This is a genomic window from Jannaschia pohangensis, assembly GCF_900113875.1.
In the GTDB taxonomy this organism is placed as follows: domain Bacteria; phylum Pseudomonadota; class Alphaproteobacteria; order Rhodobacterales; family Rhodobacteraceae; genus Jannaschia; species Jannaschia pohangensis.
This window is the reverse complement of the sequence record NZ_FORA01000007.1, coordinates 54510-108706: the sequence shown is the minus strand read 5'-3', so window position 1 is coordinate 108706 and position 54197 is coordinate 54510. Positions and strand designations below refer to the sequence as shown.

Here is a 54197-nt window from a genome sequence, read left to right as displayed (position 1 = left end):
TGGCGATGCGGTTGAACGCTTCGCCATGGGCGGCGGAGGCCAAGGCCAGAAGGCCGCAAGACAACAAAAGATGGCGAGTCATGATTTCCCCCGTGATGTGCCGCGACCAAGGCGCATTGTCCGTGACGTGCCGATGACAGATCCAAGACAGTTGCGTGACAGGCTATGGCCGATCGCCGTCGCCATGCTATCAGATCCCATGAAACGCCGAACTCTTCTGACGTCGCTGGCCGCGACCGGGGCCGCGGCCCTGGGCGGCGGGGTCTATGTATCCTTGCCGCACGATCATCCGGGGCTGGCGATGGATCGCCTTCTGGAGCGCCTGCAAGGTGCGCGGATCGACGCGATCGAAACCGACAGCGCCTGGACGGTGGCGCGAACCCTGAACCATCTGGCGCAGAGCGTCGATTTCTCGATGGACGGCTATCCCGAACTGCGTTCGGGCCTGTTCCGGCACACGGTCGGCCCCCTGGCGTTCAACGTGTTCCAGACGCGCGGCGAGATGAGCCACGACACCGCCGAGGTCATTCCCGGAGAAGTCGTCGACGATGGCGACGCCGAACAGGCCCGCACCCGTCTGATCGGCAGCCTGACGCGCTTTGCTTCCTTCGACATGCCCCTGCGCCCGCATTTCGCCTTCGGCACGCTGTCCAAGGCCGAATACGCCAAGGCCCACGTCATGCATGTTCAGGACCACCTGACCGAGTTCCGCATCGGTTGAGCGGCCTTTCCCCGGTCGGCAGGGGCGGCTAGCCTGCGCCGCATGATCCGAACGCTCCTGTCCCGGGCCCTGTCCCTGATCCTGTCGCTGGTGGTGGCGAGCGTGGTGATCTTCGTGATGCTACAAGCCGTTCCGGGCGACCCGGCGGCCTTCATGCTGGGCCTGAATGCACAGCCTGACACGGTGGCCGCCCTGCGCGCGGAACTGGGGCTGGAGGGGTCGCTGCCCGCCCGCTACCTCGATTGGGTCAGCGGCATGGTGGTGGGCGATTTCGGCACCTCCTATACCTACCGCGTGCCGGTTTCGGGGCTGGTGGCCGACCGCATCGGCGTGTCGGGCCCCCTGGCGGCCTATGCCCTGTTGCTGACGGTGGTCCTCGCCATTCCCGCCGGTCTCATCGCGGCGTCGATGCGGGGCCGGGCGGCGGATTGGGGGGTGATGGGGGCCACGCAACTGGGCATCGCGATCCCGAACTTCTGGTTCGCCATGCTGCTGGTCTTCGTTTTCGCCATCACGTTGAAATGGGTATCGGCGGGGGGCTTCCCGGGCTGGTCCGATCCGGTCGCGGCGATCAAGGCGCTGACCTTGCCTGCCGTCGCTCTGGCCCTGCCGCAGGCGTCGATCCTGGCGCGGGTGTTGCGCGGGGCGCTGATCGACACGCTGGATCAGGACTACATCCGCACTGCCCGGGCCAAGGGTCTGTCCCGCCGCGCGGTCACCGTCCGCCATGCCCTGCGCAATGCGGCCATTCCGGTGCTGACGATCCTGGGGTTGCAGTTCAGCTTCCTGCTGGCCGGCGCGATCATCATCGAGAACGTCTTCTTCCTGCCGGGTCTCGGCCGCCTCATCTTTCAGGGCATCACGCAGCGCGACCTGATCGTGGTGCAATCGGTCACGATGCTTCTGGTCTTTGCCGTCATCGCCGTCACCTTTTTGGTGGAGCTGGCCTACACGCTGGCCGACCCAAGGTTGCGCCGCAGATGACCGGGTCGCGCCTTTCGGTGGCCGGGGTCGTCGGCGGGGGGCTGACGGCGCTTTGCCTGCTGGCCGCAGCACTTAGTCTGATCTGGGTGCCCCATGACATCACCGTCCTGACGATCGCGGACCGCCTGCTTCCGATGTCGGCCACGCATCTTCTGGGCACCGATCATTTCGGGCGGGACATGCTGTCGATGCTGATGGAGGGCGCGCGCACCTCCATCGCCGTCGCCCTGGTCGCCGTGGGCATCGGTCTGGGCCTCGGCATCCCGCTCGGTCTGGCGGCGGCGGCGCATCGCGGCGGCTGGCTCGACGAGATCATCATGCGCGGCAACGACCTCATCTTCGCCTTCCCGTCGCTGGTCATCGCCATCCTGATCACCGCCGTCTTCGGCCCCTCGGCGGTCAACGCGATCCTGGCCATCGGCATCTTCAACATCCCGGTCTTCGCCCGGGTCGCACGCGGCGGGGCCCTGCCGCTCTGGACGCTGGACTATGTGATGGCGGCGCGGGTGGCGGGCAAGGGCCGCTTTCTCATCAGCCTGCAACATATCCTGCCCAACATCACCAACCTGCTGATCGTGCAGGCCACCATTCAGTTCAGCCTCGGCATTCTGGCCGAAGCCGCGCTGTCCTACATCGGCCTTGGCGCACAGCCTCCGACGCCCAGTTGGGGTCGCATGCTCGCCGATGCCCAGACCCTGATCTACACCGAACCGCAGCTGGCGATCCTGCCGGGTCTTGCCATCGTCGGCATGGTCCTGGGCCTCAACCTTCTGGGCGATGCCCTGCGCGATGCACTCGACCCGCGCCTTCAAAGGCGGCGCGCATGATCGGGATCGACCGGCTGTCGGTCAGCTTCGGTGAGACGGCGATACTGCGGGATGTGTCGCTGACGCTGGAGCCGGGTCGGATCACCGGCCTGGTGGGCGAATCCGGGTCCGGCAAGTCGATCACCGCGCTGGCGATGATCGGCCTTCTGCCCACCGGGGCGACGGCGCAGGGTTCGATCAACCTCGACGGTCGCAACCTGCTGACCCTGCCCGAGGCCCAGTGGCTCGACATACGCGGCAACGACATCGCCATGATCTTTCAGGAGCCGATGACCGCCCTGAACCCGGTCCAGACTATCGGTGCGCAGGTGTCCGAAACGCTGCGCCTGAACGGCACCCCCCGGGCCGAGGCCCTGCGCATCGCGCGCGACCGGATGGACCGCGTCGGCCTGTCGGCCATCCCGCTCGACCGCTACCCGCACGAACTCAGCGGTGGGCAGCGTCAGAGGGTCTGCATCGCACTGGCCATCGCGCGGCGGCCCCGCCTGCTGATCGCGGACGAGCCGACGACCGCGCTCGACGTGACGACACAGGCCCAGATCCTCGACCTGCTGTGCGACCTCGTGCGCGCGGACGGAATGAGCCTTCTGCTCATCACCCACGATCTGGGCGTCGTGGCGGGCATGGCCGACCATGTCGCCGTCATGAAGCGGGGTGAGATCGTCGAACAGGGCTCGACCGAGGATCTGTTTCGCACCCACAGCCACCCCTACACCCGCGATCTGTTGCGCGCCTCGCGACCCGTTCCACGTGCGCCGCGCCCCTTGTCGGGCGATGTGGTGTTGCAGGCGCGCGACGTGACCCGGCGGTATGGCGCGGTGACGGCAGTCGACGGGATCAGCCTGACGCTGCACCGGGGCGAAAGCCTGGGGCTGGTCGGCGAGTCGGGTTGCGGCAAGTCCACCCTGACCCGCGCGCTTCTGGGGCTCGAGGCCGTGCAGGGCGGGACGATCACCCTTCTGGACCGTCCGGGCGGGGCGGCGATGACCCGCGCCGACCGCGCGAAGATCAGCGTCGTGTTTCAGGACCCCTATGGCAGCTTCAATCCCCGCTGGCCCGTCCACCGCATCCTGACAGAACCGTTCCACCTGACCGGGCGACCTGCCGACGCCGAGGCCCGGGCCGCCGAGGCGCTGCACCAGGTGGGCCTGACCGCCGCAGACCTGCACAAATACCCGCACGAGTTTTCGGGCGGACAGCGGCAGCGCATCGCCATCGCCCGCGCGCTCATCACCCGGCCCGAGGTTCTGGTGCTGGACGAGGCGGTCAGTGCGCTGGACGTGCGGGTCCGCGCGCAGGTTCTGACCCTGCTCGATGATCTTCAGGCCCGCCTGGGCCTCGCCTATCTGTTCATCAGCCACGACCTGACCGTGGTGCGCGCCATCTGCGACAACGTGCTGGTCATGCAGGCCGGCCGCTTTGTCGAGGAGGGCCCGATTGCGCGCGTGTTCGAAGACCCGCAAGACGATTACACCAAAACCCTGATCGCCGCCGCCCCGATGATCCCGGCGGACTGGCTGGAGGACCGATGACGCTGCTGCATGTCTCCATCGCCGCCCGCGCGCCCGCCGCCATGGCCAAGGCGCTTGCCCGGCTGCTCGGTGGCGAGGCCTTGCCCTTTCCGCCCTGCCCGGGAGCGTGGATCGCCTTCGCCGCGCAGGATGACGGAACGGCGATCGAGGTCTATCCCGCAGGCACCCGCCTGACCGCCGGTCCGGAGGCCGTCGCCTTTCAGCCGGGCCCGCCCCGCCGGTCGACATCCGCCACGCATCTGGCCATCGCCTCGCCCCTGACGACAGCGCAAATCGAAGAGGTGGCAGAGACCGCCGGCTGGACCAGCCGCACCTGCGACCGGGGTCCGTTCAGTTGCATCGAGGTCTGGACCGGCGAAGGCCTCCTGATCGAGGTGCTGGACGCGGCCATGCTGGCCGACTACCGCAAGGGAATGACCGCCGCCCAATGGCGGATGATGTTCGGAATGGAGACATGACGATGGCGCTTTGGTTCGATCCTTCGGAAATGCTGATCGGCGGCACATGGGTCCGCGCGGCCGAGACCTTGACGCTCGAGAACCCGTCGGATGGGTCGCATCTGGCGGACATCGCCCGCGGCCAATCGCGCGAGATCGACGCCGCCGTCGCCGCCGCCCATCAGGCGCTGGCCGGTGACTGGGGACGGATGCCTGCGGTGGAGCGGGGGCGCATTCTGGCGCGCATGGGCCGCCTGGTGCTGGAGCGGGTAGAGGACCTAGCCGCGCTAGAGGCCCTGGACGTGGGCAAACCGTTGCGACAGGCGCGGGCCGATGCCGTGGCTCTGGCGCGCTATCTGGAATTCTACGGCGGGGCCGCCGACAAGGTGCATGGCGAGACGATCCCCTATCTCGATGGCTATACCGTCTATACCCTGCGCCAACCGCATGGGGTGACGGGCCACATCGTGCCCTGGAACTATCCGATGCAGATCATCGGACGGTCGGTTGGCGCGGCGCTGGCCATGGGCAACGCCTGTGTTCTCAAACCCGCCGAGGAGGCCTGCCTGACGGCCCTGGCCTTTGCCCGGATCGCCTGTGACGCGGGCCTGCCGGACGGGGCGCTCAACGTCGTGCCCGGTCTGGGGGGCGAGGCCGGGGCCGCGCTGACGGCCCACCCCGGCATCCACCACATCAGCTTTACCGGCTCGATCGCGACCGGCGTTCTGGTCCAGCGGGCGGCGGCGGCGAATGTCGTGCCGGTCACGCTGGAACTGGGCGGCAAGTCCCCGCAACTGGTGTTCGACGACGCCGATCTGGACGCCGCCCTGCCGTTCCTCGTGAACGCGGGCATCCAGAACGCCGGGCAGACCTGTTCCGCCGCATCCCGCATCCTGGTCCAACGCGGGGTGCACGACGAGGTCGTCGCCCGCATGGCCGACCGCTACCGCCAACTGCGCGTCGGCCCCGCCCTCGACGATCTGGAGGTCGGGCCGCTCATTTCCGCGCGACAGAAGGACATCGTGGAGGGGTTTCTGGCGCAGGCTGACGGGCTGACCGTCGCGGCGCAGGGCAAGGTGACGGGAACCGGGGGGCACTACGTCGCGCCGACCCTCCTGACCGGCGCGACGCCGGATCACCCGCTGGCGCAGCAGGAAATCTTCGGGCCGGTACAGGTCGTCATCCCCTTCGACACCGAAGCCGAGGCCGTGGCCATCGCCAACGGCACCGATTACGGGCTGGTCGCCGGCGTCTGGACCCGCGACGGCGCGCGGCAGATGCGACTGGCCCGTGACCTTCGGGCGGGGCAGGTCTTCGTCAACAACTACGGCGCGGGCGGGGGTGTCGAATTGCCCTTCGGCGGCATCGGCAAGTCCGGTCACGGTCGTGAAAAGGGGTTCGAGGCGCTGTATGGCTTCAGCCAGCTCAAGACCGTCGCGGCACTGCACGGCTGATCGATGACACGGCTTTTCACGGCTCTGATGTTGACCGCGCTGGCCTGCGTTGCCGCAGCTGTGTTCGGCGCCCTGCACGATCAGGTCAGCTATGGCGTGGCGCCGGATTACTATCACATGTTCAAGTTCGACCAGTTCGCAATTCCGCGGGACTGGCCCCCGCGTCTGGGCGCGGCCTGGGTCGGGGTGCAGGCCAGCTGGTGGATGGGTCTTGTCATCGGGGTGCCGGTCTTCGGGATCGGCGCGCTGGTCGTTCCGACGGCGGCGGGCCTGCGACGTGCGGGGTTCTGGGCGATCGCGCTGGTCCTCGGGCTGACGGCGCTCGCCTCGGCCACGGGCCTTCTGGTGGAGATCATCAGCCCCACGCCCGACGGCATCTGGTGGACACCGGACGGCGCAGACGTCACGGCCTTCCGACGCGCCGGGGCGATGCATAACGCGGCCTATCTGGGCGGGGCGCTCGGGCTTTTGGCGGGTCTGGTCCTGGTCATCGTGGCTGGCATCCGGGCCCGGCGCGCCGCCTGATCCGTCAGTGGCCGTGCGGGTTGTGCCCGGTCGCCAGCGCCAGATGGTGCGTTCGGTGATGGTCGCCCATGGCAAGCAGACCGCGAAAGCCGAGCGCGCGCACCTGCACCGGATCGGGGCCGGTGACGGTGACGCGCGCGCCATCGGCCAAGCGTGTGACCGCCCACGTCCAGCCGGGGCCGACCGTTATCCCGTGGGCCGTCGCCATGCGCTGGATCGATCCCACGACCGGACCCGTGCCCGTGACGTCGAACACCGCGCCTTCGGGCGTCTGCGTCGACCGGACTTCGGCCAGCGAAAAGACGCGGTCCATGTCGGCCAGATGGTCGGCGAGCGCCGGGATATCCACATGCGACCAATCGGTCGCCGGGTCCGCCGTCAGAAGGGCCACGATCTCGGACAGGGCCGCAAAGGTGCCCGGCCCCTGTTCCAGCAGCGGCGGGGGCGCACCCCGGTGCTGTGCCGCAACGGGCGGGGCGACAAGGGCGAGCGCGGCGCAAAGCGCGATGGATCGAGTCATGATAGCCTCCGGCGTTTGATCAGATGGCAAGAGCTAGCGTTTCGGGACCAAGGTGGACATGATCCGGATCATGTCACAGGCGCTTTTCGACCATATCCTGACCCGCACGGGGCCATCGCGGCATTTGCCCGAGGGCGCGGTCTTGGCGCGCCGGGGTGATCCGGTCACGGCCCTGCATTTGTTGATGTCGGGGGCCGTGAACATGACCCGGGACCAGCCGAACGGCGGGCGGCTCACCCTGCACCGGGCCGAAGCGGGCGCGATCCTGGCCGAGGCGTCGATCTTTCACGACGTCTATCACTGCGATCTGGGGGTGGTGCGCGCGGCCGAGCTGCGCAGTATGCCCGCGCCCCTTGCCCGCAAGCTCCTGTCGGGCCCCGAAGGCGCACCCCTGCTGGTGCGGCACCTTGCGGCCAGCTTGCAAGGCGCGCGGACGCGTGCGGAAATCCTGGCGTTGCCGCGACTGGCCGACCGTCTTGCGGCCTGGCAGGCGATGAACGGCCCGCTGCCGCCGCGCGGGCAATGGCGGGGCCTTGCCGCCGACTTGGGCGTGACGCCCGAAGCGCTTTACCGGGCCCTGGCGCGCCGACGCAGCCCCGAAGGTCTGGTCACCGCACCGGACACAGGTCAAGATCGACGCTGAGAGGCGGGAGGATTGCCATGCGACTGAAGGACAAGACGGCCATCGTGACGGGAGGGGCCTCGGGCTTTGGCCGGGGCATCGTCGACAAGTTCGTGGCCGAAGGCGCGCGGGTGCTGGTCGCCGATCTGAACGGCGACGGCGCGGCCGAGGTGGCACGCGCCATCGGTGGCCTGTCGGCGGGGATGGATGTCTCTAGGGACGCAGACTGGGCCGCGTTGACCGCGCAGGCGATGGACGCCTGGGGCCGCATCGACATCCTGGTGAACAACGCGGGCGTCACGCACCTGCCCATGCCCATGGAAGAGGTGACGGAGCCCGATTTCGACCGCGTCCTGTCCGTCAACGCCAAGTCGGTCTACCTGTCGGCGCGCCATGTCGTGCCGGTAATGAAGAAGGCGGGGGCCGGGGCGATCCTGAACGTCGCCTCGACCGCGGGGGTCAGCCCGCGACCCCGGCTCAACTGGTACAATGCGTCCAAGGGCTGGATGATCACGGCGACCAAGGCCATGGCGGTGGAGCTTGCGCCCGCAGGCGTGCGCGTGAACGCGATCAACCCCGTGGCGGGCGAAACCCCGCTTCTGGCCAGTTTCATGGGCGAGGACACGCCCGAGATCCGCGCCAAGTTCTTGTCGACCATTCCCTTGGGCCGTTTCTCCACGCCCGAGGACATGGGCAACGCCGCCTGTTTCCTCTGCTCGGACGAGGCGTCGATGATCACCGGCGTCGCGATGGAGGTGGACGGTGGCCGCTGCATCTGACCGGCGGGCGGCCGCTTGAAGTTCCGCGTAGAAATCGGCGTTCTGGCCGGGACCTTCGCCAGTCAGCAACTGGCCTTCGCCCATCTGCTCGATGCGAATCCGGGGGCTGATCTGGAACAGGTGGAGGTTCTGGCGCGTCCGTTCGGCCCGCGCCTGCGCGGCTATTTCCCTGATGACACGGTGGCGCAGCTGGAACAGCTGACCGAGCCAACGCTGATCCTGCTGTTGCCGGGGTCGGGTGTGGCGCCGCGCGACACGCGGATGCTGCGGTTTGTCGGGCGATATTCCGGCACCCTGACCCGCGCCCTTTTGCCGGATACGGAGTAGCCATGCGGCCCGGACCCCTGAACCTGATCACCGATGTCGCGGGCCTGCGGGTCGGCAATGCGCAGTCCGACACGATCCGCACCGGCACGACCGTCCTTCTGGGCGACAGGCCCTTCGTCGCGGGCGTCAACGTCATGGGCGGCGCACCCGGCACGCGGGAGACCGACCTTCTGGCCCCCGACAAGATGGTGCAGGAGGTCGACGCGCTGGTCCTGTCGGGCGGCTCTGCCTTCGGGCTGGATGCGGGCGGGGGCGTGGCCGATGGCCTGCGCACCATGGGCCGGGGGTTTGCCGTGGGCGATCAACGGGTGCCCATCGTGCCGGGCGCGATCCTGTTCGACCTGCTGAACGGCGGCGACAAGACGTGGGACCGCAACCCCTATGGCGATCTGGGTCGCGCAGCGCTGGCCGCCGCAGAGACCACCTTCGATCTGGGCAGTGTCGGCGCGGGGTTCGGGGCGACGACGATGGACCTGGCGGGGGGGCTTGGGTCGGCGTCCTGCGTTCTGGACTGCGGGATCACCGTGGGCGCGCTGGTAGCCGTGAATGCCCTGGGCCGGACTTGCGATGACGAGGGCCGCTTCCTCGCCCAACCCTTCGAATTGGCTTCTGAGTTCGGCGGCGGTGCGCCGGGCGCGCTCGACCCCGCGTTGGAGCCCTACGGCAACCGGCAGCCCGGTCAGTCGACCACCATCGCCATCGTCGCCACCGATGCGGTGCTGACCCAGGCGCAGGCCACGCGCCTCGCCACTGCCGCGCAGGACGGCATGGCGCGGGCCATTCAACCCAGCCACACGCCAATGGACGGCGATCTGGTGTTCGCGGCGGCCACCGGGGCCGTCCCGCTGCCGGATCCGATCTGGGATGCCCTGCGCCTGGGTCATGCCGCCGCCACCTGCCTGTCGCGCGCCATCGCGCGGGGGGTTCATGCTGCACGGTTGCAAGGCGGGCCCTTGCCGACCTGGACGGATCGTTTCGGGCGTCGCAAAACCGATTGATACGCATGAACCGGGGATCCGGTTTCATCGAAACCCCTGATTCTTACGGAAATGGCGGCTATTCTCACGCAGAGGTGAAGGCGGTGCGGGGGTGCAATTTTAACCTGCATAAACGCACCAATTATCTGCCATTCTCACGAGGCTGTGCATTTGAAGTGAGTGAATTGGGGTCCATATGTCTCTCATCGGATCGGCCAAGACGGACGGTTCAATCAATCAAGACCCGCAACACACATTTGGAGAAGATCATGAAAACCCTGACCCTCACTGCCGCCATCGCCCTGTTCGCCGCCCCCGTTTTGGCCAACACCAGCGTTGAAGCGATCCAGCACTTCAACCAGAGCAAGGAAGGCGGCGACGTCATCGAACTGCAAGGGACGCTGTCGACCGCGAATGGCACGCACAGCCCCGAAGCACAGGCGATCTTTGACCGCATCGAAGCCGAGAGCGCCGAAGACGAGTAATCATCTGATACCGCGCCGCGCCCCCACCCCGGGGCGCGGCCCGATCCCAAGTTCAACGGCAACCACCAAACCACAAAGGAAAACAGCATGACATACTTTGCGAAATCTGCCTTGCTGGTCGCCGCCCTCTCCGCCCCCCTGGCGTTCGGCGTAAGTCCTGCCATCGGTGCCGAGTCCGCGGCCCAGCCGACGCTCGTGACCACGAAGGGCGACCGCGGAGGTCACGATGATCGCGCCCAGATGATCCTGGCCTCGATCCTCGCCGAATCCGACGACTGATACCCCGTCCCCCCGGTCCGAACCCTCCCGTCGGACCCGATGGCGCATCCCTCTGGGGTGCGCCTTTTGCGTGCGCTACCTTCGGGTCTCGAAAAAGCGGCGGAGCAGGTCGGCGCAGGCCTCGGCCTCCAGCCCGTCGTGCACTTCGGGCACGTGATGGCACTGCGCATGGGAGAAGACGCGCGCGCCATGCAGAACACCCCCAGACTTCGGATCGGAGGCCCCGAAGTGCAGGCGCGCCAGTCGTGCGTGGGAAATCGCCTGCGCACACATCGCACAGGGTTCCAGCGTCACCCAGATCACGCAGCCCGGCAAACGGTCCTGCCCCAAGGCCGCACAGGCGGCACGGATCGCGAGAACCTCTGCATGGGCCGTGGGGTCGTTGTCGGTCCGCGTCCGGTTGCCCGCGCGCGCCAGGATGGCATCGCCCCGGGTGATGACGGCGCCGACCGGCACTTCGCCCAGATCGGCGGCGGCGCGGGCCTCCTGCAGGGCCTCGGACATGAACGAGCGGAACATGGCCCCCGGTGTGCCGCCGCCGTCGGCCCCGTGCAAGTCGCTTTCCAAGGCGCGGGAACGGCGGTAGAGGCCGGACATGACAGACGACAGCAGACAGGGTGACCGGATCGCCAAGGTGATCGCGCGCGCGGGCCTCGCCTCCCGGCGGGATGCGGAGGTCATGGTGACCGAATTGCGGGTCAAGGTGAACGGGCGCACCGTGTCGAACGTGGCGACCAATATCCTTCCGGGCGACAAGGTCACCGTCGATGGCAAGCCTTTGCCGCAGGCCGATGGCGCGCGGCTCTGGCTCTATCACAAACCCCTTGGACTGGTGACCTCGGCCCGCGACGAAAAGGGCCGCGAGACGGTGTTCGACGCCTTGCCGCCGGAATTGGGCCGCGTGATGTCGGTCGGACGCCTCGATCTCAACTCCGAGGGGTTGCTCCTGTTGACCAACGACGGGGAGCTGAAGCGTCAGCTCGAACTGCCCTCGACCGGCTGGCTGCGGCGCTACCGCGTGCGCATCAACGGCACCCCGACTGAGGCGACGCTGGACATCCTGCGAAACGGCATGACCGTCGATGGCGAGGATTTCGCGCCGATGCAGGTCACGCTCGACCGCCAGAAGGGGGCCAACGCCTGGCTGACGGTCGGCCTTCGCGAAGGGCGCAACCGCGAGATCCGACGCGCGATGGATGCCGTGGACCTCTATGTGAACCGGCTCATCCGGATCAGCTATGGGCCGTTCCAGTTGGGCACCTTGCCGCCGGGCGACGTCGAAGAGATCAAACCGCGCGTCCTGCGCGAACAACTCGGCAGCACGTTCGACGGCGAACTGGCCGAGACCCGGAAAGGAACCGGTCCCATGGCCGAAGACGACGACAAGACCCGGCCCGTTGGCCGCAAGCCCCGCCCCGGCGGCCCCCGCAAACCCACGGACGCCCGGGGCGACCGCCCGGCCCGTGGCGGCGATGGCAAGCCCCGGCTCGCCAAGGACGGCGAGCGCAAGCCTTTCGAGAAGCGTGCCGAGCGGCCCGCGCGCGATGGCGACCGTCCGGCCCGTGGCGGCGACGGCAAGCCCCGGTTCGCCAAGGATGGCGAGCGCAAGCCTTTCGAGAAGCGCGGCGAGCGGCCTGCGCGCGACGGCGACGGCAAACCGCGCTTTGCGAAGGACGGCGACCGCAAGCCCCGCGAAAGCCGGGATGACGCCCGTCCCGCCCGCGCCGCGCGGCCCTTTGATCGCAAGGGGCCGGAGGACAAGCCGAAAGAGACGAAGGCCGAGCGCACCACGCGCCTGCGGGCCGACAGCTCAATCAGCCTGCGAAAGGGCGGTCAGCGCGGCAAGGGCATCGTGAAGCCCAAGAAGCCCGCATCGACCAAGCGCATGAAAAAGCCCGAAGACGGGAAGGGCGAAGATTAATCCTCGCCTGCTTCCGCCTCTTCGGTGGAATGGGCCTTGAAGAGGCCGGCCTGGGCAAACATGAACACGACGATCGCGATCGGCATGTCGAAGGTCTTGAACGTCACCCAAATTTCGGTGGACAGGAACCGCCAGACGACTTCGTTGGCGACGGCCAGGGCGACAAAGAACCAGACCATCCGCTTGGTCAGGATCATCCAGCCTTCCTGGGTCAGGGGCATCGCTTCGGACAGGATATCCGACAGATAGCTGCGCCCGCGCAGAACCCCGAAATACAGGATCGCCGCGAATAGAAGATAGAGCAGCGTCGGCTTGATCTTGAGAAACCGCTCGTCGTTCAGCCAGACCGACAGGCCGCCCATGATCGTGACCAGAACGGCGGTGAAGATCTGCATCTTGCTGAGCGTGCCGGTTAGCCACCAGAGAATCCCCGTCGTCGCCAGGATCAGCGGGATGAACAGCGCGGTGACGAGAATGAAGCCGCCGTATTCCGTGCCGCCATACACGAATGTGTCGTCCTTGACGTAGAAGTAGGCCGCAAAGAACAGCAGAACCGGGCCAAGCTCCAGCGTGGTCTTGAGCCATCCGGGAACGGACTTGGCGTCGGGTGATGTCATGGGTCTCTCCTGCGGCGACTAGCGTCACATAGGGGCTTCATCCGGCGAACTCCACCACCACGGCACCCAGGGCGATCAGCGACATCAGGACAAGGCGGCGGGGGCCGACCGATTCCTTCAACAGAAGCCAGCCGATCAGGGCGGCGAACACGGTCGAGGTTTCCCGCAGGATCGCCGCCTCGCCCACGGAGTCGAGGCGGGTGGCCATCATGATCGACCCGAAGGATCCGAAGGCCACAAGGCCGCCGATGACGGCCAGCCGGATCAGGGCGGGCTCGGGCCTGCGCAACTTGCCCCGCAGGGCAGCGGCCAGCGGAAAGTCCCAGGATGTCAGCATGAAGAACCATGCGAGGAAGGTGAACGGGTTCTCGACCCGGCGGATGCCGTAGGCGTTCCAGGTGGTATAGAGCGCCACCATCATCCCCGTGGCCACCGCCAGCCAGAGCGCCGGGACAAGCGTGGCGCGGTCCACCGTCAGCTTGGCCATGTTATAGGCCGACAGGCCAAACAGCCCCGCCAGCAACAGCCCCACGCCGAACCATTGGGGTGCCGTGAACGTCTCGCCGAAGATGAGGCCCGCGCCCAGAACGGTGAACAGCGGCCCGGTGCCCCGCACCACCGGATACACCACGGTATAGGCCCCCCGCTGATAGGTCGCGCCCTGAAGCGCCTTGTAGGACGACTGGATCGCGATCATCCCGAGCAGGACCCACCAGAGCTCCAACGGCGGCCAGGGGACGACGAACAGGGCGACCGGCGTGGCCATGGTGAAGATCGCCACATCCATCGCTGTCCGCGAGGTCCAGGGGTCATAGGTTGCCCCCTTCTGCAGGGCGCCGAACACCGCATGCAGAAGCGCCGCCGTCAGGGCCAGGATCATGGCAAGCTGGTGCCCCGCCTCCGTCCCCTCGACCGAATGCAGCCAGTCCATCATTCGAAGACATCCGCCACATGGGGCAGCCCTTTGAGGGTCGACAGCAGGACAGGCGCACAGGCCGCGCCGACAAAGATCAACGCCTCGGACGGGCGCGGGATCGTGGTGGCGAACCGGTCAATCAGGGCGCGGGTCAACCGCTCCTCCAGCCCCAGGCCGGTGTATTCGGGCCGCACCGCCATCATGTCGATCCGCGCCACCCGAAGGCGCGTCGGCAGATGCGGCGGGATGAGCCGCGCGCGCAGGGCGTCCGCCTCGGGGTCGAGTTCGAGGATGGCCGCCTGCGCCACCAGAAGGTCGCGGTCCCGGACCCAGAGCGCGGAATGCCCGGCGAACCCCGGCGCGCAATCCCAGGCGTCAAGGCAACCTGCCGCCGACAGGAAGGCCTGCCGTTCCGCTGCGTCCACCGGGGCCAGGTCCGGCCCGATCCGCAGGTCGGAGGTCACGGCGCGTCCGGCGTCCATTGCACGTCGAGTTCCGCGGCACTGGCAACACGGGCGATGAAATCCGGCGAGGCGGTGCCGGTCAAGAAGGGCATCCCCTGCACCGCCGACAGGCCGGTGCCGCCGATCCCGATCGACAAGACCCCACGCGGATGTGGCAGCACGTCGACGAACCCTTGCAGCGCCTCGGCGTTCGCCTGCTGGTCGGTCCCTGCGAAGGGCTCCAGAAGGGCCCGCACCCCGTCGCGCAATATCGCGACCTGCGGTTCGGCCGCCTGCGTCGTGTCCAGGATTGCGGACCCAAGCGGAATCAGCACCAGCGCCTCGAACATGCCGTCGAAGTCGATCTCGAGGTCCATGGCCTGAAGCCGGATGGCGGACGCCGCCACCGGATCGACCGGCCAGATTTCGGGAACTCCGGCCAGGCGCGCGGTCAGCGACAGGCCGTTGGTTTCATCCATGCGGAATCGCAGGGACCGGATCGACAGGACACCCGCCTCGGCCGCCAGATCGAAGGTCAGGCTCAACCCCGGACGGGATTGTTCGCGCATCAGCCAATCAAGGCCCGGTCGCCCCGGGATCTGCGGGTCGAGAGCCAGGCCCACGACACCGCCGCTCAGCCGTCGCGGCAGGGCATCCGGCAGGGCGTCGATATCACCGCCCAGGGAAATGCGGTCGGCGTGCCAGGGCGTGGAGGTGTCGCCGAACCGCACATCCGACATCAGACAGGTGCCCGCGATGCTCTCCACGCGTTCGACCGAGACGGAGAGCCGCCCGACCAGAGCCTTGCAGTCGTCCGATGTCGCGGCATCGGCGGGGGCCGCCAACATTGCGGCAAGGACGGCGGCGCGGATCATGCGTCGAGACCGACCAGCGCCACGGCGAATTCCTCCGGGTCGAAGGCATCGAGGTCGTCGATCTGCTCGCCCACGCCGATGGCATGGATCGGCAGGCCGAAGCGGTCGGCCAGCGCCACCAGAACGCCGCCCTTGGCCGTGCCGTCCAGCTTGGTCATCACCAGGCCCGACACATCGGCCAGCTTCTGGAACACCTCGACCTGGCTCAGCGCGTTCTGGCCGGTGGTGGCATCGAGGACCAGCAGGGTGTTGTGGGGAGCCGACGGGTCCTTCTTGCGGATGACCCGCACGATCTTGGCCAGTTCCTCCATCAGGTCGGCGCGGTTCTGAAGGCGGCCCGCCGTGTCGATCAGCAGAAGGTCCGCGCCCTCGGCCTCTGCCCGCGTCATCGCCTCGAACGCCAGGGATGCAGGGTCGGAGCCTTCGGGCGCGGTCATCACCGGCACCCCGGCCCGGTCGCCCCAGACCTGCAATTGTTCCACGGCGGCGGCGCGGAAGGTGTCGCCCGCCGCGATCACGACGGACTTTCCGGCGGCGCGGAACTGGCTGGCCAGCTTGCCGATGGTCGTGGTCTTGCCCGAGCCGTTGACGCCGACCACCAGAACGACTTGCGGGCGCTGCGGCATCAGCGGCATGGGACGGGCCACAGGTTCCATGATGCGGGCGATTTCAGTGGCCAGCAGTTTCTTGATCTCGTCCGACGACAAACGCTTGCCCATCCGGCCCTCGGCCAGGTTGGCGGTGACGCGCAAGGCGGTTTCCACGCCCATGTCCGAGGCGATCAGCAATTCCTCCAGCTGCTCCAGCATCGCGTCATCCAGAACCCGGCGCGGCGCTGCGGCCGGGGCCACGCGGCCCATGAGCCGCGAGAGCAGGCCCGCCTTGGGCGCTTCGCTCGGCTCCTCCGGTGGGGCGGGTGGCGTGGGCGAAGATGTCGGCACGATTTGCGGCGTCGGTTCGGGGATGGGTTCCGGAGACGGCATCGCGGCTGCGGGTTTTGGCGGCGGGGTCGGGTCCGGTTCGGGCGCGGGCTCCGGTTCGGACGCGGCAGCGGGGCCATCCTCCACGATGGCGTCCAGACCCTGCTCCAGCTTGGAGGACGACCGCGTCAGGCGATCCTTGAGCTTCTTGAAGAACGACATGACGGCCCCTTTCCACCCCCACCTAATATGCCCGGGCGCGGGGCGAAAGTCCGGTTGACAGACCTTGTCGCGCACCGGACGGTTCGCGTCATGATCCGCATGCTCCTCGTCCTTGTCCTGTTGCTTTTGACGCTGCCTGTTCGCGCCGAACCCGAAGTGGCGGCAGAGGCACCTAAATGCTCCGAAGGACGGTTCGGTCCGCGCCATTGCATCGCCCCCGACAGCTTCGTGCGCGACACCTGCGTCCAGATCGAGGCGGAGGCGCGTCTGCACGGTTTGCCACCCGGCTTTCTGGCCCGGCTTCTCTGGCAGGAGAGCCGTTTCGACCCCAATGCGGTCAGCCCCATGCGCGCCATGGGCATCGCCCAGTTCATTGCGTCCACCGCCCGCCTGCGCGGCCTCGAAGACCCGTTCAACCCCGCCGAAGCCATCGAGAAGAGCGCCGAATACCTGGGTGAGATGACGCGCCGCTATGGCAACGTCGGGCTGGCCGCCATTGGCTACAACGGCGGCGAACGGCGGGTGGAGGGGTTCGTCGCGGGGACCGGCGGGCTGGCGCGCGAGACCATCGACTACGTACGCATCATCACCGGGGAGCACGCGGAAACCTGGCGGGACACGCCGCCCAAGGGCAAGACCTTCTCCCTGGACGACGACCGCCCGTTCCTTGCGGCCTGCGAAACCATGGCCGCCAACCGCCGCCTGTCGCCGCTGGCCGCCCCCGAGCCGCGCTTTGCCCCCTGGGGCGTGCAGGTCGGCTACGGCACGACACGGAGCGCGGCCCGCGCGTCCTATGACCGGCTGACCGGGTCTTGCCGAAGCGCCGCCCCCGTCGCGCGGCTGGAATTCGTGCCTCTGGATCGGCGCGGACCGGGTCGCAAGACAATCATTGCCGCCCGCATCGGGGCGCAGAGCCGGGACGAAGCGCTGCGCCTGTGCCGGGCGATTTCGCGGGCGGGATGTATCTGCCGCGCCTATCGGAACTGAGCGCCGGGGCCGTCAGATCTCGTCGGCGAAATGCTTCATGACCAGCCGGATGGGATTGGGGGCCGCCTGACCCAGACCGCAGATCGACGCATCGACCATGGCCTGGCTGACCTCCTCCAGAAGGCCCTGGTCCCAATGCTCGGCCTGCATGAGCTTGACCGCCTTTTCGCAGCCGACCCGGCAGGGCGTGCATTGCCCGCAGGACTCCGCCTCGAAGAAACGCAGCATGTTGAGGGCGGCGTCGCGGGCCTTGTCGTGATCCGACAGGACGACTACCGCAGCGGACCCGATGAAGGTGCCAAGCGGTTGCAACGTGTCGAAGTCGAGCGGGACGTCATTGATCGACGCGGGCAGAAGGCCCGAAGACGGACCACCCGGCTGATAGGCCTTGAACACATGGCCGTCGAGCATGCCGCCCGCCGCCGCGATGATGTCGGTGATCGTCGATCCGGCAGGCAGCAGGTGAACGCCCGGCGCCTTGACCCGACCCGACACCGAATAGCTGCGCAGCCCCTTGCGACCGTTCTTTTCGACCGACGACAGGATCTCCGGCCCCTCGCGCATAATGCGGGCAATCCAATGGCAGGTCTCGATGTTGTGGACGAGGGTGGGACGTCCGAATAGGCCGACCTGTGCCACATAGGGCGGGCGATGCCGGGGCAGACCGCGCTTGCCCTCGATGCTCTCGATCATCGCGGATTCCTCGCCGCAGATGTATGCGCCAGCCCCCCGCCGCAGATCGACGAACCCGGGGGCGATCAGGCCCGCCGTTTCCAGCGCCGCGATTTCCCGGCGCAGAATCTCCAGAACCGCCGGATATTCGTCGCGCATGTACAGATAGACGCGCTCTGCCTCGACCGCCCAGGCGGCGATCAGCATACCTTCGAGGAACAGGTGCGGCACCCGCTCCAGGTAATAGCGGTCCTTGAAGGTGCCCGGCTCGCCCTCGTCTCCGTTGACGGCCATCAGGCGCGGGCCGGGGTTGCCCCGCACGAAGCCCCACTTCTTGCCGGACGGAAAGCCCGCCCCGCCCAGACCACGCAGGCCCGAGTCGGCGATCGTCTGCTGCACCGCCTCCCAATCGCCCGTGTCGCGCAGGTCGGTGAGCGTGGCATAGCCGCCTTCGGCGCGGTAGGCGGCAAGGTCCTGATAGTCGGGCAGATGGGCATGGAAATCGCCGCCGTCGATGACCTGCTGCACGGCTTCGGCGGTGGCATGATCCACGTGACGATGCCCGATTTCCAACACCGGGGCGGTGTCGCAGCGGCCCATGCAGGGCGCGCGCAACACGCGCACCCGGGCGGGATTCTGGCCCGCTTCCAGGGCGGCGATCAGGGCCTCGGACCCGGCCAGCTCGCACGACAGGCTGTCGCAGACCCGGATGGTGAGGTCGGGGGGCACGGGGTCGTTTTCGCGCAGGGGGTCGAAATGGGCGTAGAAGGTCGCCACCTCCCAGACCTCGGCCATGGACAGGCGCATCTCTTCGGCCAGGGCCCGCAGATGGGCGGCACTCTGATGGCCGTGGGCATCCTGGATCAGGTGGAGAAACTCGATCAGCAGGTCGCGGTCACGGGGCCGGTCGCCCAGAAGCGCGCGCACCTGGGCCAGGGCGTCGTCATCGTATTGCCGACCCTTGGGCGTCGTCCGCCCCTTTCCGCGGCCGGATTTCCAGACACCCTTCTTGTCGCCATCGTCCAGCATATCCCACCCTCCCTGTCCTTGACGGAACCGTATCGCGCCGGGGCAGGCCCCCAAGGTGCGATTGCGACGCCGCGCCCGTCATTTGCGCAGGCGGACGGATTTGCCACAAGCCCGCAGGTGCGGCGACAGGTGCCATTCTTTCTTCAGGATTCGCGCCTATGTTACCGGAAGTTCCCGATCGGAGACGTCGATGCCCGCCCTTCTGCCCTATCTTGCTGCGCTCGGCCTGTCGGTTGCCCTGCTGGTGGCCGGGGCGATCTGGGACGGGCCGTGGGATTTCGCATCTTTCATCTGGATGGCGGGCGTGGTCGCGGTGCTGGACCATGTCCTGCCCGAACACGGGCCATCCCCCGATGGCAGGCAGGCGCGCGCCCTGACCGTCGGTCTGGCCGCGATCCATTTTCCCATGCTGGCGCTCGCCGTCTGGGCCCTGGCCCAGGGTGGGCCGACCTGGAACTGGATCGCCTATTTCTCGGCCGCGGGGCTGTTCTTCGGGCAAATCATGAATTCGAATGCGCATGAGTTGATCCATGCCCGGGGCCGTCTGCGGCGGGCCTTGGGGCGTTGGACCTATACCACCCTGCTCTTTGGGCATCAGACGACGGCGCACCCCGGTGTGCATCACATCCATGTCGCCACACGAGAAGATCCGAACACCGCGCGCTATGGCGAAAGCTGGTGGAAATTCTGTGTCAGGGCCTGGCGCGACTCGTTCCGTCAGGGGCTCGCGGTCGAAAAGGCGCGGCAGCGGGCGCGCGGGCGCGGCGACTGGAACATCCGAAACCCCTATTGGGAGTATATTCTTGGCGGGGCCGCAGGCATCGGCCTTTCGCTCGCCTTTCTTGGGCTGCCCGGCGCACTGGCCTATGTCGCCCTCTGCGCGCTGGCGCAAAGCCAGCTTCTGGTGACGGATTACGTGCTGCACTACGGGATGCGCCGCGAAAAGATCGGGGACCGTTATGAGCCGGTCGGCCCCGAACACAGCTGGAACGCGCCGCACCGGGTGACCAACCTTCTGACCCTTCATGCGCCCCGCCATTCCGATCACCACGCCCACCCCGGACGCGGGTTCGAGGAGTTGACAACCGACGACACCCAACCGCAGCTGCCTTATTCCCTGCCGGTCATGGTGACCTTCGCGCTCTGGCCCCGGTTCTGGCGCAAGGTGATGCATCCCCGCGTTCATGCCCTGCAAGACCGGCTGGCCGAAGCCCGGACACGTCCCGAAACGTCGGAGACCGCATGCGCCTGATCGTGCTGCTTTGCTGTCTGCTGGCGCAGCCCGCGCTTGCCGAACGGCAGATCTCCCCGGACGAGTTCGCCGAGATGGTCACGAGCCGGACCATGTATTTCGACCGATACGGTCAGCCGTTCGGGGCCGAGCAGTATTTCGACGACAACCGGGTCATCTGGGCCTTCGAAGGCGGCACCTGCCAACGCGGCATCTGGTTCTCGAATTCCGAGGGCGACATCTGCTTTGTCTATGACAACAACCCTGTTTCCCAGTGCTGGACGTTTCTGGAAGTGCCGAGCGGCGGTTTCCATGCGCGCCTGTCCGGCGCCGATCCGGCCGATGACCTGGTGATGCAAGGGCTGGACGAGGAACCGCTGGACTGCCCCCTGGACGATCTGGGCGTCTAGACGCCAAGACCTGCAAAGGGGTCAGAGACGTTCGACCAGAAAGCGCTGAAACGGCAAAAGCGCTTCGATCCTGTCCGACAGTGCCGCGACCAGACCGTCGCCCGTGTCGCGCCACCCTTCCGCCAACGGCAGGCCAAGCGCCAGATCCTTGCGTTTGAGCAACGCCGCATGGGGATGGTCGGGGTCATAGGGCTTCGGGACACGCTTCAGAGGCTCGGGTCCGATGTCCGCCAGGGTGCCCCCGGTCTGCTCCATGACTTCGGTCAGGCGGTCGCCCCACCGGTCGACCATGGCGCGATACCGCGTCAGCGCGGTCTTCTCGAAGCCCGACATGCCGCAGCCGACAAAGGTCGTCTCTGGCTGGATCCCGAAATAGAAGCTGGGGGCAAGGTCATCGCGATCCCCCGGGGCCCACAGCATCGCCAGCATCGTCTTGTAGGGCGACTTGTCCTTGGAAAACCGCACATCGCGATTGATGCGAAAGACCTTGGACGCATGGGCTTCGCCGGTAATCCGGCTGATTTCATCGGCCATGATCTCGGCCAGCAATCTGGCGGGGGCCTCGATATCGGCCTTCCACCCGGCCTTGCGCGGCTCGAACCAGTCGCGCGAATTGTTCCTGGCCAGCGCGCCATAGAACGCCTGCGCCCGGTCCAGCATTTCGGTAAAGCCGTCTGACATGCCGCTTGCCTTTCGCCCTGTGCCCCGCGTTACCCTAGCGCAGGAGGACCGCCATGTCCCTGATGCTGCTTCGAGAAAACCGCAACTATCGCTGGCTGATGTCGGCCTCGGCCGTGTCGAACCTGGGGGACGGCGTGTCGATGCTGGCCTTCCCATGGCTCGCGTCGCTGATCACGCGGGACCCGTTCCTGATTTCCCTGACGGCGATGGCGGGGCGGTTGCCGTGGTTCCTGTTCACCCTGCCTGCGGGTGTCTGGACCGACCGGGTCGACCGCCGCAAGCTGATGATTCGGGCCGACCTGTTCCGCTTTGCCGTCACGCTCGGCGTGGTCTTTCTGGTGCTCGCCGCCCCGCCGCCCGTCGCCTCGCCCGGGATGGCCATCGCAGCTCTCTGTGCCGTGGCATTCCTTCTGGGATCCGCCGAGGTGTTGCGCGACAACGCGGCGCAGACCGTCCTTCCATCGGTTGTTCGCGCCGCGGACCTGGAGGCGGCCAATGGCCAGATGTGGACGGTGGAGCGCGTCACGGGCCATTTCATCGGCCCGCCCCTTGCCGGTCTGCTCATCGCGATGGCCCTGCCGGTGCCCTTTGCCTTCGACGCGGCGACGTTCGCGCTGGCGGCGACCTGCGTCTGGCTGATGGTGATCCCGGCCCGCATAGCACCCGCGCGACGCAGTTTCCGGGTTGAACTGCGCGAGGGGCTGGCCTGGATCTGGGGCCATGTCCTGATCTGGCGGCTGGCGATCATGCTGGGGGTCATCAACGCCTGCAGCATGGCGTCGCTGACGATGCTTGTGCTGTTCAGTCAGGACATTCTGGGCCTGGGCGCCGTGGGTCACGGTTTGCTGCTGACCGCCGGTGCGGTCGGGGGCGTGGCGGGCGGATTGCTTGCCCCGGGGGTCGCGCGCCGCTGGGGTCCGACGCGAAGCCTTCGGGTCTCGCTCGTGGCCTTCGCATGTGCCTACGCGCTGATCGGGGTGGCGAAAGCGCCTTGGGTCGTGGCGCTGGCCCTGGCCGCCGAGGCGGGGTTCGGAATGCTCTGGAACGTCGTCACGGTCAGTTTTCGGCAGCGAACCATCCCCGACGCCCTGCTCGGTCGGGTCAACAGCGTCTATCGGTTTTTCGGATGGGGGATGATGCCGCTTGGGGCGATTGCGGGCGGCCTGCTGGTGTCCACCTTCGAGCCGACCCTGGGGCGCGAGACGGCGCTGCGGCTGCCTTACCTGATCGGCGGCGGGATCGTCGCGGGGCTGGCGGTTGTGGGCTATCTGATCCTGCGGATGCCCGACGCGGACAACAAGCCCTGACAAAAAAGAACCCGGGCCGAAAGCCCGGGCAAGTCCAACAGGGAGGTTGCATCTGTACGTCCCGCAGATGCGCCGGTATGGTTAATGGTATGCACAGAGCCGCGTTAACGTAAGGTTAATTGCCGCGATGGTTCATTTTCACTGATCGCCTGTGGCGCGACCATCACGCCATAAGCCGATAGCCGCCGCTTTCCGTCACCAGCAATCTGGCGTTTGACGGGTCGGGTTCGATCTTCTGACGCAGGCGGTAGATGTGAGTTTCGAGCGTGTGAGTCGTCACCCCCGCGTTGTATCCCCAGACCTCGTGCAGGAGGATATCGCGGGCCACGGTGCCATCGGCCGCGCGATAGAGGAACTTCAGGATATTGGTCTCTTTCTCGGTCAGGCGGATCTTCCGCTCGTCCTCGGTGATCAGCATCTTCATCGCGGGCTTGAAGGTATAGGGCCCAAGCTGGAAGATCGCGTCCTCGGATTGCTCATGGGTTCGCAGCTGCGCGCGGATGCGGGCCAGCAGGACCGGGAACTTGAACGGCTTGGAGATATAGTCGTTCGCCCCCGCATCGAGGCCCAGGATCGTATCGGCATCGGTGTCGTGACCGGTCAGCATGACGATGGGGCATTTGACGCCCTGCTTGCGCATCAGGCGGCACAACTCGCGGCCGTCTGTGTCCGGCAGGCCGACATCGAGGACGACCAGATCGTAAAGCTGCTCCTTGGCGCGGGCCATGCCGGTGACACCGCTGTCGGCTTCGAAAACGTCGAATTCTTCGGTCATGACAAGTTGCTCGGCGAGGGCGTCGCGCAGATCGTCATCATCATCTACGAGAAGGATTTTCTTGAGGTTGGCCATTGTGAAGCTCCGTAAGTGTTGAACCATTGGTGCCGTGAAGTTGACGCAGAGGGAAGTCCGCGCGCCCGACCTCACGTCGACGTGTCGCCAAGGGCGCAAATGTTTCATATGTGACGTGGAAGGGGCGTTGGACGGCTCCAATTGTTACAGGAGTTCACGACGAAAATGCTTTCACCGACCCCGAACGAACTTGCGGTCCGGGCGCGGGCCGACCTGCGGGTCGGCCTGCCCGTCGCCATCGGGGGTGTTGTTCTCGCTTCGGTCGAGACGGTGTCGCAGGCCCGGCTTGACGCTCTGCGCACTGCCGGCCCACTGGTGCTGTGCGTCAGCGGTCGGCGGGCGGAGACGCTGAAGGCGCGCGCCTATGACGGTGACGTGGCGCGCATCGCGGTACCGCAGGATACAAGGCTCGACTGGCTTCAGGCGGTGGCCGACCCCGCCGATGACTTGCGAATGCCCATGAAGGGACCCCTCACCACCTTGCGCGGCGGTGACTGCGGCCCCTGGCGGCAGGGCGTGGCCCTGGCGAAGGCGGCACAACTGCTCCCGGCCGTCGTGGGCGTCGCGATGACGCCCCCCGCCGGCGTGACGCGTCTGCCCGTGGATGAAATGGCCCGCCCGACCCTGCCCTCGACCGAGGTGGCCTCGGCCCGCGTGCCCTTCGCGGTCCATGCGGCGGGCCGCGTTCACGTCTTCCGCGAAGGCGATGGCGGCGAGGAGCACTATGCCATCGAAATCGGGATGGTCGACCGGGCGGCCCCGGTTCTGACGCGGCTCCATTCAGCCTGTTTCACCGGTGACGTTCTGGGCTCGCTCAAATGCGACTGCGGCCCGCAGCTTCATGCGGCGATGCAGGCGATGGCCGACAACGGCGGCGGCGTGCTGCTCTATCTCAATCAGGAGGGGCGGGGCATCGGGCTGGCCAACAAGATGCGCGCCTATGACTTGCAGGATCAGGGGTTCGACACCGTCGAGGCCAACCACCGCCTGGGGTTTGAGGACGATGAACGGGACTTCCGACTGGGGGCGGATCTGCTGGCGCGCCTTGGCATCGCGACCATCCGTCTGATGACGAACAACCCGCGCAAACTGACCATGATGCAGGCGCAGGGGGTTTCTGTTGTCGAGCGGGTGCCGCTGCACGTCGGACGTGGACGGGACAATGCGGCCTATCTGGACGTCAAGCGTGACAAGTCGGGGCATCTGGAGTGACCGCCGGATCCGAGACGACGACGCCCGATGATCTGGTCCTGACACCAGGTGGCGTCCGGTTTCAGGGGCGCCTCTTTCCCTGTTCCATCGGCAAGGGCGGGCGGCGCGAAGACAAGCGGGAGGGTGACGGCGCGACGCCCGTCGGCGTGCACGGGATCGTCGGAATGCTCTATCGGCCCGACCGCATGGCGCGACCGGCGGATTGGGCCCTGCCGATCCGGCCCGGCGACCTGTGGTGTGACGACCCGGCGCACGAGGACTACAACCTGATGGTACGCGCGCCCTTCGACGGGTCGGCCGAACGTCTGTGGCGGGCCGACAGGCTCTATGACCTGATCATCCTGACCGACTGGAACTGGCCCCGGGCCGAATACCGGCGCGGATCGGCCATCTTCCTGCATCGCTGGCGGCGGCCCGGCTTTGCCACCGAAGGCTGCGTCGCTTTCGATCCGGGTCATCTTCGCTGGATCGCGGCGCGGATCCGCTATCGGACGCGGCTGATAGTGCGCTAGCTGCGGACCCGGTCGCCGAAGATGGCGGAACCGACGCGGACATGGGTCGCACCCAGGGCAATCGCCTGTTCGAAATCCGCCGACATCCCCATGCTGAGGCCGGGCAACCCGTTGCGCGCGGCGATCTTGGCCAGAAGCGCGAAGTGAAGCGACGGCGTCTCGTCGACCGGCGGGATGCACATCAGGCCAAGCAACGGCACATCCAGTGCGCGAATATCCCGGATCAGGGCGTCGGCCTGTTCGGGTGCGACACCGGCCTTTTGCGATTCGTCCCCGGTGTTGATCTGAAGGAACAGGCCGGGACAGCGGCCCACCTGCTGCGCGATATCGGCAATGCGCGTCGCCAGTTTCAGGCTGTCGACGGAATGGATCACGTCGAATAGCTCGACCGCGCCGCGCACCTTGTTCGATTGCAGGGGCCCCAGAAGGTGAAGCTCTACCCCGTCGTAGGCGTCTTTCCAGGCGGGCCATTTGCCCTGCGCTTCCTGCACGCGGTTTTCTCCGAAAACCCGGTGACCGGCCTCAAGAACGGCGGTCACACGCTCGGGGGGTTGCACCTTGGAAACGGCGATCAGCGTCACTTCGGCGGGGGACCGGCCCGCAGCCTCGCAGGCGGCGGCGATACGGGCGGTGATATCAGGCAATGGCATGGTCAGGTCTCCGGATCGTCCCGACCGACATGCCCAAAAGAAAAGAGCGGGCGCAAGGCCCGCTCTCTCCTGTTCCGTGATCCGGGATGGATCAGAAGGACATGCTCACACCGAGCGAGACGGTGTCGACGTCGCCCAGGTCAACGCCGCCGACTTCACCCGACGAGGCACCGTAGCCGAAGACGACCGAAGCGCCGCCGCCCAGGTCGTAGCCGACCGAGAGACCGATACCGTCGAACTCGGCGCCGCCAGCGGCGTCCGTGTCGTACTGACCGTAGTTCAGGTGAGCCGAGATGGCGCCCGAGGAGTAGCCGACGCCCACACCGATGTGGTCGGTGTCGAAGCCGGGGGTCAGAGCGCGAGCGGGGAGATACTGCCCGATCGAGGGGACGTGGTTGTCATAGGTGACATACGACAGACCGGCCGAGAAACCGCCACCGAAGGAGGCGTTGGCCGAGACACCCAGGGTGTCGACGCTGACGTTGCCGAGGCTGGCCGACTGGTAACCCAGGCCGAGGCCGACCGTGGTGCCGCCGAGGTCCAGGTTGTACTTGAAGCCGATACCCAGAACGTCGTCGTTGCCGATAGCGTTGGTGTCGTCCAGCTCGGCCGAGAGGGCCACGCCGAAGTCGCCGAAGGAGTAGTCGTAACGGGCGATCTGACCGTCATACAGACCGTCGAGGCCGGCGTTGCCGTTGTAACCGGCGTGCTCGGTTTCGTCGTCGGCGATGGAGCCACCGTTGAAGTTGACTTCGGTCAGGGCCCAGTCCAGCGCACCGTCGGTGTCGCCCATCGTCAGGGTGCCGAAGGCGCCCGAGATGAAGATAACCTCACCGCCCTGCGTGGCAGGTGCGAAAGCGCCGTTCTCGTCGAGATCGACAGTGGCACCGAAGGTCAGGCCGCCGTCGGTTTCACCCGACATGGTGAAGGTGACGTCGATGTCGGTGAAGAACTGGGTCACACCGCTGGCAACGTTGCCAGGCGACACGAACGTGTCCGCGTTGAAGATACCCATCTCGGCAACGCCGGTGATGGTGATTTCGGCCGAGGCGGCGCCGGCGAAGGCAACCAGAGCGGTCGAGGCGAAGAGAACTTTTTTCATGGTTTTCCCTCGTGTTTCAAATCGTCCCCACCACGGGAATCGCGTTGGGCGTGGTTGTCGTTTCCCTCATCCCCCCCCGCGTCGCAAGCGATGCACGGCAGGGGTCCCGGAAAAGGCCGAATTCATGGTGCTTTCTTGTCACAGTGAACGAAGGGGTGCCCCAGTCCCGCCCCAGTTGCCCGTTCCGTGTTGCCGGACTGCGTCGCAGCACCTTGTTTGCCCCTGTCTTCCTGCGCTAGTCAGGGCACATCAAAAGACCGGGGCGAAATCGGGGGACAACATGCGGGCAGGCAGGATGCTTCGGACACTAATAGTAGTGACGGCAGTCGTGGCAGTGGCGGGATGCAGTGGCGCCGGTGGCCCGCTCTTCGGCAAGACACGGTCTGAACGGATCGCCGATCAGGACAATCCCCAGACGATTGCGCGGGCCAACCGGGCCAACTCCAATACCTCGACGATTTGGGATCTGTTCAGTAACGCGGACGACCCGAATGTAACGCTGGAGGTGAACCGCTATCTCTGGGCGGCGTCGCTGGATGTGTTGTCCTTCATGCCGGTGCAGAACGCCGATCCTTTCTCGGGCGTGATCCAGTTCGGCTATGGAACCCCGCCGGGCGGCGGTCGCGCCTATCAGGCGACGGTCTTCATCAAGGACCCGGCCCTGGACGCGCGCAGCTTGAATGTCTCGCTCCGGACGCGGGGCGGTACGGTGAGTCGCGACACGCAACGCGCCATCGAGGACGCCATCCTGACCCGCGCCCGCCAGCTTCGCATCAGCGACAGCAGCCTTTAAAGACGACACCCCACGCTCGGGCGCCTGACAGGCCGGGCCCGGGCCCGAGGACAGAACACATGACCTATGAGACCGCCGCCATCGAGGCGAAATGGCAATCCGCCTGGGACAAGGCGGACCTGTTTCGCGCCGTTCGCGATGACCGCCCCAAGTATTACGTGCTGGAGATGTTCCCCTATCCGTCGGGTCGCATCCACATCGGACATGTCCGCAACTACACGATGGGCGACGTCATCGCGCGCTACAAGATGTCCTGCGGTTTCAGCGTTCTGCACCCGATGGGATGGGACGCCTTCGGGATGCCCGCGGAAAACGCGGCCATGGCGTCGGGCGGGCACCCCAAGGACTGGACCTACAACAACATCGACGTGATGCGCGGCCAGATGAAGCCGCTCGGCCTGTCGATCGACTGGTCCCGCGAATTCGCCACCTGCGACCCCGAGTATTACGGCCAGCAGCAGGCATTGTTCATCGACATGCTCGATGCCGGGCTGGTGTATCGCAAGCCCGCCATCGTGAACTGGGACCCAGTCGACATGACCGTGCTGGCCAATGAACAGGTGATCGACGGTCGCGGCTGGCGGTCGGGCGCCGAGGTGGAGCGTCGCGAGCTGACGCAATGGGCCTTCGCGATTTCGTCCATGGCCGAAGACCTGCTCGACTCTCTCGCCACGCTCAAGGATTGGCCCGAGAAGGTCCGCCTGATGCAGGAAAACTGGATCGGCAAGTCGCGGGGGTTGCAGATGACGTTCGCGATGACCGCGCCGGTCCACGGGCACGCTGGCATCGAGATCTACACGACGCGACCCGACACCCTGCGCGGGGCGTCCTTCATCGCCATCGCGCCCGAACATCCGCTGGCCAAGGCGCTGGCTGCCGAAAACCCCGACCTTGCCGCCTTCAACGTCGATGTCCGCAAGGGCGGCACGACCGAGGAAGCGCTGGAGAAGGCCGAGAAGCGCGGCTTCGACACGGGTCTTACGGTCGAGAACCCGCTGGGCGGCACATTGCCGATCTGGGTCGCGAACTTCGTGCTGATGGACTATGGCACCGGCGCGATCTTCGGCTGCCCGGCGCATGACCAGCGCGATCTGGACTTTGCTCGGAAATATGAGCTGTCGGTCACCGACACCTTTGTGGCCCTCGACGGGGGAACGCCTGTGGCGAACGAGGCCTTCGTGCCGCCCAAGACCGAGAAGGTTCGCTGGATCGATCAGCCCGCCGGTGTCACGGAGGCCACCGGGCAGGAGGCCATCGACGCCACAATCGATTGGGCAGAGGCCAAGGGCATCGGCACCGGCAAGACGCAGTACCGCCTGCGCGACTGGGGCCTGTCGCGGCAACGCTATTGGGGTTGTCCGATCCCTGTCGTGCATTGCGACGCCTGCGGTGTCGTCCCCGAGAAGAAGGAGAACCTGCCCGTTGTCCTGCCCGATGATGTCACCTTCGACATTCCGGGCAACCCGCTCGACCGGCATCCGACCTGGCGCGACACCACCTGCCCCGCCTGCGGCAACCCTGCGCGGCGCGAGACGGACACGATGGATACCTTCGTGGATTCGTCGTGGTACTTCGCCCGCTTCACCGCACCCCACGCCAAGACGCCGACCGATCTGGACGAGGCATCCTATTGGATGAACGTCGATCAATACATCGGCGGGGTCGAGCACGCGATCCTGCACCTGCTCTATTCGCGCTTCTTCGCCCGCGCGATGCAGAAGACGGGGCATTTGCCGCAAGGCACCGAAGAGCCGTTCAACGCGCTCTTTACCCAAGGCATGGTGACCCACGCGATCTATCAGACGAAGGACGACAAGGGCCGCCCGGTCTATCACCTGCCCGAAGATGTCGATCTGGAGACGGGGACGGTCAGGGCGACGGGCGAGACGATCGAGGTCATCCCTTCGGCCAAGATGTCGAAATCCAAGAAGAACGTCGTAGACCCGATGGACATCATCGCCAGTTATGGCGCCGACACCGCGCGCTGGTTCGTCCTGTCGGACAGCCCGCCGGAGCGGGATGTGGAGTGGACGGCCTCGGGGGCCGAGGCCACGCACAAGCACCTGCGCCGCGTCCACCGTCTGGCCGAAGACATCGCCCGCGCCGACCGCAGCGACACGGGTGCCGACGCAGATCTGGCCCGCGCCACCGCCCGCGCCATCGCCGAGGTGACCCAGGGCATCGAAGGCTTCGCCTTCAACAAATCCGTGGCCAAGCTCTATGAGTTCACCAACACCCTGCACAAATCCGACGCCAGCGCCGCCGCGCGCCGCGATGCGATGAAGGTGCTGGCACAGCTCATGTCGCCAATGACCCCGCATCTGGCCGAGGAAATCTGGTCCATGATGGGGGGCGAGGGCTTTGTTCTGACCGCGCCCTGGCCCGTCGCCGATCCGGCCCTGCTGGTCGATGACAGCGTGACCCTGCCGATCCAGATCAACGGCAAGCGCAAGTCCGAGATCACGGTGCCCAAGGATCTGCCCAGGGATCAGGTCGAGGCCCTGGTGATTCAGGACAGCGCCGTGCTCAAGGCGCTGGATGGCGGGCAGCCGCGCAAGTTGATCGTGGTGCCGGGGCGGATCGTCAATGTGGTGGTCTGATCCCACCCGACGCCTGATCCTGACCGCCGGGCTGGCGGCGACACTGCTGTCGGCCTGCAACTTCACGCCCGTCTACGGACCGGGCGGCGGCGGCGGGGCGCTCCGGGGTGCGATCCTGGTGACCGAACCCGACACCGACATCGATTTCGCCTTCGTGCGCCGGGTCGAAGAACGTCTGGGCCTGCCGTCGGCCCCACGCTTCGATCTGACATATACCTTGGCCACGACCGAAAACGCGCTGGCCATCGACGGGTCGAACAATATCGAACGGTTCAATATCGAAGGCCGCCTTGCCTGGCAGGTGATACCGATGGGCGACACGACGCCGGTTCTGTCCGGGTCCGAAGCCAGCTTCACCGCCTATGCCGCCACAGGCTCGACCATTTCCACGCTGGAATCGCGGCGGGACGCGGAACGTCGGTTGGCCATCATCCTCGCGGACAAGGTGGTCGCCCGCCTTCTGGGCGACGCCGCGACGCTGGCGCAATGAATCTGCGCGGCGCCGCCGTGGCAAAGTTCCTTGCCAAGCCGGACCCCGCCACCGCCGGGGCGTTGATCTATGGCGCGGATGCCATGCGCGTCGCCCTGAAGCGTCAGGACCTGATCGCGGCCCTGGCCGGACCGTCGGCGGACGAGGAGATGCGCCTGACCCGCCTGTCCGGAGCCGAGGCGAAGTCGGACCCGACCGTCGTGCTGGACGCGCTCAAGGCCGTCGGCTTCTTTCCCGGCCCGCGCGTGGTCTTCGTCGATGGCGTCACCGAACTTCAGGCGGGTCCGGTCATCGCCGCCCTGGAAGACTGGGTGCCCGGCGATGCCGCGCTCATCGTGACGGGCGGCGCGCTCAAGAAGACATCGAAACTGCGCAAGGCGTTCGAGGGCCACAAGAGCGCCGTGGCCATCGGTCTCTATGACGATCCCATGGGTCGGGAGGAGATCGAGGCCGCCATTGCCGCCGAAGGCCTGCAGCTGACGCCCGAGGCGCGGCGCGGCGTCGATGCGCTGGCCGCAACCCTCGATCCCGGCGACTTTCGCCAGACCCTGGCCAAGATCGCGCTCTATGCCGGGGACGAGGCCGTCACACCCGAGGCCGTGTCGCTGATGGCCCCCGCCACGATCGATGCCGACACCGACGAGGTCATCGCCGCCGCCGCCGATGGCCGTGCCGCCGCCATCGGCCCGTTGATGCAGCGCCTAAACGGGCAGGGTGTCGCCGCCGTGACCCTGGTCATCTTTGCGACCCGTCATTTCCAGCAGCTTCACGCGGCCGCCGTGGGCGGGGGTATCGGCTCGATCCGGCCGCCGCTTTTCGGGCCGCGTCGCGACGCCGCCGAACGGCAGCTGCGCCAATGGGGTGCCCGCAAGCTCGAGGCGGCGCTGGACCTGCTGATGGAGACGGACCTGACGCTCCGGTCCTCGTCGCGCGCGCCGCAGATGGCCGTGATCGAACGCGCGTTGATCCGTCTGGCGATGATGGCCGGGGCGCGCTGACCCCACGGTCCCTCATCCCGCTGGACCTGGCTTTCGCAATCCCCGAACATGCGGGGGCAATCGGGATGAGGACAGGACGATGAGGACAGGACAATGAAAATCGGATTCTGGGGCCTTGGGGCCATGGGGATGGGCATGGCCAATTCGTTGGTCCGCGCGGGGCACGACGTGGCGGGCCACGATCCGCGCGGTGTGAAGCCGGAGGGCGGCGTGACCCTCGACCCCTCCGACATGGAGGCGGCGGTGATTTGCGTACTGAACGCCGAACAGACCGAGAGCGTGATCGACAGTCTTCTGGGCAAGCTGGCCCCGGGCGCGGTCGTCATGGCCTGCGCTACTGTGTCCCCGGACTTTGCCCGCGCGCAGGAGGCTCGCTGCGTCGATGCCGGACTTCACTATCTGGACGCGCCGATCTCGGGCGGCGCGGCGCGGGCGCAGAAGGGCGATCTTGCGATCATGGCGAGCGGCACCGACGCGGCCTTCGCCAAGGCGCGACCGGTCCTTTCCGCGACGGCGTCGTCTGTCTACGAGATGGGGGATCGGGCCGGCCCCGGAAGTGCGATGAAGGCCGTCAACCAAATCCTTGCCGGTGTCCATATCGCTTCCATGGCCGAAGCCATGGTCTTTGGCGTGACACAGGGCATCAGCCCCGCGCGCTTCATGGAGATCATCCCGCAATGCGGCGGCACCTCCTGGATGCTCGAGAACCGTGGCCCGCATGTGCGTGACGCCGATTACACGCCCCTGTCGGCGGTGGACATCTGGCCCAAGGACCTGGGCATCGTGAAGGAAATCGCCGCCGCAGCCGGCATGGAGATGCCGCTGGTCGAGGCTGCCCTGGCGCAGTACCGTAAGGCCAGCGCCGACGGTCTGGGCCGCGAGGACGATGCCGCTGTGGCCAAGACCTATGCAAGGCAGGCCGGTGTCGAACTACCCTGATGCCCGGCGCGCATGGGCCGCCGCCGCGCGGCCCGCGTGCAACCCCGTGGCCAGACAGGCGGTCAGCAGGTAGCCGCCCGTCGGCGCCTCCCAATCCAGCATCTCGCCCGCGACAAAGGTGCCGGGCCGGTCGCGCAGCATCAGGTCGGCGTCGACCGCATCCCACCGAAGACCGCCCGCCGTCGAAATCGCCTCGTCGAGCGGGCGCGGGCCGATCAGGGGCAGCGGCAGGCGCTTGATCGCCTGGGTCAGGTCATCGGGCAGCGGGCGCGCCAGTTCCTGGATCAGCGCGATCTGCACCGGGGTCAGTCGCAACGCCTTGCGCAGATGGTTGGGCAGGCTGTCCTTGCCGCGCGACGCCAACCTGTCACGCACCTGTGCCGCCGTCATGTCGGGCTTGAGATCGAGGGCCAGTGCCGCCCCGTCGCGCAGGGCGGGCGTCAGGGGATAGAGACCGCCGCCCTCGATCCCCTTCGACGACAGGGTGAATTCGCCGCGATGCGTCACACCGTTGACGATCAGCCCGGTGTTCTTGACCGCCGCGCCGAAGTGGCGGGCCATGTGCCGCGACCAGGCGACCTCGAACCCGACATTGGCCGGTTTGAAGCGGGCCGTCGACCGGGCAAGCCCCGCGATATCGGCCCAGGCCCCGTCCGACCCCAACCTGCGCCACGACGCCCCGCCCAGGGCCAGAACCGTCGCCCCCGCGACGACCGCCCTGCCATCCGCGAAACGCAAGGCCGCGTCCTCCCACCCGGTCCAGCGCGCGCGGCGATGCAGGGTCACGCCCAGATCGTCCAGCCGGGCCAGCCAGGCACGCAACAAGGGCGAAGCCTTCATGGCCTCGGGGAAAACCCGCCCCGTAGAGCCCACGAAACTCGCTTGCCCCAATCCGTCCATCCAGTCACGCACCGCTTCCGGCCCGAAACGTGCGACAAACGGCTCCAACTCCGGGCAGCCATAGGCGGCGGTAAAACCGTCTTCGATCCTGGTGATGTTCAGGCCCGACTTGCCCGCCATCAGGAATTTGCGCGCGGGGCTTGGCATATGGTCGAAGATTTCGACCGCGCAACCCGCCGCCGCCGCCGCTTCGGCCGCCATCAACCCCGCAGGGCCCGCGCCGATCACCGCGACCCTTGTCTTGTCGGTCTGCTGTTCCATCCTTCATCCCATGTCAGAGGACGACGCCCCCGACCAGCCCGATGACGGGCCGCCAACCTGCGCGCTGTGCCAGCGTCCGGTCCTGCCGGGCACGCCGCAAAGCTGGCATCACCTGATCCCGAAGCTGCGCGGCGGCAAGGGCGGGCCGACGGTGCTGATGCACCAGATCTGTCACAATGAGATCCATGCCACGGCGAGCGAGGCGGAGTTGGCCCGGCTCTGGAATACGCCCGAAGACCTGCGACGGCATCCCAGGCTCGCGCGGTTCATCACCTGGGTCCGCAAGCGCCCCGCGGATTTCCACTCAAAGACACCGGGCGCGCGGCGCGGCTGGAAACGTCGCTGAAGCGCCCGGAAACCCCAGGCCTAGGCGCCGACGCGCTTGTTGCGGTTCGCCACCAGTTTCAGGCGCAGGGCGTTGAGGTGGATGAACCCCTTGGCGTCGCGCTGGTCGTAGGCGCCGGCGTCCTCCTCGAAGGTCACATGCGCCTCGGAATAGAGGCTGTGGTCCGACCAGCGGGCCACGGTGCGGGCGCTGCCCTTGTAGAGCTTCAGGCGAACGGTGCCCGTTACATGCTCCTGGCTCTTGTCGATCAGGGCCTGGAGCATTTCACGCTCGGGCGAGAACCAGAAGCCGTTGTAGATCAGCTCTGCATAGCGCGGCATGATGCTGTCCTTGAGATGTCCGGCCCCGGCGTCCAGCGTGATCTGCTCGATCCCGCGATGCGCTTCCAGCAGGAGGGTGCCGCCCGGCGTCTCGTAGATGCCGCGCGATTTCATCCCGACGAAGCGGTTTTCCACCAGATCGAGGATGCCGCAGCCATGCTTGCCGCCCAGCTCGTTGAGCTTGGTCAGGATCGACGCAGGGGACATCGCCACGCCGTTGATGGCCACGGCGTCGCCCTTCTCGAAGGTGACCTCGACCATTTCGGGCGTGTCGGGCGCATCCTCGGGGCGGGTGGTGCGTTGCAACACATAGTCGGGCGCCTCTTCGGCCGGGTTCTCCAGAACCTTGCCCTCGGACGAGGTGTGCAACAGGTTCGCGTCCACGCTGAACGGGGCCTCGCCGCGCTTGTCCTTGGCGATCGGGATCTGATGCTTTTCGGCGAAATCGATCAGCCTGGTCCGGCTTGACAGATCCCACAGACGCCAGGGCGCGATGACCTTGATCTCGGGGTTGAGCGCATAGGCGGCCAGTTCGAACCGCACCTGGTCGTTGCCCTTGCCGGTCGCGCCATGGGCCACGGCGTCGGCGCCTTCGGCGGCGGCAATCTCGACCAGACGCTTGGAAATCAACGGGCGGGCGATGGACGTGCCCAGAAGATAGAGCCCCTCGTAGAGGGCATTGGCCCGGAACATCGGGAACACGAAGTCGCGCACGAATTCCTCGCGCAGGTCTTCGATGTGGATGGAGGTCGCCCCCATCATCTCGGCCTTGGCGCGCGCGGGCTCCAGCTCCTCGCCCTGACCCAGGTCGGCCGTAAAGGTCACGACCTCGCAGCCGTATTCCGTCTGTAGCCACTTGAGGATGATCGAGGTGTCCAGGCCGCCCGAATAGGCAAGCACGACTTTCTTGGGGGCGTCCATCGGGGTCTCCGCATAATCGGTTGCCTGCGGCGTAGGACAAAGCCGACGCGCCTGCAAGCCGCAGGCCCGGTCATTGACGGGGTGGAGGTGCCGGGCATAGGGCTGTGCGGACCCGAAACCGGAGGCCTTTATGCTGGGATGGAAGCTGTTCATTCGCGCGCTGACGCTGATCACCGACAACCTGCTGGCGGCGATGAAGGTGTCTTTGGTGCCTTACGCGCTTGCCGTGACGACCGGTCTGTCGGTGGCGTTCCTCTATCCGGAATGGGTCGGCGTCCAGCTCGACCCCGAAAATCCGCCCCCGCCCGGCTTCGTGTTCGGCACTTTCGGCTCCCTGCTGGTCGGCATCTTCGCAAGCCTCTGGGTGTCGGTCGGCTGGCATCGCTACGCGCTCCTGGGTGAACTGGGTGACGGGTGGATCCCGCCCCTGAACGGCACTCTCGTGATGGGATATCTGGGGCGGACCGTGCTGACCTTCCTGGTCGCGCTGCTGGCGGCGGCGGCCGTCGTCACCATGCTCGTCGTCCTTCTGGTCCCCCTGTTCGGTGAGTCGATCCAGACGATCCCGCTCGTCGCCGGCGTCTTCGCGGCTTGCCTTGTTTTCTACCGGATCGGCGTGATCCTGCCCGCGGGGGCTGCAGGCAAGCCGATGCGCATGAACGACGCGCTGATCGCCACAAAGGGCCAGGCACAGACGATCATCGTGCTGGCCTTCGTGACAGTCGGAGTGACGTTGCTGTTGCGCCTGCCCCTGTTGCTCGAAGACACGAATGTGCTCATTTCGACGATGTATCAATTCGTCACCGGCTGGATCGGTCTGATGCTGGGCGTCGGCACATTGACCGCGCTCTACGGTCATCTGGTGGAGGGCCGCCCCCTTGACTGATTTCGCCGCCCGGGCCGAAGCCGCGACGGTCGCGATGCGCGACGTGTTCGAGGCGACGCCGTGCCAGCGCAACGACTACCTGTCCGACCGCTTCAAGGCGGATGTCTGGCTAAAACGCGAAGATCTGACGCCCGTGCGCTCCTACAAGTTGCGCGGGGCCTTCAACGCGATGCGCAAGCTTGGCGGTGGTCGCGTGGCCTGCGCCAGTGCGGGGAACCATGCGCAGGGGGTCGCTTGGATGTGTCGGCATCTGGGGGTCGATGGCGTGATCTTCATGCCGGTCACCACGCCCGGTCAGAAGATCGACAAGACCCGGCTGTTCGGCGGCGACCGGGTCGAAGTCCGGCTGACCGGCGACTTCTTCGACGCCACGCTGACCGCGGCCAAGGCCTTCTGCGTCGAGTCGGGTGCACATTTCCTGTCGCCCTTCGACGATGACGACGTGATCGAGGGACAGGCATCGGTCGCGGTCGAATTGCGCCAGCAGATGCCCGAAGACCCCGACCTGATCATCGTGCCCGTGGGCGGCGGCGGCCTGTCGGCGGGCATGCTCGCCTATTTTCGGTCGACGGGCCGCGTTCCCGACATGCGCTATGTCGAGCCGGTCGGCGGGGCCAGCCTCACCGCCGCGCTGGCGGCGGGCAAGCCGGTGACGCTGGACAAGCTCGACACATTCGTCGACGGGGCGGCCGTCGCCCAGATCGGCATCCGGACCTTCGATATCCTCCGCCAGGTTCCGCCGCAGCATGTGCTGCGCCTGCCGGAGAACCGGCTGTGCATTTCGATCCAGGAACTGCTGAACACCGAAGGCGTGGTTCTGGAGCCCGCCGGGGTGATGTCCGTCGATGCCCTGCGCGATCTCGGCCCCGAGATCGAGGGGCGGCGCGTCGTCTGTGTGACGACCGGCGGCAACTTCGATTTCGAGCGTCTGCCGGACGTCAAGGAACGGGCCATGCGCTATGCCGGACTGAAGAAGTACTACGTCCTTCGGATGCCGCAGCGTCCCGGTGCGCTGCGCGACTTTCTGGATATCCTGGGTCCGGACGACGATATCGCCCGGTTCGAATACCTCAAGAAATCCGCCCGCAATTTCGGCAGCGTCCTGATCGGGATCGAGACATCCCACAAGGGATCGTTCGCCCGCCTTGAGGCGGAGATGATGGCGCGGGGGTTCACCTGGCGTGACCTGACGGACGAGCCTCTGCTGGCGGAACTTGTGATCTGACGATCGTCAGGCCGCGTCCAGAAGGGTGCCGAGTCGCACACGACTCTCCTCCAGCAGGGTGCGCAACCGGGCTGTCTCCTCGGGCACGCTGACGTCGCGCGAATTCTCCAGCTCGGCGGAGGCGCGGGCGACACCGCGCAACCCGATGTTGAGCGCGCCGCTGCGCAGAAAGTGCAATGCGCGGGCATGGTCCTCGTCCGACAGCCCCGCATCAATGCGTGCCAGCATCTCGTCGGCCTCTTCCAGATAGATGGCGATGATGAAGCCGAGATCTTCGGCCCCGATTTCGGATTCCAGTTCGGCAAGGCGGTCTGTGTCGATCATGCGGATATCTTGTCTGCAAATCTTTACCCGGACCTTAATGCGACCGGCGAAATCAGGCGAATTGACGCATTAACCGGCCCTTCATTGTCTTGGGGCATCTCCGGGAACGTCCAAACTGGACCGGAGCCATGACGACACGCCACCCGACCCTTCCGCCCCGACCCCAACAGCAGATTCGCGCGTTGGTGGTCGATGACAGCGCCGCACAGCGTCAACTGATTTCTGCGGTCCTGCTGCGCATGGGCTTCGACGTCGTGGCGCTGCCCGATCCGGGGCAGGCCCTGCATTATTGCATGACCGAGGAAGGCGCGCAGGTGCAGATCATCCTGAGCGACTGGCAGATGCCGGTGATGGACGGTCCGGATTTCTGCAAGGCATTCCGGTCGATGGTGCGCGACGACTATGTGTATTTCATCCTGATGACGTCCGAGACGGATCGCTGCGCCAAGGCCCGCGCGCTGGAGGCCGGGGCCGACGACTTCGTGACCCGACCCATCGACATCGCCGAATTGCGCGCGCGCCTTCTGACCGGCCGTCGGATCCTGGACATGCAGGAAGATCTGCAGCACCGCAATCACGAGGTGAAGACGACGCTCGACGACCTGATGCGCATCAACGCTGAGATGAGCCGCGACCTCGACGAGGCCCGCAAACTGCAGCGTGCCTTCATTCCCGACAGCACCTGGCGGATCGGGCGGTCGGAATTGTCGCTTCAACTCGTCACTTCGGGCCAGATCGGCGGCGATCTTGTGGGGTATTTCCCGATCTCCGACACCGAAATCGGGCTCTACAGCATCGATGTCTCGGGTCACGGCGTCGCTTCCGCCCTTTTGACCGGCCGTCTTGCGGGGCTGTTTTCCTTCAGTTCGCGGCGCAGCAATATCGCCTTTCTCGACAATGGCCGCGACGTGCACAGCCCAGAAGAGGTCATGTCGCGGCTGAACGAATTCATGCTGCGGGAAATGGACTCGGACATCTATTTCACGGCCGTTCTGGCCTATGTCGATCTTCGGTCCGGCCACCTGACCTTTTCACAGGCGGGCCATCCCCATCCCCTGGTCCGGCGCGCCGATGGCAGCGTGGAGCGTATCGGCCGCGGCGGGCCACCCGTCGGCCTGTTGCCGGAAGCGGAATTCGACTGCATCACCATCCGCCTGAACCCGGGCGATGCCTTTCTCGCCTATTCCGACGGGATGACCGAATGCACGGATACCTGGGGCGACATGCTGGAGGAGGAAGGGCTGATGGATCTGCTGGCTGGCATCCCCGAGGATACGGAGGCAGCGGTTGCGAGTCTCGAACAGGCGGTCAACGCGCATTCCGGGATCAACGATTTCGAGGACGATATCTCCATGCTGCTGTTCCGCTTCGGCGGGCCGGAAAGCGCCCGCAGAGGAATCGCCGCGGGCTAGCGTCGGCCGATCCCTCCGGCAGCCAGCCACCGCGCCAGGATCCGGCGCCCCCCGGGGCTTGGCAAGACGGCCAGGGCCTCCTGTGGCCTCAGCCAGAGGTCGGAATGACCCGGCTCGCTCGGCGCGCCAAGGCGAAGACCGACCTGGCCCAGATAGACGTTGCAGACCTTTTCGGCATGAAACCCGTAGTCGGTCATGAAAGTGTACTCCCGGAAGCCTCCCAGATGCCGAAGGATGCGGGCGGAATGGCCGGTTTCCTCGCGCACTTCGCGCAGCAAGGCGGGGATCGGCGATTCGCCGGGGTCGATCCCGCCACCGGGCAACTGGATATCCGGCCCCTCCGGTGTCTGCTGCACCGTCAAGAGAAGGCGCGCGCCGCGAACCAGCACGGCATAGGCCCCGGGCCTGCGTCGATAGACGACCCCGGCGCGGGGCGGGGTTCCATGGCGCGCGATCATGTCTTGCCTCCTGTCGGACCGGGGGTTGGTCCACGGCTGGTCGTTCCTATATGGCTGCGGTAATGCCAGCCCCGCGCGCGCCGGGAAACCCGGATCGCATCGCTCGGGCCAGCCAATCGAAGGATCCCGCCATGATCGACGCCACGACCCATCTCTGGGACGACACCGTATTGCCGTTTCAGCTCGATTCATCCGACATCCGCGGGCGCGTCGCCCGTCTGGACGGGGTGTTGGAGAACGTGCTGGCGCAACATGACTATCCCCCCGCAATCGAAGCCCTGGTGGCTGAAATGTCGCTGCTGACGGCGCTGATCGGCCAGACGATCAAGCTGCGCTGGAAATTGTCCCTGCAGGTGCGGGGGAATGGCCCGGCCCGCCTGATCGCGACCGATTACTATGGGCCGACCGACGACGGACAACCCGCCCGCATCCGCGCCTATGCCAGCTTCGACCGCGAGCGCATGGACCTGATCGAGGCGGCCGAGGCGCATCCCTTCGACCTGGTGGGCAGCGGCTATTTCGCGATCCTGATCGATCAGGGCCCGGACATGGCCCCCTATCAGGGCATCACCCCGCTTGCGGGTGGCAGCCTTGCGTCCTGTGCCGAGACCTATTTCGCCCAGTCCGAACAGATCCCCACGCGTTTTGCGCTGGCCTATGGCCGTTCCGTCCTTCCGGGCGAGGGGCAGCACTGGCGCGCCGGGGGTGTCATGCTGCAACATATGCCCAAGGCCAGCCCCCATGCCACCGGCGACGGCGGGTCGGGCGAAGGCGGGTTGCTGACGGCGGCGGATATCCTGGACGAGGACGCGGGCGAGAACTGGAACCGCGCCAACATCCTTCTGGACACGACGGACGAACTGGAGCTGATCGGCCCGACGCTGGCGCCGACCGACCTTCTGCTGCGGCTTTTCCACGAAGAGGGTCCGCGCGTCTTCGAAAGCCAGCCGATCCGCTTCGGGTGCAGTTGTTCGGCCGACAAGGTCCGTCAATCGCTGTCGATCTATTCAGCCAAGGACATCGGCCACATGACCACCGATGCGGGGCGCGTGACGGCGGACTGCCAATTCTGCGGCGCGCATTATGACTTCGACCCGGCCACCCTGGGGTTCGAGGCGACGAAGGACTCCGATGACGCCTGACGTTCTGCGGGCGGCGGTCTCCCGGCCCGGCACGTGCTCGTCGGACTTCGATCTGAACGGCTCGGTCGTTCTGCCCGAAGGCCGGGTGCTGCGTCCGGCCGGTGTCCTGGTCCCCTTCGTCGAGACGGATCGGGGCTTGCGCCTGCTTCTGACCAAGCGATCCTCCCGTTTGCGGCACCATCCGGGGCAGATCGCCTTTCCTGGTGGCAAGCAGGAAGCAGGTGAAACGCCTGTGGACGCAGCCTTGCGCGAAGCGAACGAGGAAGTCGGCCTGCCGCTTGGTCACGCCACGCTTCTCGGCGCCCTGCCGCCGCACGAAACCGTCACGGGCTTCACCGTGACGCCCGTGCTGGCCCTCGTGCGTGCCTTCGACCCCGTTCCCGAACCCGGCGAGGTCGAGGAGATCTTCACGGTGCCCCTGGCCCATGTGCTGACCCCCGAAAACTTCGTCATCGAACGGCGCAGGTGGCGGGGGGAGTGGCGCAGGTTCTATGCCGTGCCCTATGGTCCCTATTACATCTGGGGGGCGACCGCCCGGATACTTCGGGGGTTGGCGGATCGGATCTATGCGGATCACGGGTGACTGGCTGACGGCAGCGGCGACGCAGGCCGTCTTTGCCCTGCTGGAAGAGGCGGGGTTTCGGGCGCTGGCCGTCGGCGGCTGCGTGCGCAATGCCGCCCTGGGCGCGTCGGTCGCGGATATCGACATCGCCACCGATGCGACGCCCGACCGGGTCATGGAGCTGGCCCTGGCGGCGGACCTGCGCACCATTCCCACGGGGCTCGACCACGGCACCGTCACCGTGGTCTCGGGCGGCATCCCGCACGAGATCACGACGTTCCGGCGCGACGTGGAAACGGATGGTCGCCATGCGACCGTCGCCTTTTCGGATGACGTGGCCGAAGACGCGGGCCGCCGCGATTTTACGATGAACGCGCTTTATGCGCAGGCGGATGGCACGGTGATCGACCCCCTGGGCGGCCTGCCGGACCTTGCTGCGCGGCACGTGCGGTTCATCCGCGACCCCGCCGCGCGCATCACCGAAGACTATCTGCGCATCCTGCGCTTCTTCCGCTTCACCGCCTGGTATGGCGACCCGACGCTCGGCCTCGATGCCGAAGGGCTGGCCGCCTGCGCCGAGTTGCAGGACGGGTTGGACCGGATCAGCCGGGAACGCGTGGGCAGCGAGCTGCGCAAGCTGCTGTCGGCCCCCGACCCCGCGCCCTGTGTGGCGGCGATGGCGCAGAGCGGCATCCTGAGCCGACTCATGCCCGGGGCGGATGCGAGCGCCTTGGCGCCGCTCGTCCATTTCGGCGGCGCCGGCTGGATCGCCCGGCTTGCGGTTCTGGGCGGCGACGCGTCGGACCTGCGCCTGTCGCGGGCCGAGGACCGGGCGTTGCACGACATCGCGACCGCCGCCCGCGACGGCACCGCGCCCTTCGATCTGGGCGATGCCCTGGGGGCCGAAGCCGCCCGCGACGCCCTGCTGGTGCGCGCGGCCCTGATGGGTGCGCCGCCCGACCCCCGCGCCCTGACCGAGGCCGCAGAGGGTGCAGCGGCGGATTTCCCGCTGACGGCAGGCGACCTTATGCCCGACCTGACCGGCCCGGCCCTGGGTCAGGGGCTGGCCCGCGCCCGCGCCCTGTGGCGCAGTCGCAAGGGACAGGTCGACCACGCGACCCTGATCGCCGAGGCGCACAGGTGATCGATCCGCTTTACCTCTTCGTCTTCGCGGGTCTGTTCACGCCCGGGCCGAATGTCATCCTGCTGACGGCGTCTGGCGCGCGCTTCGGATTTCGCGCGACCCTGCCGCATGTTCTGGGCGTGGCGACGGGCGTCGGCGTGACAAGTGGGCTGACCGCGCTTGGGATCGGCGCGCTCCTGCTGGCGGTTCCGGCGCTCAAACTGACGTTGCAGATCCTCGCGGTGACCTGGATTCTTTGGATGGCGTGGAAACTCCTGCGCTCCCGGGGCGCGCGGGCCGAGGGCAAGGACCGGCCCTTCACCTTCCTCGAGGCGGTGCTGTTCCAGTGGGTCAATCCCAAGGTCTGGATCATCGCCCTGGCCGCGTCGTCAGGCTATGCGTCGGACCTGCCCGCGCATCTGGAGGCCCTGCGGATCGGCAGCGCCTTCAGCGGCGTCAACCTGTTTGTCTGCTTGTTCTGGACCTTTGCGGGCACACTTCTGGCCTATCTGCTGACCACGCCGCTGGCCTGGCGGATCTTCACCACGGTCATGGCGATCGCCTTGGCGGGCTCGGGTCTTATGGTCTTCCTCGCCTGAGGGTCTATATATCGGGGACAGTCGAAAGCCCCGATCATGTTCCGTTTCTTCGAGACCCTCGTCGATCCCTATGCGCACACCGCAGAGGCCGATGTCCCACCCGCCCGGCTCTGGCCGTTCCTGCGCGACTATTCGCGCCCCTTCAAACGTGCCTTCGTCTGGGCCGGGGTGACGGCGGTGATCGTCGCCGTGGTCGAAATCTGGCTGCTGTCCTACATGGGTCGCCTCGTCGACCTTTTGTCCACGTCCGAACCGGGCGCGTTCCTGGCCGAGAATGGGGTCGAGCTGACGTTGGTCGCGCTCTTCATCCTGGTGCTGCGGCCCGGGTTGCAATCGCTCAACACGCTGCTGCTGAACAACGCGATCCTGCCCAATTTCGGCACGCACATGCGGTGGAGGGCCCACAACCACGTGTTACGCCAGTCGGTCGGCTGGTTCGAGAACGACTTCGCCGGGCGCATCGCCAACCGCATCATGCAGGCGCCCCCCGCCGCGGGCGAAGCCGTGTTTCAGGTCTTCGATGCCATCGCCTTCGCCATCGCCTATCTGGTCGGGGCGGCGATCCTGCTCTGGGGGGCCGACCCGCGTCTTGTCCTGCCGCTTCTGGGCTGGCTTGTGCTCTATGGCCTACTGGTGCGCTGGACGATTGCCCGCGTCGGGCCCGCCTCCAAGGCCAGCAGCGACGCGCGGTCGATGACCACGGGCCGCGTCGTCGATGCCTATAGCAACATCCATTCGGTCAAGCTTTTTGCCCACGAGGGGCGGGAGCTGGAATACGCCCGCGACGCCATCGAACAGACCCGCGCGACGTTTCAGCGGGAGATGCGGATCTTCACGATCATGGATGTGGCCCTGGTTGTCCTGAACGGCTTGCTGATCGTCGGCGTCGTCGGGTGGGCCATCGCCCTCTGGGTCAATGGCGCGGCCTCGGTCGGGGTGGTGGCGGCGGCGACGGCCCTTGTCCTGCGGCTCAACGCGATGACGGGTTGGATCATGTGGGCGCTGACGTCCTTCTTCCGCTCCCTCGGCGTGGTCGAGGAAGGGATGGAGACGATCGCCCAACCCATCACGCTGCGCGACCGCCCCGACGCAAAGCCCCTCCAACTGGAGCGCGGGGCCATTACCTTCGACGCGGTGACCCACCATTACGGCGGCGGCAAGGGCGGGGTGACGAACCTGTCACTGTCCATCGCGCCGGGCGAAAAGGTCGGCCTGATCGGACGGTCGGGGGCGGGCAAGTCCACGCTGGTCAAGCTGCTGCTCCGCTTCTACGACCCCGAACAGGGCCGCATCCTGATCGACGGGCAGGACATCACCCGCATCACCCAGGACAGCCTGCGCCATGCCATCGGGATGGTGCAGCAGGACAGCAGCCTCTTGCACCGTTCGGTTGCCGACAACATCCGCTATGGGCGGGCCGATGCGTCCGATGCCGACCTCGCGGCGGCGGCGAACAAGGCGCAGGCCCATGATTTCATCCTGGATCTTGCCGACCCGGAAGGACGGCAGGGCTATGCGGCGCAAGTTGGCGAGCGGGGCGTCAAGCTGTCTGGCGGCCAGAGGCAGCGCGTGGCACTGGCCCGCGTCATCCTGAAGGACGCGCCCATCCTGGTGCTGGACGAAGCGACCAGCGCGCTCGACTCCGAGGTGGAGGCCGCAATTCAGGACACGCTCTATGGCATGATGGAGGGCAAGACCGTCATCGCCATCGCGCACCGCCTGTCGACCATCGCGGCCATGGACCGCATTCTGGTCATCGACGATGGTCGCATCATCGAAGACGGAACCCACGACGACCTTCTTGCACAGGGCGGGCTCTATGCGTCGTTCTGGGGGCGCCAGTCGGGCGGGTTCATCGACGCCGACGCGCTTCAGGGGGCCGCCGAATGATCCGAGCCATGTCCGACTATTTCGGCCGGTTGATCCCGCCGTTCGCCCCGGCGGATGCGCCGCCGCCAACGACGCTGGCCGCCTTTTTCGGCTGGTGCCTCAAGGGGGGGTGGCCGCCGCTTCTGGTGGCCTTCGCCGTCTCGGCGCTGGCCGGGACGACCGAGATCGCGACGGCCTTCTTCCTTGGCGCGGTCATCGACAGCGCCGCCGACCCGTCGGGCGGATACCTGGTGCGCAATGGCCTGCTACTGGCGGGGTTTCTGGCGTTCTATCTGATCGCGCGGCCACTCGTGTTCGGCGCATCGGCGGCCTTCAACGGCATCACCGTGGCCCCGAACGTCTATCCGCTGGTCCAGTCGCGCCTGCACCGCTGGACCCTGGGACAGGCGGTCAGCTTTTTCGACAACGACTTTGCCGGGCGCATCGCCGCCAAGCAGATGCAGACCGCCCGCGCCGTCACCGATGTCACCGGCGAATTCATCAACGTGGTTGCCTTTTCGCTGGCGTCGCTGATCGGGTCGGCCCTGCTGATGCTGACGATCGACTGGCGCATCGCGCTGGCCTTGGCGGTCTGGCTGGTCGGGTATCTGTGGCTTTTCCGGTTCTTCATGCCGCGCATCCGGGCCCGCTCCAAGGTGCGCGCCGCCGCCCGCGCGACGGTCACGGGTCAGGTGGTCGACACTGTCACCAACATCAAGACCGTCAAGCTGTTCGGGCATGCCGATCATGAGGATCGCGCCGCCCTCGACTCCATGGCCAAGCTGCGGACCGAGGCGCTGGCCTTTGGCCGCATCTCGACGGCCTTTCGTTTTGCCCTGATGTTCTGCGCGGGCCTGCTGCCTATCCTGATGATCGGCGGCACCCTGCTGCTGTGGCGCGCCGGGTCGGCCACGGCGGGGGATATCGCCGCCGCCGGGGCGATTTCCTTCCGGCTGAGCCAGATGACCGGCTGGGTCAGTTTCACGCTGATGGGCATGTACGCCAACCTGGGCGAGATCGAGGACGGGATGCGCACCCTGACTCCGCGCTGGACCCTGACCGATGCCGATACCGCGAAAGACCTGCCGCCGGTTCAGGGGGCCATCGCGCTCGACGACGTGACCTTTACCTATGGTCGACAGGGCGGCGGCGGCGGCCTGCGCGACCTCACGCTGCGGCTTCGGCCGGGGGAAAAGCTCGGGGTCGTGGGCGCATCGGGGGCGGGCAAGTCCACCCTCGTGGCCCTGCTCCTACGGCTCTACGATCCGGAAAAGGGGCGGATCACCATCGACGGCCACGACCTGCGCGACGTGACGCAGGACAGCCTGCGCCACCAGATCGGCATGGTCACGCAGGAAACCGCGATGTTCAACCGCACGGCCCGCGACAACATTCTCTATGGTCGCCCCGATGCCACCGAAGAACAGGTCATCGACGCCGCCCGCCGGGCCGAGGCGCATGACTTCATCACCACCCTGCGCGACCACAAGGGCAACACCGGATACGACGCCTTCCTGGGCGAGCGGGGCGTGAAGCTTTCGGGTGGTCAGCGCCAGCGCATCGCCCTGGCCCGCGCCATCATCAAGGACGCGCCCATCCTGGTGCTGGACGAGGCAACGAGTGCCCTCGATTCCGAAGTGGAGGCGGCGATTCAGACCGCGCTCGACCGCGTGATGGACGGCAAGACCGTCCTCGCCATTGCGCACCGCCTGTCGACCATCGCGCGCATGGACAGGATCGTCGTGCTGGAAGACGGGCGGATCGTCGAAGACGGCACCCACGCCGAACTGCTGGCGGCCAGGGGCATTTATGCCCGCTATTGGGATCGTCAGTCGGGCGGATTCATCGGGGTGGAAGACGTCGCGGCAGAGTGAAATCCGCCAGGGCCCGCCACGGCTCCGTTCCCGATATGGCGAAAGCCGCGCGCCGGTGCTACGGCGCATCCCATGACACATACCATCACCCGTCTCGGCCACCACGGCGACGGCATCGCGACGGGCGATGCCGGCCCGCTGTTCGTCCCCCGGACCCTGCCGGGCGAAGTCGTGACCGGCGATGTCCTGGGCGACCGGGTGCCCGACCCGAAGATTGTCACGCCGTCCACCGACCGGGTGGCCCCGCCGTGTCCGCATTTCCGGCGCTGCGGGGGATGCGCATTGCAACATGCCTCCGACGCCTTCGTGGCGCAGTGGAAGCAGGATGTGACGCGCGACGCATTGGCCCGCGCCGGTATCACGGCCACCATCGCCGGGATCGCGACATCGCCTCCCAACACCCGCCGCCGCGCCGCCCTGTCGGGACGCCGCACCAAGAAGGGCGCGCAGGTCGGCTTTCACGTCCGCGCCTCGACCGACGTCGTAGAGATTCCGGACTGCAAAGTTCTGGACCCGGCCATCCTATCGGCCCTTCCGGTGCTGGAGCAGGTGACCCGCATCGCCGCCAATCGGGGCGGAGAGGTCACGCTGACCGTCACCCTGACGGACAGCGGGCTGGACCTGAGCCTGTCGGACGCCAAACCGCTCGACCGGGACGCGATGGTCGCGCTGGCCCCGCTGGCCGCGGCTTTTGCGCGGATCACCTGGAACGGGGAGCCGGCCTTGCAGCAGACGCCGCCGGTGCTGCGGCTGGGCGGCGCGCCCGTCACGCCGCCGCCCGGCGCCTTTCTGCAAGCGACCGCCGAGGGCGAGGCCGCCCTGTCGGCCCGGGTCACCGACCTTCTGGCGGGGGCCACGCGGGCGGTCGACCTGTTCGCGGGCTGCGGCACCTTCACCTTTCCGCTGGCCCGAACGATGCCGATACATGCCGTCGAAGGCGACCGCGCGCTGACCCAGGCGCTGTCGGACGGGGCGCGCCATGCGACAGGCCTCAAGGCGATCACATCCGAGGTGCGCGACCTGTTCCGCAACCCGCTTCTGCCCGACGAACTGGCCCGGTTCGACGCCGCCGTCATCGACCCGCCGCGCGCGGGGGCCGAGTCGCAGGTGGCGCAATTGATCCTGTCCAGGATCCGCCGGATCGCCTTCGTCAGCTGCAACCCCGGCACCTTCGCCCGCGACGCCGCCACCCTGATCGCGGCGGGATTCCGCATGGGCCCCGTGACGGTCGTGGATCAATTCCGCTGGTCCCCCCATATCGAGCTTGTCACCCTCTTCGAGAGATCCTGATGCGCGCCGCCCTGAACGATTTTCTTGAACGTCCCTTTGTCCGAAACTTCATAGTCGCCGTCATTCTGGTGAATGCCGTGACCCTGGGGCTCGAAACGGTGCCGCCGGTGATGGACCGATATGCCGGGCTTCTGACCGTCATCGACCGGATCTGTCTCGGCATCTTCGTGGTCGAACTGCTGGCCAAGATCGTCGCCCAGGGCAGGCGTTTCTGGACGCAGGGCTGGAACATCTTCGACTTCGTCATCGTCGGCATCGCGCTTGTCCCCACGGCGGGTCCGCTCAGCGTCTTGCGGGCCCTGCGCATCCTGCGGGTCCTCAGGATCGTGTCGGTCTTTCCGCGCCTGCGCCGGGTGGTCGAGGGCTTCGTGACGGCGCTTCCCGGCATGGGCAGCGTGTTCCTGCTGATGGGGATCATCTTCTACATCGCCGCCGTGATCGCGACCAAGCTCTTTGGCGCGTCCTTCCCGGAGTGGTTCGGGGACCTCGGAAAATCGGGCTATACCCTGTTCCAGATCATGACGCTCGAATCCTGGTCCATGGGCATCGTGCGCCCGGTCATGGAGGTTTTCCCCTACGCCTGGGTGTTCTTCGTGCCCTTCATCATGGTCACCACCTTTGCCGTGGTGAACCTGCTCGTTGGTCTGATCGTGAATTCGATGCAGGACGCCCATGCAGAGGAGTCGAACGCCGCCACGGATGCCTACCGCGACGAGGTTCTGGCCCGTCTGGAGGCAATCGAGAAAACCATCCGGGAACGCGGCCCCTAGGTCAGACCCATTTGCCCTTGCGCTTGGGGCGGATCGCCCGGGGCAGAAACTTGGCCGTCGTCCAGGAGATGAGCTTCACATCCATCCAGAACGTCCGGTTGCGCTGATACAGAAGGTCGAGCGCGGCCTTTCGCGGCACGCAGACGCGGATGTACTCGGCCTCGGTCTCGGCGGCGGTATTGCAGGCCGACAGGATGCGTTCCTCGTGGGGCGAATAGATCAGACTGGCCAGGCCGGTGACCCCGGGCCGGGATTTCAGAACTTCGCCATAGAGGTCCGGGAACATCTCGACATAGCGGCGCAGGGGCGGGCGCGGCCCGACGAAGCTGACGTCGCCTTTCAGGATGTTCCACAGTTGCGGCAGTTCATCGAGCCTGCGCCGACGCAGGGCCGCGCCGAGCGGGGTGATCCGGGATGCCTTGTCGCCGCCGGTCACGCCCGTGTCGGACGGATCGTCGGCCATCGTGCGGTATTTCCAGAGCGTGAACGCTTCGGTCGGCGATTTCATCCGCTCGGAGCCATAGAAGATCGGCCCGCCCTGTTGGCGCCAGACCTTCCAGGTCACGACCGCAAAGACCGGGGCCAGGAAGACCATCAGGTAGAGCGAGAACAGGATGTCGAACAGCCGCTTGCCCGGGGTCATCGGCAGACCTCGCGCCATTCGGCCACGATCCGCGCCGGGTCGGAGGCGTCGGGCGGAAGGGGAAGGAGCGATTGCAGCAGCCGGGTGTCCAGTTCCACCTCGGGGATCGCGGCCGGGGGCGCGCGCATGGGCGTCCAGGACAGGGCGGCGGCGCGCAACAGGGCCGCCATTTCCACGGTGCCCGGCGCCGCGACGTTCAGGATCTCTGGCAAGGGCCCCGGATGGATCGCCAGACGCACCAGCACCTCCGCCAGCGTCCGGGGGCCGATGTAACTGCGCCTGGGGCTTCGCCCGTCCGGAAAAATGTCGAGGCCGGGCGGAGTCTTGTCGAGGCTCGACAACAGCGCATCGGCCCCCGCGACATTGCCCAGACGCAGAATCGTGACTTCGGGCCCGTTCGGATGTGCGGCGCACCACCGGGCCACGTTCTCTTCCATTTCGGCCTTCGCCGTCCCGTAGGGTGCGACGGGCGTGGGCGCGGCCGTCTCAACCAATGGCCCGGATGCGCGACCATAGACAGCGGCCGAAGAGAACAGGATGACCCGCTTGACCTTGGCGGCCTCTGCCGCGCGCAGGGTCTGGCAAGCGGTGCTCGTGTTGGCGGCGAGCGCGCGCGCGTCGCCCCGGGTCACCCCGGCCAGCCCGACGACACAGGACCGGCCACGGAGCCCGGTCTCGAGCGGATCGCCGCGACGAAGCCAGGCCACGTCCGCCCCCGCCCAGACGGTCCGCAACATGCGCCCGATGCGTCCGGTCGATCCGGTGACGGCCAATCCGTCGGGGGGTGGGGCAGCGTCGGACATGACCGCTCCGAGATTTCAGCGTCCCTTGGGGCCTGACGCGAAGTCGTTGCAGAATCAAGACACCCGGTGGCCGGAAGTCGCCGAAACGGAAGGCGCGCCTTTCCGAACAGACCACCGGCGGGCATGAAGAGCGGGCCGCAAGCCAAAGGTCAAATGCCATGACGACCCTGTCCAAAGCCGTTGCAATCGCGTTTGCCGCGCTGGCCCTGCCCGCCGCCGCGCAAGACATTCGCGCCATCAACAGCTATGGCGTGCCCGGTCTCATCGACTTGCCGACGGCCCAGATGCAGCCTGATGCGGAACTCACGACCAGCCTGACCCTGCTGTCCAACGGCTCCGGTCGGACCCAGATCGCGTTTCAGCTGACCCCGCGGCTTCAGGCCGTGTTCCGCTATGCGACCGTTCCCGATTTCCTGCCCATCGGGCCGAATTTCGTGCGCACGTATGACCGCAGCTTCGATCTTCGCTATCAGCTCTTGACCGAAACCGCGCGCCGCCCCGCCGTGACCGTCGGCATTCAGGACATCGGCGGCACCAGTCTCTATGCCTCCGAATACGTCGTCGCGACCAAGTCTTTCGGCGACCGCTGGACCGTGACAGGTGGCCTTGGGTGGGGTCGGCTTGGCACGCGCGGCGGGTTCACCAACCCGCTCGGCATCGTCAGCGACAAGTTCGAGACACGCCCGCCCCTGACCATCGGCACCGGCGGACAGTTCCAGACCAGCCAGATCTTCCGCGGCGACGCCGCCCTGTTCGGCGGGGTTCAATACCGCTGGAACGACCGGCTGACCCTGACGGCGGAATATTCGTCGGACGCCTATGTCGAGGAAGAGGCGCGCGGCATCTTCGACGCGAAAACGCCGCTCAACTTCGGCTTCGACTATCGTCTGCGACCGGGGACCAGCCTGTCGGGATATGTCCTGCATGGCTCCGAAGTCGGTGTGACGCTTCAATTCTCGCTCAATCCCAAGCGGTCGCCCGTGGGCAGCGGCATCGGTCCGGCCGCACCGCCGGTGACCCTGCGCCCCGCGCCCCAGGACGATCCGGCGGCCTGGGATGCCGCCTGGACCCAGAACCCCAGTGCGCCGGTGATCCTGCGCGCGGGGCTTGGCACCGTGATGGCCGATGCGGGCCTGCCGTTGGTCGCCAGCAAGATCGAGGGTAGCCGGGCCGAAATCCATTTCCGCAATCCGATCTATGGCGCACAGCCCCAGGCCATCGGGCGCGCCGCCCGCGCCGCCACCGCCGTGCTTCCGGCTTCGGTCGAGACGCTGGTCTTCGTGCCGCTGAACGAGGCCGGACTGGCGGGCGATGCCGTGGTCCTGCGCCGCAGCGACATCGAGGCGCTGGAAAACAGCCCGAACGGCGCCGACGAATTGCTGGCCGTCGCGGGCCTTGTCGATGCCGCCCGCCTGGACCGCGCCGGTCTGGTCGTGCAGCCCGACGCCTATCCGCGCTTCCAATGGGCGCTTGGCCCCTATGTCGCGGTCAGCACGTTTGATCCCGACAATCCCCTCCGCCTCGACCTCGGGGCCGAGTTGTCGGCCAGCTATCAACCCGTCGCGGGCCTGATGTTCGAGGGGGCGTTGCGCCAACGGATCGTCGGCAACCGGGACGGTTCGACCCGGCCGTCGGACTCGGTGCTGCCGCGCGTGCGCTCGGAATCGAACCTGTTCGCGCGCACCGACAAGCCCTTCATCCCCTATCTGACCGGCACCTACATGTTCCGGCCCGGCCCCAACCTTTATGGTCGCGTCTCGGCCGGCCTGCTGGAGCCGCAGTTCGGTGGTGTCTCGGGCGAGTTGCTGTGGAAGCCCTCCGGCTCCCGGCTGGCGCTTGGGGTGGAGGTCAGCAAGGTCCGCCAGCGCGATTTCGACATGCAGCTCGGCTTTCAGGACCTGGAGGCGACGACTGCCTTCGTCAGCGCATATTACAACCACGGCAACGGCTTCCACAGTCAGGTCGACGTGGGTCAGTATCTGGCCGGTGACCGGGGCTTGACCTATGAACTTGCCCGCGAGTTCGCCAATGGCTGGCGGGTCAGCGCCTATGCAACGAAGACGAACGTCAGCGCGGCAGAATTCGGCGAGGGCAGCTTCGACAAGGGGATTCGGTTGCGGGTGCCCTTCAGCTGGTTCACCGGACAGCCGACGCAGACCTCGGGCAATGTTCTGGTCCAGCCCATCTTGCGGGACGGTGGCGCCCGCCTCAACCTGCGCAATCGCCTTTACCCGCTAGTGCGGGATCAATCCGCGCCGGACCTGACGGACGATTGGGGGACGGTCTGGAGATGACGATGATGACGCGCCTTGCCCGCCCGCTCCTGATCGCCCTGGGCCTGACCCTTGGCCTGACCGCTTGCGGCAACAATCCGGTGAAGTCCCCCCTGGTGATCGCCGGGGGATCGCTTCTGGGTGTCGTCCGACCGGGTCAACCGGTCCCCGATGCCCGTCAGGTCTTGTCGCCGCAACTGATCGCAGCGTCGCCCGTCTCGGCGCTTCTGGTGATCCAGAAGACCGCCGATTCGGGGTTTACCGTCATTCCCGTCGCCTCCAACCGGGGCACGGTGCAATGGGCCGCCGGGGATGATCGCGGGTTGCTCCGGCGCGACGGCGTGTTGGTGGGCACACGGGGGTATGGCTTCGACTTGATGACCGCCGATATCGCGCCGCTGGTCGCGGCTTTCGCGGCTGGCGGGGGCAGCGATGTGCAACGGGTGAATCGCTATCTGACGGGCGAAGGCTTGATTGAGACGCGTGATTACCTTTGTGACGTCCGTCTGATCGGCAATGAGACGTTGGACATCTACGGCAAACGCCACGCGACGCGGGTATTCGAGGAAGACTGCCGCGCCACCGGCGGCGATTTCGTCAATAGATACTGGGTGGAATCGAACGGCACCGTCCGCAAGAGCATCGAACGAATCAGCCCCGAGGTCGGCGATTTCGAGATCATCCGACTGACGGAATAGCGGGCTCGCGGGCCGGATCGACCCGGTCGCAGCACACGACCGTTGCGGAAACGACATCGTTTTCAGCGACTAGGCGGGAAGCTGCGGCAAAAGTCAGCTTTGTTTACCCTGATGCCCAGAACGGCTTGATTGCGGCAGATTAGTGAAATATCTACAAAAATGAACTCGGATAGCTGGAGTCATCCAATGACCAAATTTTTCGCCCTCGCCGCTGCTGCCACTCTGGCCGTTGCTCCCCTCGCTGCTTCCGCTGACGAAGCCGTTCGCGTCGTGACCGACAAGTCGTCGCAAAGCGCGATCCTGGCCGGTTCGTCCGCTCTGACCGTCGGCGCGGTGATCGTCATCGCCGGCGTGTTGTTCGCAGTTGTCGCCGACGGTTCCTCGGCGACCGGAACGACGCTCGTCGCTCTGCCCGGCGGCACCTTCTAAGGGTCGGACCTCGCGTCAGAATTACAAAAGGGCAGGCCTTGGGCCTGCCCTTTTTCGTTTCCGCCATGATCGAACTCAGGCGCGACGCTCAAGAACCTTCACGTTCAGAACATCCAGAACCCGGCGTTCTATGTCTTCGGCGTTCAGGCCCGCGTCGGCATACATCTGGCTTGGTCCCGCCTGATCGATGAAGCTGTCCGGCAGGACCATCGACCGGAACCGC

The 54197-nt window shown here is 66.8% G+C and carries 60 protein-coding genes (2 of these 60 cut by a window edge); 40 read left to right on the top strand and 20 right to left on the bottom strand.

Features of this window, described 5'->3' with window-relative positions:
* Positions 1-82, bottom strand: the beginning of a protein-coding gene (locus tag BM002_RS17890; RefSeq protein WP_092784629.1) for an esterase-like activity of phytase family protein. 2081 nt of this gene lie to the left of the window's left edge; the window shows 82 of its 2163 coding nt (coding positions 1-82); its start codon is at positions 80-82; its stop codon lies beyond the left edge, outside the window.
* Positions 83-199: 117 nt separating this feature from the next.
* On the opposite strand from BM002_RS17890, the gene BM002_RS17885 reads away from it, so the two are divergent.
* The 7 genes from BM002_RS17885 to BM002_RS17855 are packed head-to-tail and all read left to right on the top strand — an operon-like array spanning position 200 to position 6480.
* Positions 200-721 (top strand): DUF1569 domain-containing protein, encoded by a 522-nt coding sequence (locus BM002_RS17885; RefSeq protein ID WP_175484957.1) that lies wholly within the window; start codon positions 200-202, stop codon positions 719-721.
* A gap of 42 nt (positions 722-763) precedes the next feature.
* Positions 764-1705, top strand: a complete 942-nt coding sequence (locus tag BM002_RS17880) for an ABC transporter permease (protein ID WP_092784624.1) — start codon at positions 764-766, stop codon at positions 1703-1705.
* Positions 1702-2532, top strand: coding sequence for an ABC transporter permease (locus BM002_RS17875; RefSeq protein WP_092784621.1), 831 nt, complete (start codon positions 1702-1704; stop codon positions 2530-2532). The genes BM002_RS17880 and BM002_RS17875 overlap by 4 nt, the downstream gene beginning before the upstream one ends.
* Positions 2529-4064 (top strand): ABC transporter ATP-binding protein, encoded by a 1536-nt coding sequence (locus tag BM002_RS17870; RefSeq protein ID WP_092784618.1) that lies wholly within the window; start codon positions 2529-2531, stop codon positions 4062-4064. Before BM002_RS17875 ends, BM002_RS17870 begins: the two co-directional genes overlap by 4 nt.
* Positions 4061-4522: a hypothetical protein gene (locus BM002_RS17865; RefSeq protein ID WP_092784615.1), complete on the top strand. Its 462-nt coding sequence runs from the start codon at positions 4061-4063 to the stop codon at positions 4520-4522. The genes BM002_RS17870 and BM002_RS17865 overlap by 4 nt, the downstream gene beginning before the upstream one ends.
* Positions 4519-5955 carry an aldehyde dehydrogenase family protein gene (locus BM002_RS17860; protein ID WP_092784612.1) on the top strand — a complete coding sequence of 479 codons (1437 nt, stop codon included), beginning with the start codon at positions 4519-4521 and terminating at the stop codon, positions 5953-5955. The genes BM002_RS17865 and BM002_RS17860 overlap by 4 nt, the downstream gene beginning before the upstream one ends.
* 3 nt (positions 5956-5958) lie before the next feature.
* On the top strand, positions 5959-6480 hold the full coding sequence (locus tag BM002_RS17855; RefSeq protein ID WP_139212415.1) for a hypothetical protein: 522 nt from the start codon (positions 5959-5961) through the stop codon (positions 6478-6480).
* 4 nt (positions 6481-6484) lie between these two features.
* Here the strand turns inward: BM002_RS17855 and BM002_RS17850 are convergent, their stop codons facing one another.
* Entirely contained in the window at positions 6485-7000 is a 516-nt protein-coding gene (locus BM002_RS17850; protein WP_092784605.1) for a hypothetical protein, read from the bottom strand.
* A gap of 58 nt (positions 7001-7058) precedes the next feature.
* On the opposite strand from BM002_RS17850, the gene BM002_RS17845 reads away from it, so the two are divergent.
* The 6 genes from BM002_RS17845 to BM002_RS19195 all read left to right on the top strand — a co-directional run bounded on the left by BM002_RS17845 (position 7059) and on the right by BM002_RS19195 (position 10469).
* Positions 7059-7643, top strand: a complete 585-nt coding sequence (locus BM002_RS17845; RefSeq protein ID WP_092784602.1) for a Crp/Fnr family transcriptional regulator — start codon at positions 7059-7061, stop codon at positions 7641-7643.
* A 17-nt stretch (positions 7644-7660) separates the two neighbouring features.
* Positions 7661-8401: an SDR family oxidoreductase gene (locus BM002_RS17840; protein WP_092784599.1), complete on the top strand. Its 741-nt coding sequence runs from the start codon at positions 7661-7663 to the stop codon at positions 8399-8401.
* A 15-nt stretch (positions 8402-8416) separates the two neighbouring features.
* Positions 8417-8728, top strand: a complete 312-nt coding sequence (locus BM002_RS17835) for a hypothetical protein (RefSeq protein WP_092784596.1) — start codon at positions 8417-8419, stop codon at positions 8726-8728.
* 2 nt (positions 8729-8730) lie between these two features.
* Positions 8731-9726: a P1 family peptidase gene (locus BM002_RS17830; protein ID WP_092784593.1), complete on the top strand. Its 996-nt coding sequence runs from the start codon at positions 8731-8733 to the stop codon at positions 9724-9726.
* Between the two features lie 248 nt (positions 9727-9974).
* A complete protein-coding gene (locus BM002_RS17825; RefSeq protein WP_092784590.1) occupies positions 9975-10190 on the top strand; it encodes a hypothetical protein in 216 nt (71 codons plus the stop codon).
* 87 nt (positions 10191-10277) lie between these two features.
* The gene (locus BM002_RS19195) at positions 10278-10469 is read left to right on the top strand and encodes a hypothetical protein (protein WP_139212414.1); all 192 of its coding nucleotides are present in this window, start codon (positions 10278-10280) and stop codon (positions 10467-10469) included.
* 75 nt (positions 10470-10544) lie between these two features.
* Here the strand turns inward: BM002_RS19195 and BM002_RS17820 are convergent, their stop codons facing one another.
* Positions 10545-10988: a nucleoside deaminase gene (locus BM002_RS17820; protein ID WP_092784686.1), complete on the bottom strand. Its 444-nt coding sequence runs from the start codon at positions 10986-10988 to the stop codon at positions 10545-10547.
* Positions 10989-11064: 76 nt separating this feature from the next.
* Here BM002_RS17820 and BM002_RS17815 point away from each other — a divergent pair, with 76 nt between their 5' ends.
* Positions 11065-12390, top strand: coding sequence for a pseudouridine synthase (locus BM002_RS17815; RefSeq protein WP_092784588.1), 1326 nt, complete (start codon positions 11065-11067; stop codon positions 12388-12390).
* On the opposite strand, the gene BM002_RS17810 is transcribed toward BM002_RS17815, so the two are convergent.
* Genes BM002_RS17810 through ftsY form a run of 5 tightly spaced genes read right to left on the bottom strand, consistent with a single transcriptional unit; the run spans position 12387 to position 16383 of the window.
* Positions 12387-13007 (bottom strand): inner membrane-spanning protein YciB, encoded by a 621-nt coding sequence (locus BM002_RS17810; protein ID WP_092784586.1) that lies wholly within the window; start codon positions 13005-13007, stop codon positions 12387-12389. The genes BM002_RS17815 and BM002_RS17810 overlap by 4 nt on opposite strands.
* A gap of 37 nt (positions 13008-13044) precedes the next feature.
* Positions 13045-13941 (bottom strand): DMT family transporter, encoded by an 897-nt coding sequence (locus BM002_RS17805; protein ID WP_092784583.1) that lies wholly within the window; start codon positions 13939-13941, stop codon positions 13045-13047.
* Positions 13938-14405, bottom strand: coding sequence for a hypothetical protein (locus tag BM002_RS17800; RefSeq protein WP_092784580.1), 468 nt, complete (start codon positions 14403-14405; stop codon positions 13938-13940). Before BM002_RS17800 ends, BM002_RS17805 begins: the two co-directional genes overlap by 4 nt.
* Positions 14384-15241: a hypothetical protein gene (locus BM002_RS17795; RefSeq protein ID WP_092784577.1), complete on the bottom strand. Its 858-nt coding sequence runs from the start codon at positions 15239-15241 to the stop codon at positions 14384-14386. Before BM002_RS17795 ends, BM002_RS17800 begins: the two co-directional genes overlap by 22 nt.
* Positions 15238-16383 (bottom strand): signal recognition particle-docking protein FtsY, encoded by a 1146-nt coding sequence (gene ftsY / locus BM002_RS17790; RefSeq protein ID WP_092784574.1) that lies wholly within the window; start codon positions 16381-16383, stop codon positions 15238-15240. Before ftsY ends, BM002_RS17795 begins: the two co-directional genes overlap by 4 nt.
* A 90-nt stretch (positions 16384-16473) precedes the next feature.
* On the opposite strand from ftsY, the gene BM002_RS17785 reads away from it, so the two are divergent.
* The gene (locus BM002_RS17785) at positions 16474-17370 is read left to right on the top strand and encodes a lytic transglycosylase domain-containing protein (protein WP_092784683.1); all 897 of its coding nucleotides are present in this window, start codon (positions 16474-16476) and stop codon (positions 17368-17370) included.
* 12 nt (positions 17371-17382) lie between these two features.
* On the opposite strand, the gene BM002_RS17780 is transcribed toward BM002_RS17785, so the two are convergent.
* Positions 17383-19071 (bottom strand): NAD(P)H-dependent oxidoreductase subunit E, encoded by a 1689-nt coding sequence (locus BM002_RS17780; protein ID WP_092784571.1) that lies wholly within the window; start codon positions 19069-19071, stop codon positions 17383-17385.
* Between the two features lie 190 nt (positions 19072-19261).
* On the opposite strand from BM002_RS17780, the gene BM002_RS17775 reads away from it, so the two are divergent.
* Together BM002_RS17775 and BM002_RS17770 are read left to right on the top strand one after the other, a co-directional pair.
* Positions 19262-20323, top strand: a complete 1062-nt coding sequence (locus BM002_RS17775) for an alkane 1-monooxygenase (RefSeq protein ID WP_092784568.1) — start codon at positions 19262-19264, stop codon at positions 20321-20323.
* On the top strand, positions 20314-20712 hold the full coding sequence (locus BM002_RS17770; RefSeq protein ID WP_092784565.1) for a hypothetical protein: 399 nt from the start codon (positions 20314-20316) through the stop codon (positions 20710-20712). Before BM002_RS17775 ends, BM002_RS17770 begins: the two co-directional genes overlap by 10 nt.
* Before the next feature lie 21 nt (positions 20713-20733).
* Here the strand turns inward: BM002_RS17770 and BM002_RS17765 are convergent, their stop codons facing one another.
* Positions 20734-21393 carry a DUF2461 domain-containing protein gene (locus BM002_RS17765; RefSeq protein ID WP_175484956.1) on the bottom strand — a complete coding sequence of 220 codons (660 nt, stop codon included), beginning with the start codon at positions 21391-21393 and terminating at the stop codon, positions 20734-20736.
* A 53-nt stretch (positions 21394-21446) separates the two neighbouring features.
* Between BM002_RS17765 and BM002_RS17760 the strand changes: the two genes are divergently transcribed.
* On the top strand, positions 21447-22700 hold the full coding sequence (locus BM002_RS17760) for an MFS transporter (RefSeq protein ID WP_092784562.1): 1254 nt from the start codon (positions 21447-21449) through the stop codon (positions 22698-22700).
* Between the two features lie 163 nt (positions 22701-22863).
* Here the strand turns inward: BM002_RS17760 and BM002_RS17755 are convergent, their stop codons facing one another.
* A complete protein-coding gene (locus BM002_RS17755) occupies positions 22864-23550 on the bottom strand; it encodes a response regulator transcription factor (RefSeq protein ID WP_092784559.1) in 687 nt (228 codons plus the stop codon).
* Positions 23551-23715: 165 nt separating this feature from the next.
* Between BM002_RS17755 and ribA the strand changes: the two genes are divergently transcribed.
* Complete coding sequence (gene ribA, locus BM002_RS17750) at positions 23716-24762, top strand: GTP cyclohydrolase II (RefSeq protein WP_092784556.1); 1047 nt, start codon at positions 23716-23718, stop codon at positions 24760-24762.
* Positions 24759-25274 (top strand): L,D-transpeptidase family protein, encoded by a 516-nt coding sequence (locus BM002_RS17745; RefSeq protein ID WP_245749316.1) that lies wholly within the window; start codon positions 24759-24761, stop codon positions 25272-25274. The genes ribA and BM002_RS17745 overlap by 4 nt, the downstream gene beginning before the upstream one ends.
* Here BM002_RS17745 and BM002_RS17740 read toward each other — a convergent pair.
* Together BM002_RS17740 and BM002_RS17735 are read right to left on the bottom strand one after the other, a co-directional pair.
* On the bottom strand, positions 25271-25924 hold the full coding sequence (locus tag BM002_RS17740) for a YggS family pyridoxal phosphate-dependent enzyme (RefSeq protein ID WP_092784553.1): 654 nt from the start codon (positions 25922-25924) through the stop codon (positions 25271-25273). The genes BM002_RS17745 and BM002_RS17740 overlap by 4 nt on opposite strands.
* Before the next feature lie 91 nt (positions 25925-26015).
* Positions 26016-27026: a porin gene (locus BM002_RS17735; RefSeq protein ID WP_092784549.1), complete on the bottom strand. Its 1011-nt coding sequence runs from the start codon at positions 27024-27026 to the stop codon at positions 26016-26018.
* 295 nt (positions 27027-27321) lie between these two features.
* On the opposite strand from BM002_RS17735, the gene BM002_RS17730 reads away from it, so the two are divergent.
* The 5 genes from BM002_RS17730 (at position 27322) to BM002_RS17710 (ending at position 32846) form a co-directional block, all read left to right on the top strand.
* Positions 27322-27819: a DUF3576 domain-containing protein gene (locus BM002_RS17730; RefSeq protein ID WP_245749315.1), complete on the top strand. Its 498-nt coding sequence runs from the start codon at positions 27322-27324 to the stop codon at positions 27817-27819.
* 59 nt (positions 27820-27878) lie between these two features.
* On the top strand, positions 27879-30419 hold the full coding sequence (gene leuS / locus BM002_RS17725) for a leucine--tRNA ligase (RefSeq protein ID WP_092784545.1): 2541 nt from the start codon (positions 27879-27881) through the stop codon (positions 30417-30419).
* Positions 30406-30909: a hypothetical protein gene (locus tag BM002_RS17720; protein ID WP_092784543.1), complete on the top strand. Its 504-nt coding sequence runs from the start codon at positions 30406-30408 to the stop codon at positions 30907-30909. Before leuS ends, BM002_RS17720 begins: the two co-directional genes overlap by 14 nt.
* Positions 30906-31907, top strand: a complete 1002-nt coding sequence (gene holA, locus BM002_RS17715; protein ID WP_092784541.1) for a DNA polymerase III subunit delta — start codon at positions 30906-30908, stop codon at positions 31905-31907. The genes BM002_RS17720 and holA overlap by 4 nt, the downstream gene beginning before the upstream one ends.
* Positions 31908-32000: 93 nt before the next feature.
* Entirely contained in the window at positions 32001-32846 is an 846-nt protein-coding gene (locus tag BM002_RS17710) for an NAD(P)-dependent oxidoreductase (RefSeq protein ID WP_092784539.1), read from the top strand.
* Here the strand turns inward: BM002_RS17710 and BM002_RS17705 are convergent.
* On the bottom strand, positions 32838-34007 hold the full coding sequence (locus BM002_RS17705) for a TIGR03862 family flavoprotein (RefSeq protein ID WP_092784537.1): 1170 nt from the start codon (positions 34005-34007) through the stop codon (positions 32838-32840). The two genes, BM002_RS17710 and BM002_RS17705, sit on opposite strands and share 9 nt — an antisense overlap.
* 10 nt (positions 34008-34017) lie before the next feature.
* Here BM002_RS17705 and BM002_RS17700 point away from each other — a divergent pair, with 10 nt between their 5' ends.
* Positions 34018-34353 (top strand): HNH endonuclease, encoded by a 336-nt coding sequence (locus tag BM002_RS17700; RefSeq protein ID WP_092784535.1) that lies wholly within the window; start codon positions 34018-34020, stop codon positions 34351-34353.
* Positions 34354-34373: 20 nt separating this feature from the next.
* On the opposite strand, the gene BM002_RS17695 is transcribed toward BM002_RS17700, so the two are convergent.
* Positions 34374-35594, bottom strand: coding sequence for an argininosuccinate synthase (locus tag BM002_RS17695; RefSeq protein ID WP_092784533.1), 1221 nt, complete (start codon positions 35592-35594; stop codon positions 34374-34376).
* 130 nt (positions 35595-35724) lie between these two features.
* Between BM002_RS17695 and BM002_RS17690 the strand changes: the two genes are divergently transcribed.
* Both BM002_RS17690 and ilvA read left to right on the top strand, forming a co-directional pair.
* Positions 35725-36480 (top strand): hypothetical protein, encoded by a 756-nt coding sequence (locus BM002_RS17690; RefSeq protein ID WP_092784531.1) that lies wholly within the window; start codon positions 35725-35727, stop codon positions 36478-36480.
* The gene (gene ilvA, locus BM002_RS17685; RefSeq protein WP_092784529.1) at positions 36473-37705 is read left to right on the top strand and encodes a threonine ammonia-lyase IlvA; all 1233 of its coding nucleotides are present in this window, start codon (positions 36473-36475) and stop codon (positions 37703-37705) included. The genes BM002_RS17690 and ilvA overlap by 8 nt, the downstream gene beginning before the upstream one ends.
* A gap of 6 nt (positions 37706-37711) precedes the next feature.
* Here ilvA and BM002_RS17680 read toward each other — a convergent pair whose 3' ends face one another.
* Entirely contained in the window at positions 37712-38029 is a 318-nt protein-coding gene (locus BM002_RS17680; protein ID WP_092784526.1) for an Hpt domain-containing protein, read from the bottom strand.
* A gap of 128 nt (positions 38030-38157) precedes the next feature.
* Between BM002_RS17680 and BM002_RS17675 the strand changes: the two genes are divergently transcribed.
* Complete coding sequence (locus BM002_RS17675) at positions 38158-39441, top strand: PP2C family protein-serine/threonine phosphatase (protein ID WP_092784523.1); 1284 nt, start codon at positions 38158-38160, stop codon at positions 39439-39441.
* Here BM002_RS17675 and BM002_RS17670 read toward each other — a convergent pair.
* Positions 39438-39899, bottom strand: a complete 462-nt coding sequence (locus BM002_RS17670) for an NUDIX domain-containing protein (protein WP_092784520.1) — start codon at positions 39897-39899, stop codon at positions 39438-39440. The two genes, BM002_RS17675 and BM002_RS17670, sit on opposite strands and share 4 nt — an antisense overlap.
* A 131-nt stretch (positions 39900-40030) precedes the next feature.
* Between BM002_RS17670 and hslO the strand changes: the two genes are divergently transcribed.
* The 8 genes from hslO to BM002_RS17630 all read left to right on the top strand — a co-directional run bounded on the left by hslO (position 40031) and on the right by BM002_RS17630 (position 49128).
* Positions 40031-41041 carry an Hsp33 family molecular chaperone HslO gene (hslO, locus tag BM002_RS17665; protein ID WP_092784517.1) on the top strand — a complete coding sequence of 337 codons (1011 nt, stop codon included), beginning with the start codon at positions 40031-40033 and terminating at the stop codon, positions 41039-41041.
* Positions 41031-41624, top strand: a complete 594-nt coding sequence (locus BM002_RS17660; protein ID WP_092784514.1) for a CoA pyrophosphatase — start codon at positions 41031-41033, stop codon at positions 41622-41624. The genes hslO and BM002_RS17660 overlap by 11 nt, the downstream gene beginning before the upstream one ends.
* Positions 41608-42747, top strand: coding sequence for a CCA tRNA nucleotidyltransferase (locus BM002_RS17655; RefSeq protein ID WP_092784511.1), 1140 nt, complete (start codon positions 41608-41610; stop codon positions 42745-42747). The genes BM002_RS17660 and BM002_RS17655 overlap by 17 nt, the downstream gene beginning before the upstream one ends.
* Complete coding sequence (locus BM002_RS17650) at positions 42744-43325, top strand: LysE family translocator (RefSeq protein WP_092784508.1); 582 nt, start codon at positions 42744-42746, stop codon at positions 43323-43325. The genes BM002_RS17655 and BM002_RS17650 overlap by 4 nt, the downstream gene beginning before the upstream one ends.
* A 36-nt stretch (positions 43326-43361) precedes the next feature.
* Positions 43362-45215 carry an ABC transporter ATP-binding protein gene (locus tag BM002_RS17645; RefSeq protein WP_092784505.1) on the top strand — a complete coding sequence of 618 codons (1854 nt, stop codon included), beginning with the start codon at positions 43362-43364 and terminating at the stop codon, positions 45213-45215.
* A complete protein-coding gene (locus BM002_RS17640) occupies positions 45212-47068 on the top strand; it encodes an ABC transporter ATP-binding protein (RefSeq protein ID WP_245749314.1) in 1857 nt (618 codons plus the stop codon). Before BM002_RS17645 ends, BM002_RS17640 begins: the two co-directional genes overlap by 4 nt.
* Before the next feature lie 72 nt (positions 47069-47140).
* The gene (locus tag BM002_RS17635; RefSeq protein WP_092784499.1) at positions 47141-48358 is read left to right on the top strand and encodes a class I SAM-dependent RNA methyltransferase; all 1218 of its coding nucleotides are present in this window, start codon (positions 47141-47143) and stop codon (positions 48356-48358) included.
* Entirely contained in the window at positions 48358-49128 is a 771-nt protein-coding gene (locus BM002_RS17630; RefSeq protein ID WP_092784496.1) for an ion transporter, read from the top strand. Before BM002_RS17635 ends, BM002_RS17630 begins: the two co-directional genes overlap by 1 nt.
* Position 49129: 1 nt before the next feature.
* Here the strand turns inward: BM002_RS17630 and BM002_RS17625 are convergent, their stop codons facing one another.
* Positions 49130-49789, bottom strand: a complete 660-nt coding sequence (locus BM002_RS17625) for a sugar transferase (RefSeq protein WP_342707409.1) — start codon at positions 49787-49789, stop codon at positions 49130-49132.
* Positions 49768-50574, bottom strand: coding sequence for an NAD-dependent epimerase/dehydratase family protein (locus BM002_RS17620; protein WP_092784493.1), 807 nt, complete (start codon positions 50572-50574; stop codon positions 49768-49770). Before BM002_RS17620 ends, BM002_RS17625 begins: the two co-directional genes overlap by 22 nt.
* A 158-nt stretch (positions 50575-50732) precedes the next feature.
* Between BM002_RS17620 and BM002_RS17615 the strand changes: the two genes are divergently transcribed.
* From BM002_RS17615 to BM002_RS17605, 3 genes are all read left to right on the top strand, one after another.
* Complete coding sequence (locus BM002_RS17615; RefSeq protein WP_092784490.1) at positions 50733-52868, top strand: YjbH domain-containing protein; 2136 nt, start codon at positions 50733-50735, stop codon at positions 52866-52868.
* A gap of 2 nt (positions 52869-52870) precedes the next feature.
* Positions 52871-53545 carry a YjbF family lipoprotein gene (locus tag BM002_RS17610; protein ID WP_175484955.1) on the top strand — a complete coding sequence of 225 codons (675 nt, stop codon included), beginning with the start codon at positions 52871-52873 and terminating at the stop codon, positions 53543-53545.
* 186 nt (positions 53546-53731) lie between these two features.
* Entirely contained in the window at positions 53732-53974 is a 243-nt protein-coding gene (locus tag BM002_RS17605) for a hypothetical protein (protein ID WP_092784484.1), read from the top strand.
* Positions 53975-54049: 75 nt separating this feature from the next.
* Here BM002_RS17605 and dxs read toward each other — a convergent pair whose 3' ends face one another.
* A protein-coding gene (gene dxs / locus BM002_RS17600) for a 1-deoxy-D-xylulose-5-phosphate synthase (RefSeq protein ID WP_092784670.1) crosses the window boundary here: on the bottom strand, positions 54050-54197 show its 3' end. The gene runs 1769 nt beyond the window's last position; 148 of the gene's 1917 nt are visible here — the last part of the coding sequence; the start codon falls outside the window, past its right edge; it ends in the stop codon at positions 54050-54052.

Excerpts from the sequence above, each read along its gene's own strand:
- BM002_RS17735 (WP_092784549.1), bottom strand. The coding sequence starts at position 27,026 with ATGAAAAAAGTTCTCTTCGCCTCGACCGCTCTGGTTGCCTTCGCCGGC.
- BM002_RS17730 (WP_245749315.1), top strand. The coding sequence starts at position 27,322 with ATGCTTCGGACACTAATAGTAGTGACGGCAGTCGTGGCAGTGGCGGGA.
- leuS (WP_092784545.1), top strand. The coding sequence starts at position 27,879 with ATGACCTATGAGACCGCCGCCATCGAGGCGAAATGGCAATCCGCCTGG.
- BM002_RS17625 (WP_342707409.1), bottom strand. The coding sequence starts at position 49,789 with ATGGCGCGAGGTCTGCCGATGACCCCGGGCAAGCGGCTGTTCGACATC.
- BM002_RS17795 (WP_092784577.1), bottom strand. The coding sequence starts at position 15,241 with ATGATCCGCGCCGCCGTCCTTGCCGCAATGTTGGCGGCCCCCGCCGAT.
- BM002_RS17810 (WP_092784586.1), bottom strand. The coding sequence starts at position 13,007 with ATGACATCACCCGACGCCAAGTCCGTTCCCGGATGGCTCAAGACCACG.
- BM002_RS17800 (WP_092784580.1), bottom strand. The coding sequence starts at position 14,405 with ATGGACGCCGGACGCGCCGTGACCTCCGACCTGCGGATCGGGCCGGAC.
- BM002_RS17830 (WP_092784593.1), top strand. The coding sequence starts at position 8,731 with ATGCGGCCCGGACCCCTGAACCTGATCACCGATGTCGCGGGCCTGCGG.
- BM002_RS17710 (WP_092784539.1), top strand. The coding sequence starts at position 32,001 with ATGAAAATCGGATTCTGGGGCCTTGGGGCCATGGGGATGGGCATGGCC.
- BM002_RS17860 (WP_092784612.1), top strand. The coding sequence starts at position 4,519 with ATGACGATGGCGCTTTGGTTCGATCCTTCGGAAATGCTGATCGGCGGC.
- BM002_RS17780 (WP_092784571.1), bottom strand. The coding sequence starts at position 19,071 with ATGCTGGACGATGGCGACAAGAAGGGTGTCTGGAAATCCGGCCGCGGA.
- BM002_RS17620 (WP_092784493.1), bottom strand. The coding sequence starts at position 50,574 with ATGTCCGACGCTGCCCCACCCCCCGACGGATTGGCCGTCACCGGATCG.
- BM002_RS17885 (WP_175484957.1), top strand. The coding sequence starts at position 200 with ATGAAACGCCGAACTCTTCTGACGTCGCTGGCCGCGACCGGGGCCGCG.
- BM002_RS17670 (WP_092784520.1), bottom strand. The coding sequence starts at position 39,899 with ATGATCGCGCGCCATGGAACCCCGCCCCGCGCCGGGGTCGTCTATCGA.
- BM002_RS17740 (WP_092784553.1), bottom strand. The coding sequence starts at position 25,924 with ATGCCATTGCCTGATATCACCGCCCGTATCGCCGCCGCCTGCGAGGCT.
- BM002_RS17805 (WP_092784583.1), bottom strand. The coding sequence starts at position 13,941 with ATGATGGACTGGCTGCATTCGGTCGAGGGGACGGAGGCGGGGCACCAG.
- BM002_RS17755 (WP_092784559.1), bottom strand. The coding sequence starts at position 23,550 with ATGGCCAACCTCAAGAAAATCCTTCTCGTAGATGATGATGACGATCTG.
- BM002_RS17705 (WP_092784537.1), bottom strand. The coding sequence starts at position 34,007 with ATGGAACAGCAGACCGACAAGACAAGGGTCGCGGTGATCGGCGCGGGC.
- BM002_RS17765 (WP_175484956.1), bottom strand. The coding sequence starts at position 21,393 with ATGTCAGACGGCTTTACCGAAATGCTGGACCGGGCGCAGGCGTTCTAT.
- BM002_RS17855 (WP_139212415.1), top strand. The coding sequence starts at position 5,959 with ATGACACGGCTTTTCACGGCTCTGATGTTGACCGCGCTGGCCTGCGTT.
- ftsY (WP_092784574.1), bottom strand. The coding sequence starts at position 16,383 with ATGTCGTTCTTCAAGAAGCTCAAGGATCGCCTGACGCGGTCGTCCTCC.
- BM002_RS17785 (WP_092784683.1), top strand. The coding sequence starts at position 16,474 with ATGATCCGCATGCTCCTCGTCCTTGTCCTGTTGCTTTTGACGCTGCCT.
- BM002_RS17615 (WP_092784490.1), top strand. The coding sequence starts at position 50,733 with ATGACGACCCTGTCCAAAGCCGTTGCAATCGCGTTTGCCGCGCTGGCC.
- BM002_RS17770 (WP_092784565.1), top strand. The coding sequence starts at position 20,314 with ATGCGCCTGATCGTGCTGCTTTGCTGTCTGCTGGCGCAGCCCGCGCTT.
- BM002_RS17700 (WP_092784535.1), top strand. The coding sequence starts at position 34,018 with ATGTCAGAGGACGACGCCCCCGACCAGCCCGATGACGGGCCGCCAACC.
- BM002_RS17645 (WP_092784505.1), top strand. The coding sequence starts at position 43,362 with ATGTTCCGTTTCTTCGAGACCCTCGTCGATCCCTATGCGCACACCGCA.
- BM002_RS17815 (WP_092784588.1), top strand. The coding sequence starts at position 11,065 with ATGACAGACGACAGCAGACAGGGTGACCGGATCGCCAAGGTGATCGCG.
- BM002_RS17845 (WP_092784602.1), top strand. The coding sequence starts at position 7,059 with ATGATCCGGATCATGTCACAGGCGCTTTTCGACCATATCCTGACCCGC.
- BM002_RS17760 (WP_092784562.1), top strand. The coding sequence starts at position 21,447 with ATGTCCCTGATGCTGCTTCGAGAAAACCGCAACTATCGCTGGCTGATG.
- BM002_RS19195 (WP_139212414.1), top strand. The coding sequence starts at position 10,278 with ATGACATACTTTGCGAAATCTGCCTTGCTGGTCGCCGCCCTCTCCGCC.
- BM002_RS17635 (WP_092784499.1), top strand. The coding sequence starts at position 47,141 with ATGACACATACCATCACCCGTCTCGGCCACCACGGCGACGGCATCGCG.
- BM002_RS17605 (WP_092784484.1), top strand. The coding sequence starts at position 53,732 with ATGACCAAATTTTTCGCCCTCGCCGCTGCTGCCACTCTGGCCGTTGCT.
- BM002_RS17825 (WP_092784590.1), top strand. The coding sequence starts at position 9,975 with ATGAAAACCCTGACCCTCACTGCCGCCATCGCCCTGTTCGCCGCCCCC.
- BM002_RS17870 (WP_092784618.1), top strand. The coding sequence starts at position 2,529 with ATGATCGGGATCGACCGGCTGTCGGTCAGCTTCGGTGAGACGGCGATA.
- BM002_RS17850 (WP_092784605.1), bottom strand. The coding sequence starts at position 7,000 with ATGACTCGATCCATCGCGCTTTGCGCCGCGCTCGCCCTTGTCGCCCCG.
- hslO (WP_092784517.1), top strand. The coding sequence starts at position 40,031 with ATGATCGACGCCACGACCCATCTCTGGGACGACACCGTATTGCCGTTT.
- BM002_RS17840 (WP_092784599.1), top strand. The coding sequence starts at position 7,661 with ATGCGACTGAAGGACAAGACGGCCATCGTGACGGGAGGGGCCTCGGGC.
- BM002_RS17610 (WP_175484955.1), top strand. The coding sequence starts at position 52,871 with ATGATGACGCGCCTTGCCCGCCCGCTCCTGATCGCCCTGGGCCTGACC.
- BM002_RS17820 (WP_092784686.1), bottom strand. The coding sequence starts at position 10,988 with ATGTTCCGCTCGTTCATGTCCGAGGCCCTGCAGGAGGCCCGCGCCGCC.
- BM002_RS17675 (WP_092784523.1), top strand. The coding sequence starts at position 38,158 with ATGACGACACGCCACCCGACCCTTCCGCCCCGACCCCAACAGCAGATT.
- BM002_RS17655 (WP_092784511.1), top strand. The coding sequence starts at position 41,608 with ATGCGGATCACGGGTGACTGGCTGACGGCAGCGGCGACGCAGGCCGTC.
- BM002_RS17880 (WP_092784624.1), top strand. The coding sequence starts at position 764 with ATGATCCGAACGCTCCTGTCCCGGGCCCTGTCCCTGATCCTGTCGCTG.
- BM002_RS17660 (WP_092784514.1), top strand. The coding sequence starts at position 41,031 with ATGACGCCTGACGTTCTGCGGGCGGCGGTCTCCCGGCCCGGCACGTGC.
- BM002_RS17690 (WP_092784531.1), top strand. The coding sequence starts at position 35,725 with ATGCTGGGATGGAAGCTGTTCATTCGCGCGCTGACGCTGATCACCGAC.
- BM002_RS17875 (WP_092784621.1), top strand. The coding sequence starts at position 1,702 with ATGACCGGGTCGCGCCTTTCGGTGGCCGGGGTCGTCGGCGGGGGGCTG.
- ribA (WP_092784556.1), top strand. The coding sequence starts at position 23,716 with ATGCTTTCACCGACCCCGAACGAACTTGCGGTCCGGGCGCGGGCCGAC.
- BM002_RS17695 (WP_092784533.1), bottom strand. The coding sequence starts at position 35,594 with ATGGACGCCCCCAAGAAAGTCGTGCTTGCCTATTCGGGCGGCCTGGAC.
- BM002_RS17680 (WP_092784526.1), bottom strand. The coding sequence starts at position 38,029 with ATGATCGACACAGACCGCCTTGCCGAACTGGAATCCGAAATCGGGGCC.
- BM002_RS17865 (WP_092784615.1), top strand. The coding sequence starts at position 4,061 with ATGACGCTGCTGCATGTCTCCATCGCCGCCCGCGCGCCCGCCGCCATG.
- BM002_RS17720 (WP_092784543.1), top strand. The coding sequence starts at position 30,406 with ATGTGGTGGTCTGATCCCACCCGACGCCTGATCCTGACCGCCGGGCTG.
- BM002_RS17630 (WP_092784496.1), top strand. The coding sequence starts at position 48,358 with ATGCGCGCCGCCCTGAACGATTTTCTTGAACGTCCCTTTGTCCGAAAC.
- BM002_RS17640 (WP_245749314.1), top strand. The coding sequence starts at position 45,212 with ATGATCCGAGCCATGTCCGACTATTTCGGCCGGTTGATCCCGCCGTTC.
- holA (WP_092784541.1), top strand. The coding sequence starts at position 30,906 with ATGAATCTGCGCGGCGCCGCCGTGGCAAAGTTCCTTGCCAAGCCGGAC.
- BM002_RS17775 (WP_092784568.1), top strand. The coding sequence starts at position 19,262 with ATGCCCGCCCTTCTGCCCTATCTTGCTGCGCTCGGCCTGTCGGTTGCC.